Below are 57,671 nucleotides of genomic sequence, written 5' to 3'. Positions count from 1 at the left end.
GTCGGTGATCGCGATGTGCAGGGTCAAGGCGGCGGACGTGTCCGACGCGAGGGATGCCTGCACCGGGGCGGTCGATGCGGTGGGTCCGGTGACCGACAGGACCACCGGTGGGATCGGGACGGTGCCGGCTGCGGCGAGGTCGTCGGCGCTGACCTCGGCGTAGACCGCGGCCTCGGTGTCGAGCGCCGTGAGGCGGGTGAGCAGCGCGGTGAACGAGTCGGCGCCGTCGACGCGTGCGCACAGCGGCAATACCACCGTGGGGCCGGGCCGTCCGACGACGGTGTTCTCCTCGGCGGTCAGCCGGGCCTCGACGATCGCGGTGGCGGCGTGCAGCACCGGATACCAGGGGTCGTCATACCAGGGGTCGCCGAGGTGGCCGGACAGGGCCGCCAGCTCGTAGCGGGTGACGGGCAGGGCCACATCGACCGTGCCCAGCGTGTCGTCGTCGGTGCCGGCAGGGAACGCGGCGGCGGGGGTGGTGCGCGGCAGCCGGAGCTGTTCCGGGGCTCCGGCGAGGGTGCGGCGCCAGAATTCCGTGGTGGCCACGGCGTGCCGATGTCGCCGACCGATCTCGGCGGTGACCGCGTCGATGCGGTCGAGCGGGGTGTCTGCGGAGGCACGCAGGAACTCGTCGAGCAATGTGACGAACGCGGTGTGGTGCGCGACGAGTTCGCCGCGGTCGTAGCGATGCGGATTGCCGCGGAAATCGATGAAGGTCTTCGCGGGGGTCCCGCTCTGATAGATGTTGACCAGCAGGTCCTCGACGGGGCCGGAGGTCATGATGTGGAATTCCCCGCGGATGTCCCCGAGGGTGATCTCCTGGTGGAAGAGCATGACGTTGACCATCGGCCCGGCGTAGCGGGTCGGATCCCCGGCGGCGCCGCTTTCGCGGCGGATGTCCTCGAGGCTGAAGCGTTGGTGCCGCAGCGCGCCGGTGAGTTCGAGCTGCACCCGGTGTACCAGGTCGTGGCGGGTGTCGTCGGCGGCGAGCCCGATGTGCAGTGGCGCGGTGTTGACGAGCATGCCGCCGCTGCGCCGCACGACGGCGGTGGTGCGTGCCGAGACAGGCAGGTTGATCACCACGTCGTCGTGGCCGGTCATGCGCGCCAGATAGGTCGCGAAGGCAGCGATGACCGTGGCGGTGGACGACGAACCGGCGGTGTCGTCGGTCACGGTCAGGGCCTGCACCAGGTCGTCCGGTAGTGCGGTGCCGGTGAGCAGGCTCTGCGCAGCCGTCGGTGCGTCGCGGTGCGCGAGGGTCGATCCGTCCTCGAGCCCGGCGACGCGTTCGAGCCAGTAGTCGCGGTCGGAGGCGTAGCGGGTGGAGCTGTGGTAGTCGCGGTCCCAGTCGTAGAGGGTGCGCAGGTCCGCGGCGCGCGCGGCTTCGGGTTCACGCTGCTCGTGTGCTGCGGTGTACAGCGCGGCGGCCCGGTTGAGCATGGTCATCGCGGCGTAGCCGTCGAGCGCGACGTGGTGGATGCGGGTGTACCAGAGATACCGCTCGTCGGCGACCTGCAGGATCGCCATGTTCACCAGCAGATCGGTGGTCAGGTCGACCGGTCGGGCGTAGTCGGCCTCCATCCAGTCCTGGGCGGCGCGCAGCGGGTCGGATTCACCGCGGAAGTCGAATTGCGGGATCGTCTCGGACGCGATGGAGCTGTCGACGACCTGGTACGGCTCGCCGTCGACCTCGAGGATCCGCAGGTAGGCGGATTGGAATTCGCTGCCGGCGAGGTACGAGACCCGGCACAGCAGATCGATGTCGACGTCGCCGTGCAGGTCGATGTACTGGGCGATGCAGATCGGCACGTGCGGTGCGAGTTGCTGAGCGAACCAGATCGACCGTTGCGCGGACGACAGCGGGAAGGCGCCTTCGGGCAGCGCCGACTCATGAGATCGCAACGACATTACCCCTCCGAGAAGCGATGTGGCCGAAACCGGCGCGCCCCGACACCGCGTCATGGTGGCTCCAGCGATGCCCCATTTTTCCGGTCGTGCATTCTTCCGTGTGATCGGAAGCACTCCCCAAGCTAGACCACATCCGTTGCGCCCCGGTGCGGTTTCGCGCCGCAGAAAAGCCGACGGGGACGAATGCGATACCGATCGGTAATCGGGGCCGAACCGGAATCGGATCTGCCCCGCGCACGTCCGCGAGAACAATTACATTTCCATCGCGATTCGATCACCGTTCGATACGCGAATCCGAAATGTCGGGTTTTCGACGACAAATGTCGAAACGGCGCGAAACTCGGGCTCGGTGCCTATCCTCGGAACTCGGATCACACCTGTCCCACTACTTGCGGTATCCGACCGTTTTCCCTCTGACGCACAACTCCCACACCCGACGAAGGAGCATCAGATGTCGCGTCGCCGGTTTGCCCGCTCACTCGGTGTCCTGTTCGCGGCGGCGATCGCCGTCGCGGTCCCCACCCACGCCGCCGCCGATACCGCACCCGCCGGGGTGCCCGTCGACCAACTGCGCGCCGAGCTCGCCGGGTCGCCGGACCTCGTCGACGCCCTCGACCGGCTCGTCGATGCCGCCCGCACCCCCACGATTCTCGAGCCGCCGCCCCGCAACATCCCGCAGCCGTTCATGTCACCCGCGCCGTCGGTCGGCCCGGGCTGTGGCGGCGGGTTCACCCCGTTCGCGATGACCTCCGGGTGGGCGCACCCCGGTCCGCACGCCAATCCGGATATCGGGTTCGGGGAGATGAAGGTCTATGTGCAACCGACCATCCCCGTCCAACCCGCCGCCGCCGACCTGAAGTTCGTGTGGATGAACATGGAGAACTTCCGGGCCGGTGTCGCCACCCTCGACGACCGGATCGGTGGGGTCCCGCAACTGTCCACCACCATTGCACCGGGGCCCGGCCCCGTCATGGCGGCACTGTTCGGCTCGGTGCAATACGTCAACGGCGCATTCTGCCAGGTCGTGTACACCATGGGCGGTTTCTTCGTCTGACCGAACCGCACACCGCCCGGACACCGATCTCAGCGCAGTCGTTCGGCTGCCCGCGCCAACTCCACCAATTCGGCACACAACCGGCGCAGTTCCACCTGACCGGCACCTTCGTCGACGGCGGTCGCCACATCCTCGGCGGCGCATCGCACCTCGAACGCCCGATCGGTCAGGGCCTCGGCCTCCAACGCCGACAGCACCACGGCATCGGCCGCGAGCCCAGTGCTCGCCGCGGTGGCGCGCTGCTCGTAGGCGCGTTGACGGCACGACCGGCGGCAATAGCGACGCCGGCGTCCCGTCCCGATCTCCGGCACCGGCCGCCCACACCACAGACAACTCGCTGGTCTGCGCTCCCGTCCGGCCATAGGGTGACACGTTACCGAGCGCAGAACCCGTGCCGGTAAACTGGCAGATCGGCCGTGTCCCCGGTTCGGGAACGGATTCGACCCCGCCGACGTTGACATGGTGTGGACGTGGGTACCGTCCGGCACACGCCGCGTCGGTGCCGGGCCCCACCGGGCGGAGCATTACGAGAGAGGACACCACCATGGCAGATCGTGTACTGCGAGGCAGCCGACTCGGGGCGGTGAGCTACGAGACCGACCGTGACCACGATCTTGCGCCGCGTCGGATGGCACGCTACCGCTGCGACAACGGCGAAGAGTTCGACGTGCCGTTCGCCGACGAAGCCGAGATCCCCGGTACCTGGATGTGCAAGAACGGCCTCGAAGGAACCCTCATCGAGGGAGCTGCACCGGAGCCGAAGAAGACCAAGCCGCCGCGCACCCATTGGGACATGCTGCTCGAGCGTCGCTCGGTCGAGGATCTCGAGGAACTGCTCAAGGAACGCCTCGACCTGATCAAGAGCAAGCGGCGCGGCTGAACGACCCACCGGGTGCCTGCCACCCGGGCCTGCGCAACCGGTGATGCCGTTGCGGGAATTACTTCCCGCAACGGCATTTCCTTTCCCCAGGGGGATGCGGGACCGGTGAGGTCGCGGACACGCCACAAAAAGATCAAATGGCGGGCACTCGTGCGGATCGGCGTGCAATTATGGGCGAACCCGCCGGACGAGAACATTCGGCGGTACCACCTTCACATCACGCACCGCATCCGACGATCATCCGGTCGGGCAGCACCCGGGAGGTGAATACACGTGAACGACAACAACACCGCCACCGGCAGTGAAATCGACGCCGTCACCGACCCCGAGGCCGCGCTCGAGGCGTTGCGCGTCGAACTCGACCGCGTCGACCGGACGCTGCTCGAGGGTGTCCGAGATCGGCTGGCACTGTGCACGCGCGTCGCCGAACTCAAACAACAACACGACATCGCGGTGCTGCAACCCGGTCGCATGCAGCTCGTGCAGCGCCGCGCCCGCGACTACGCGGACCGCCACGGACTGTCCGCCGAGTTCGTGCGTGAACTCTACGACCTGCTGATCGAAGAGGCGTGCCGGGTCGAGGACCTCATCGTCGCCGGCGGCGAGAAGACCGCGCCCGGCGACCTGGACGACACCGTCTCCGCCGAGCACCGGAGCTGACTGCGTCATGGCAGCGGCTGCGTCTCCCTCCGGCCCCGGGTCTTCGTCGAACGCCGGGTCGTCCACCCCGCCGGTCCGCACACTGCTCGTGGACAACTACGACTCGTTCACCTACAACCTCTACAGCCTCCTGACCCGAGTCAACGGCACAGCCCCGATCGTGGTCACCAACGACACCTCCTGGGACGAGGTCCTGACCCTCGACTTCGACAACGTCGTCATCTCCCCCGGTCCCGGCCGCCCGGACCGCGAACGCGACTTCGGGATCAGTGCGCGCGCCCTCACCGAACTGTCCGTCCCGGTGCTCGGGGTGTGCCTCGGTCATCAGGGACTGTGCCATCTGTTCGGCAGCGACGTCGTCCGTGCTCCCGAACCGGTGCACGGCCGCACCAGCGACATCCTGCACGACGGGACCGGTCTGTTCGCCGGGATCCCCTCCCCGTTCACCGCCGTGCGCTACCACTCGCTGATCGTCGAGCAGGTCCCCGACGAGTTCGACGTCCTCGCCCGCACCGGCGACGGGTTGCTCATGGCCGTCGCGCATCGCGACCGTCCCCTGTTCGGGGTGCAGTTCCACCCCGAATCCATCGGCACCGACTACGGATTCGAACTGCTCGACAATTTCCGAGCCGCCACCGCCACACACACGCGCACCGCCCGTAACGGTGCCGCTGTACCGGCCCCGGCGGTGGAGGCCACGGGGTTCGTGCTCGAGAGCCGCACCCTCGAATGCCATCCCGACCCGCACGCGGTGTACGAGGCGCTGTTCGCCGCGGGCCCGCACAGTTTCCTGCTCGACGGCAGCGACGCTCTCGAACCCGATTCACGGTTCACGGTGATGGGCGACGCGTCGGGGCCCCGCGCCGAGTTCGTCAGCTACAGTGTCGCCGAAACGCTGGTGCGGGAATATCACCCCGACGGCACGCAGACCTCGTACCACCGCACGTTCTTCGACCACCTCGACCGCAGACTCACCGAACGCCGGATCGCGCCCCGCGACGATCTCCCGTTCGCGTTCGGGCTCGGCTACGTCGGGTATCTCGGCTACGAACTCAAAGCCGACGCCGGCGGTCAACTGGTGCACACGTCCCCGGTCGCCGATGCCGCCATGGTGTTCGCCGACCGCGCCGTCGTCCTCGATCACGAGGCCGGACGCTGCCACCTGCTCGCGCTCAGCGAACACCTCGGCGAGGCCGCGACCGCGGCCTGGTTCGACGAGACGTCCGCGGTGCTCGCGACCTTGTCCGACTCGGTGCCGGCCGCCCCGCCGCCGTTGCTCGTGCGCGCCGACCGTGACGAGAAGATCCGGGTGCGACACGACCCGCACCGCTATCTCGAACTGATCGGCCAGTGCCTCGCCGAGATCCGAAGCGGCGAAACGTACGAAGTGTGCCTGACCAACACGGCCACCGTCGACCGGCACATCGATCCGCTGCGCACCTACCGGGTACTGCGCAGTATCAGCCCGACACCGTACAGTGCGCTACTGCGTTTCCCCGGGCTGTCGGTGCTCAGCGCCTCCCCGGAACGGTTCTTGCGGATCGGGACGGACCGCGTTGTCGAATCCAAACCGATCAAAGGCACCCGCCCGCGCGGCACCACCGCCGCGCAGGACGCCACGCTGCGCGAGCATCTGCGCACCTGCGAAAAGGACCGCTCCGAGAACTTGATGATCGTCGATCTGGTGCGCAACGACCTCTCCCGGGTGTGCACCCCTGGATCCGTGCACGTCCCCAAGCTCTTCGATGTCGAAACCTATTCCGCGGTGCACCAATTGGTCTCCACTGTCCGCGGAACCCTCCGTCCCGACCGGACCGCGGTGGACTGTGTGCGGGCCGCGTTCCCGGGAGGCTCGATGACCGGTGCACCGAAACTGCGCACGATGGAGATCATCGACAAATTCGAGGACGGGCCGCGTGGCGTCTATTCGGGGGCGCTCGGATATCTGTCCCTGACCGGCACGGTCGATCTGTCCATTGTCATCCGCACCATGGTCGCCACCGATCATCAGGTCAGCTTCGGTATCGGCGGCGCGATCGTCGCGCTTTCCGATCCGGACGACGAACTCGAAGAAACCCTGGTCAAGGCCGTTGCGATGCGCCGCTGCCTCGCCGACCCCGATGCGGGCGGCACTGGCGGAACCGACCCGGCCGGCACCAACGGGACCGCCGGCCGAGCCGGCACCAACGGGACCGCGTCGCTGGCAGACGGAACCCGCCGGTGACGGCGGCACCCCTCGGGCCCGTCGTCGTCGCCGGCGGGTGCGGGGAGGTCGGCACGATGCTCGTCGCGGCGCTGCACGGCGACGGTCACCGGGTCCACATTCTGGATCCGGCATCGCCGGATAATATTGCCCCGCAATGTGATTCACATGACTTCACGATCCGAGCAGACATCACGGCACCGACCCCTGCTGCCGAATCCGTACTGCGGGCGGCCGCAACCGTGGTCCTCGCCGTCCCCGAACCGGTCGCTCTCGCTGCGCTCCCCACTCTCGCGGGATTGCTGCCGCCCGATGCGCTGCTGGTCGACACCCTGTCGGTCAAGACCGCGATGGCCGACGCCGTGCACAACGCACTGCCCGACCGCGCGGCGCTGGGCATCAATCCGATGTTCGCCCCATCCCTGGGGATGGCGGGCCGACCCGTCGCCGTCGTCGTCTACCGCGACGGACCGCCCGTGGATCGGTTCGTCGCAGCGCTACGCCGATGGGACGCGCGCGTCGTGCCGGTCGGCGCCGACGAACACGACCGGGTCACCGCCACCACTCAGGCCCTGACCCACGCGACGGTCCTCGCGTTCGGATTGGCACTCGATGCCCTCGATCCGCCGGCCGCCGCGGACACCACCGCCCCGCCGCCGCACATGCTGCTGCGCGCCCTGCTCGCGCGCGTCGCTTCCGGGGTGCCCGAGGTGTACCACGACATCCAGGCGGCCAACCCGTACGCGGCGCAGGCCCGGCGTGCGCTCCGCAACGCCCTCGACGAACTCGACGCGGCCGCCGACGACCACCGGATCGACGCGTTCGACACCGTGATGACCCGGGCGAGTACCACCCTCGAACCCGGCCTCGACCGGTATCGTGCGATCTGTGGGCAGCTGCTGACGATGCTGCCGTCCGCACCACCCGGACCCGACCTCGAGAACGGGGGGCCGCGATGATCGATCCCGAATTCGGAATCCCACTCGCACACGCCGGCGCCGCCACCGCAGAACCCGTGCGTGCCCGGCTCCGTCCCCCCGAACTCCCCGGCCACGACCCGACCGATCCCGTCGAGAGCGCCGTGATCCGCGGACTGTCCCGCTCGTGGGGTCGCCGCGCCGCGGTCAAGAAGGACGAACCGGACCTCGACGCGATGTTCGAGCCGGCGCTGCGCGACTTCCCTGACAGGATGATCCCGTTCCACAATGATCCACGTTTCCTCGCGCTCGACGAGCACCACCGCGCCCGGATCGGGGCGTGGGCCTGGATCGCGTACAACAAGAACGTCATCGACATCGAACAGCACGTCGTCAACCCCGGATTCGGCTTGATCACCTCGGATGTGTTCGGCCTCGGCCCGCACGACACGGTCACCGTCGGGGTGCTGCAGGCGATGGTCGACGAGCAGTACCACACACTGATGCATCAGAACGCCAACTCCTTGACCCGCCGGCGCCGCGGCTGGGCGATGCCCGATGCGGTGCTGCCGCCGTGCGCTACCGTCCGCGCCCACGACGCGGCGGTCGCCCACGCCCTCGACCTGCGGCATGCGGCGTTGATCCGGTTGGCCTTCACCACCGTCGCCGAAACGTCGATCAGCGCGTATCTGGGCTTGTTCACCGGCGACGAGACGGTACAACCGGTCAACCGCAGCACCGTGGCCGTGCATCGCCGCGACGAACTGTGCCACAGCTCCCTGGCCGGGGAACTGCTCACGATGGTCTTCGACGAACTCGACGCCACCGAACGTGAACTGCTGCTCGACGCGCTCGCCACCGGGATCGAAGCGTTCACCGGAAACGACATGGACACCTGGGCCGCGATCGTGGCGCACGAGCAGATCCCCGGTGGGCAGGCGATGCTCGCCGACACCGCCGCGGCGGCCGCCGCACAACCGGTGGTGCAGGACTGCACCGCGATCCGACGGTTGTGTGGGCATCTCGGCGTCGAAGCCGACCTCGTGGCGCGCGGCCCGTTCGATCACCCGGGGTGAGACACCCGACCGAACGTCAGCGACCGAGCGACACCCGGTGTCACCGACCGAGCGACCGAGCGAGCAATGCCCGCCCCTTCGACAGCCGTGACTCGACCCCCCACAGCGTCACCTTGAGCAACGCTTCCTGCACGATATTGCCGCTCATCTTCGACTCACCGATCTCTCTTTCGGTGAACGTGATCGGCACCTCGCCGACCGTGAATCCCGCTTGCAGGGTCCGCCACGCCAGGTCCACTTGGAAGCAGTAGCCGTGCGAGGCGATGGCGTCGAGATCGAGGGTTTCGAGTACGTGCCGCCGGTATGCGCGGTAGCCGCCGGTGATGTCCTGCACGTTCACCCCGAGCGCGAGACGCGAATAGATGTTGCCGCCGCGGGAGAGCACCTCGCGATGCCACGGCCAGTTCACCACGGTGCCGCCCGGCACATACCGCGATCCGAGGACCAGATCGGCGCCGGCATCGACCTGTTCGAGCAGCAGATGCAACTGCTCGGGAGCGTGACTGCCGTCGGCATCCATTTCCACGAGCACCGTGTAGCCGCGGTCCAGACCCCACCGGAACCCGGCGATGTACGCGGCACCGAGACCGTTCTTCTCGGTGCGGTGCATCACCTCGATGCGCCCACCCGACCCGTCAGGGCCACGGTCGGCGGCCGCGAGCTCGTCGGCGAACGCGCCGGTGCCGTCGGGGCTGCCGTCGTCGACGATCAACACGTGGGTGTGCGGAAGCGCAGCGTGCAGCCGCTCGACGATCCGTCCGATGTTCTCGCGTTCGTTGTACGTCGGAATGATCACCAGAGTGCGGGCGCTCGGTGCGCTGGTGTCCCCGGCCGGCGTCGCCGCTGCCATCAAAGGTCCTCCCTGTCGAACCGGCCGTCGGCCGGGGTTGGTGCTGCGTCGGTGTCGGGCTGTGACCCCGACGCATCGCGGCGCCGGCGGTCGCGCACGAGAGCGACACCGGCGGCGGCCACGGCCCCGACACAGAGCGCGAGCTCCGGGACGGGTCCGAACCGACTAGCCAGCGTAGCGTCTTGCCGCAACTGCACGCGCGCGACCAACGCTGCCGGCTCGAACAACGCGGTGCGTTGCTGTACTCGACCGTCGGGGTCGACGACCGCGCTGACCCCGCTGGTCGCGGCGACGATCACGGTGCGGCCGTGCTCGACGGCCCGCACCCGCGACATCGCCAACTGCTGGTAGGTCATCTCGGTGTCCCCGAAGGTGGCGTTGTTCGTCGGCACCGCCAGCAGCTGCGCGCCGGCGTCGATCGAGTCGCGGAACGCCCGGTCGAATGCCACCTCGTAGCAGGTGGCCACCCCGATCGTGATGCCCGCGGCAGTGACGGTGCCGTCCCCGTCGCCCGGCACGAAGAACCCGGCACGGTCCGCGTATTCGGAGAACAACCGGAAGAACGACCGATACGGCAGATACTCGCCGAACGGTTGGATGATCCGCTTGTCGTGTTGCTCCCCGGGCCCGGACTGCGCGTCCCACACGATCACCGAGTTGGTGGTGGTGCCGTCACCGTTGATCAGCACCGCACCGACGAGAATCGGTGCACCGATCGCGGCGGACGCGGCAGAGATGTCGGCGGCGGCGTCCGCGTTGCGCAGCGGATCGATGTCGGAGGCGTTCTCCGGCCAGATCACCACATCCGGGGCGTCGACCTGACCGCTACGGACCTGCTCGGCGAGCTCGAGGGTCTGCGCGACATGATTGTCGAGGACCGCCTTGCGTTGCGCGTTGAAGTCGAGGCCCAGGCGCGGCACACTGCCCTGGATCGCCGCGACCGTCACCGCCCTCCCGCCCGAATCCGGGGTGTCGGCGGTGACGAGCAGGGGCCACGCCGCCAGCGCCGCGAGCGGCGCCACCGACATCCACGCGACCGCTATCCACGGGCCCCCACGATCCGACGGACCGCGGTTCCGGTGGCGCAGCACCGCGAGCACGAGCGCGGCCGCGCCGCTACCGATCAACGCCACCGCGAACGACACCAGCGGGGCGCCCCCGACCGCGGCGAGCCACACCAGGAACCCGTCGGGCTGCCCGAACGCCAACCGGCCCCACGGAAACCCGCCGAACGGTACCGACGAACGCAGATATTCGGTCAGCGACCACGCCGCCGCGATCCACAACGGTGCCGCCGGCATCGACCGCAGATGCACCACCAGCGCCCCGAACAGCCCGAGGAACAGCGCTTCGGCCGCCGCCAACGCCAACCACGGCAGCGGCCCGACATACACCCCGATCCACGGCAGCAACGGCACCAGGAACCCCAGGCCCGCGAGAAAGCCGTATCCGAACCCTGCCTTCCGCTGCATCGGCCGGGCCGTCAACACGACGACCAGGACCGCGATGCCCACCGGCGCCAGGAACCACAACGGCCGCGGCGGGAAACCCGCGAACAACAGTAGTCCCGCCCCGACCGCGGCCAGCGACCGCGCCGACACCGGGGCGAGCCGCCGCGTCAACGACGCTCCCGCTCCCGTCCGGAACCACCCGGACGGAACGGCATCCTGTGGGTCGGCACTCACCGCTCGTACACCACGCGGCCGCGATGCACACTGCGCACCAGCACCGGATCCGCGGTACCCGGGCTCAGATCCGGCAGCGGCGCCACCCGCGACCGCGGATCCGTCGACCAGCGCTGCACCCCGTCCTTGGGGGCACTGATCACCAACTCCCCCGCCTCCCACAACGCGTACGACGCCGGAGCCCCCGGATCCAACGTGCCCGCCAGACCGTCCCGGACCCCACCGGCCCGCCACGCCCCACGCGTCGCCGCAGCGAACGCGGCGCGCGGCGAGATGCCGCTGCCGTCGGTACGGTGATGCACCGCCGCCCGCAGCATCGCCCACGGGCGCGGCGCGGTCACCGGCGCATCGGACCCGAACGCCAGCGAGGTGCCGGTCGCGGCGATCGCCGCGAAATCGTTGAGCGCGGCGGCGCGTTCGGTGCCGAGCCGCTGCGCGTACATCCCGGACGGGCCACCCCACGCCGCATCGAACCCGGGCTGCATGCTCACAAGGATCCCGTACCGCGAGAGCACCTGCGCCTGCGCGGCGGTGACGGACTCGACGTGCTCGAGACGATGCCCGCACGACGCGACGGCGGGCCCACCGAGATCCGCGGCGACCTGCTCGATCGCCGTGATCGCCGCGGCGGTCGCGGCATCCCCGATCACATGGAATCCGGCCTGGATGCCGGCGACGGTACAGGCCCGCAGATGCGCAGCGATCGCTTCGACATCGAGGTAGGTGCGGCCGCAGCAGTCCGGCGCATCGAGATACGGCTCCGACAGCCACGCCGTACGCGACCCGAACGCGCCGTCGACGAACAGGTCGCCGCCGAGCGCGTGCGCCCCGGTGTCCGCGAGCACCGTGCGGGCCTGCTCCGCGGTGGTGACGGCCAGCCCCCAGTAGCCACGCACCTGCACCGGATGATCGAGGGCGAGCAGTTCGGTGAAGTCGTCGACACCGAAGATGTCGGGGCCACCGCACTCGTGCACCGCGACGATCCCGTGCGCGGCCGCGTCGTCGAGGGCCGCGCTGCGCGCGGCGGTGCGTTGCTGCGGGGTGAGCGCCGCGTGCGCGGCGGCGCGCACCGCATGATGCGCGGCGGCGGTCAGTGGCCGCTCCGGGTGGTACCCATCGAGTCCGGTAGCCTCCGCAGCCGCCCGCAGGGTGCTCGAGGCTGCCGCCGAATGCGCGTCGACCCGAGCCAGATACACCGCACGACCGGGGGCCGCGGCATCGAGGTCCGCGGTGGTCGGGGCAGCATCGGGCCACGTGGTCTCGTCCCAGCCCTGCCCCCAGATGACGGCGGCGTCGTGGGTCTCAGCGAACTCGGCGACTCGGCGCAACAACTCGGCAAGGCTGCCGCTGCCGGACAGGTCCACCGCGAGCGGGTTCCGGTCGGTGACCGTCAATCCCTGCGCGGTGACGTGCACGTGGGTGTCGACGAACCCGGGCGCGACGAACAGTCCGTCGAGGTCGACGATCTCTGCGTCCGGATGCAAGGCCTTCCCCGGACGGTCCTGACCGACCCACACGATGTGTCCGTCCGTGACCGCCATCGCGGTCGCGTCCGGGGCTGAGGAACTGTAGATGCGGCCGCCGACGAGAAGCCGGGTGCGCGGTGCTGAACTCACGAGAGTCCAGTCTGCCCCCTCATCACGGGTGTCGGCGGGGCGGGGTGTCGACGATCTCGCCCTCGAGCACCCCGTCGCTGGGGATCACCGGCTCGCTCGGGCCGGGAGCGGTCAGGCGCGGATCGGCACCCACGACGGTGTGTTCGACGACCTGCCCGTCCACCACCACCGTGCGGGTACCCCGCACCGTGGCGCCGTGCCGCGCGACCTGCCGCGCCGCGGCCGCGCGCACCAGCGGACGCAGCACCGCACGGGTCGGCAGCAACAACACGATCCCGAGAATGCTGGTGATCAGCCCGGGCACCAACACCAGGGCGGCTCCGACACCGATGAGCGCACCGTCGGTGAGCATCCGCTCCGGCGTCACATCGAGGTTCGGTGTCGCGCCACCGCGCAGCGAGGTCAGATCGCGCAGCGCGCGGCGTCCGCGGGAGGCGAGCACCGCGTAGCCGAGCACGCTCACACCCAGGAACAGCAGCACGGTGACGAGCGCGCCGAGCGTGGAGCCGAGCCAAGCGAGTACGGCGATCTCCGCGACCACGTAGGCGAGGAACAACAACAAGTACATGGCGGTCCTTCCGGGTGCCGGCCGCGCCGTCTGTTGCAGGGGATGAGCGGCCGTTACCCGATCAACGAACGGGAGCGCGTTTTTTCTCCCGAGCCGCCGGCGCACGTGCGCGCCGTGCCCGACACCGCGGTTCGCCGTGATCGAATGGCGTGATGAGCGCCGCGGACTGGGCCGTACTGCTGGTGGCGGCCACGGCCGCCGGATGGGTCGACGCCGTGGTCGGCGGCGGCGGGCTGATCCTGCTGCCTGCATTGTTCCTCGTCGCCCCGCAGCTCACTCCGCAGGCGGCGTTGGCGACGAACAAGCTTTCGGCGATCTTCGGTACCGGCGCGGCGGTCATCACCTTCGCGCGGCGCATCCCGTTGCAGTGGAAGGTTCTGGCCCCTGCCGCGCTCGTCGCGGCGGTGTGCGCGGCCGCAGGCGCGGCGGCGGTGTCGCTGATCGACCCGGACGTGTTCATTCCGCTGGTGATGGTGGTGCTGGTGTCGGTCGCGGTGTTCGTCACGGCACGCCCTACCCTCGGGACCGCCCCGGCCCACAAACCCAGTGTGACGCGCATGGTGGCGGTGATCGTGGGCGCGGCGGCGGTCATCGGGTTCTACGACGGCATTCTCGGGCCCGGCACCGGCACCTTCTTCATCATCGTGTTCGCGGCGATGCTCGGCAGCGAGTTCGTCACCTCGGCGGCGATGGCAAAGGTCCTCAACTTCGGGTCGAACCTGGGGGCACTGGTGTTGTTCGCGCTCGGGGGGCATGTGTGGTGGACGCTCGGGTTGGCGATGGCGGTGTGCAATGTCGCCGGGTCGGTGCTCGGGTCGCGCACCGCGCTGCGGCGCGGCGCCGGGTTCGTGCGGGTGGTGCTGCTGGTGGTGGTCACGGCGATGGTGATCCGGCTCGGAATTCAACAGTTCGGGTGAGCGGGCCGATACGCTGCTGCAGGTGAACGTCGTCGATCCGGATTTTCTGGCGCTGCCGTTGCCGCGCATCGGCGATGCGGCGCTGTCGGTGGCCCGCGCGGCGGGTGCGCAGCACGCCGATGTGCGGGTGCATCGGGTGCGCACCCAGTCGTTGATGCTGCGCGACAGTGCGGTCCAGTCCGCGGTGGACGCATCGGACCTGGGGGTCGCGGTGCGGGTGCTGATCGACGGAACCTGGGGTTTTGCGTCGAATCCCGAACCGGATCCCGACGGTGCCGCGCACGCGGCGGCTCGTGCGGTCGCGGTAGCGCGGACGTTGCGCCCGATCAACCGCGATCCCGTCGAGTGGGCACCCGAACCGGTGTACCGGGACGCGACGTGGTGCTCGGACTACCGCAGCGACCCGTTCGCCGTGCCCATCGACGAGAAGGTCGCGGTGCTCACGGACTATTCGCGCCGGCTGCAGGGCGTGGACGGTGTGCACCACGTGGCGGCAGGGTGCGAGCTGGTCAAGGAGCAGAGTTTCTACGCGGATCTGGCGGGGTCGTCGATCACACAGCAGCGGGTGCGGGTGCATCCGCATCTGGAGGCGACCACGGTGGACCGGGATGCGGGGACGTTCGAGTCGATGCGCACCCTGGCCGCACCGACCGGGCGAGGCTGGGAGTACGTCGCATCGGATGCGGTGTGGGACTGGTCGGGTGAGCTCGCGGCGCTGCCCGAGTTGCTGATCGAGAAGGCGCATGCTCCGACGGTGACGGCGGGCCCGACGGATCTGGTGATCGACCCGACGAATCTGTGGCTGACCATCCACGAGTCGGTCGGGCACGCCACCGAATACGACCGGGCGATCGGCTACGAGGCCGCGTATGCGGGGACTTCGTTCGCGACGCCGGACCGGCTCGGGTCGCTGCGCTACGGCGGCACCGCGATGCAAGTGACCGCCGATCGCACCGACCCGCATGGGCTGGCCACCGTCGGATTCGACGACGACGGGGTGGCCGCCCAGTCGTGGGATCTGGTGCGCGACGGCGTGCTGGTGGGCTATCAGCTGGACCGGGCGTTCGCCGCCAAGGCCGGTGTGGGCCGCTCGAACGGCTGCGCCTACGCCGATTCGGCGCATCATGTGCCGTTGCAGCGGATGGCGAACGTGTCGCTGCAACCGGATCCGCAGGTCGATCGGTCCACGGCCGATCTGATCGGCGGGGTCGAGGACGGACTGTATGTGGTCGGTGATCGCAGCTGGTCGATCGACATGCAGCGCTACAACTTCCAGTTCACCGGGCAACGTTTCTACCGGATCCGCGGCGGGCGTCTGGCCGGTCAGGTGCGGGATGTGGCATATCAGGCGACCACCACCGACTTCTGGGGTGCACTCGAGGCGGTCGGCGGGCACTCGACATACCAGCTCGGCGGCGCGATGAACTGCGGTAAAGCGCAACCCGGACAGATCGCGGCGGTGAGTCATGGTTGCCCGTCGGTGCTGCTGCGGCAGATCAACGTGCTCAACACCCGGCAGGAGGGCGCTCGATGATCGACGCTCCCCGGCTCGTCGACGCCGCGTTGGCCGCGTCCCGCGCCGACGAGACGATCGTGCTGGTCACCGACAGAGACGACGCGAATGTGCGGTGGGCGGGTAGTTCGATGACCACCAACGGGGTGATGCGCTCGCGCAGTTGGACGGTGATTGCGATCCGCCGCGACCCGCAGCCGCGCTGCGGCATCGTGACCGCCCCGAGTGTGACCGCCGACGAGGTCGCCGCGGTGGTGGCCGCGGCGGTCGCGGCCGCCGACACCGCCGCCGAGGCCACCGACGCGATGCCGCTGCTGCCCGGCGACGGTGTGACTGTCGACTGGGCGGACGCGTCGGCCGGCACCGGCATCGAGGTCTTCGGTGACGTGTTCGAGGCGTTGGCCGCCGGTTTCGGCGACGACGGACGAGATCCGCTGTACGGGTTCGCGCATCATCAGGTGCACACCACCTGGCTGGGCACCTCCACCGGGCTCCGACGCCGCTGGACACAGAAGGACGGGTCTCTCGAGATCACCGCGAAACGCGGTGGGCTGTCCGGTGCGGGCGCCTGGGTGGGGGCCGGCACCACCGACTTCACCGACGTCGACACCGCTGCGCTGCTCACCGAACTGGACCGGCGGCTCGGGTGGGCCGGCAACACGGTGGCGTTGCCGCCGGGCCGGTACGAGACGCTGCTGCCGCCGTCGGCGGTGGCGGATCTGATGATCTACCTGATGTGGTCGATGGGTGGGCGCGGCGCCGAGGAGGGACACACCGCCTGGTCGCGGCCCGGCGGCACCCGCATCGGCGAGACCGTGGCGGCGTTGCCGTTGACGTTGACCTCGGATCCGGCAGCGCAGGGTCTGGCCTGCCCACCGTTCCTCACCGCGACTGCCTCGACCGACACGGTGTCGGTGTTCGACAACGGTCTCGATGTCGAACGTGTCGATTGGATCCGCGACGGCACCGTAACGGCGTTGACGTATCCGCGAGCAGCGGCGGCCGAGTTCTCCGCGCCGGTGACCGCGCCCGGGGAGAATCTGCTGCTCACCGGCGGCTCGAATGCCACCCTCGACGAGATGATCGCCGGCACCGAACGCGGTCTGCTGCTCACCACCCTGTGGTATCTGCGGGACGTGGATCCATCGGCGCTGCTGCTGACCGGACTGACCCGCGACGGGGTGTACCTGGTCGAGGACGGGCAGGTGCGCGGCGCGGTGAACAACTTCCGGTTCAACGAATCCCCGCTCGATCTGCTGCGCCGCGCCGTCGAGGTCGGGGCGACCGAGCGGACGCTGCCGCGGGAATGGAACGACTGGTTCACCCGTACCGCGATGCCGCCGATGCGTATCCCCGATTTCCACATGTCCTCGGTCAGCGCCGCCCAGTGAGAGCAGTGCCGCCCGGTGGGTCGAGCCGGGAGTCGATTCAGGGTAGGTCGCGCCGGTGCCGAGCCGGACTGCCGACGTACAACGCATTCGGGGCACAGTCGGTGGTGACCAGCGAATTCGCGCCGAGTCTCAGCCGGCCCAGCCCCTGCACTACCACACCGCGGTGGATCAGACTCGGCGCCGACACCTGCACACCGGCACAGCGCAGCAACCGCTGCCGCAGGGCGCCGGGTATCACCGGAAGCCCTGCGGCAGCGACGAACACGGATTGAGACAGATAGGTGCGGTGCACCCGGCACTGCCTCCCACAGTCTTCTTCTGCAGCCGACGCTCCTCAGAGCAGGTCGGCGAGTTGTTTCGCGATCTCCTCGGGGGTGACGGTGGGCTCGAAGCGGCGCACCACCGTGCCCTCGGCATCGACGAGGAATTTGGTGAAGTTCCACTTCACCTCGTCGGTGCCGATCGCCTCGGGACGCGACTTGCTCACATGCTCGAACAGGAATCCGTTGTCGGGACCGAAGTCACCGGGGGCCTGCTCACGCAGATACGTGTACAGCGGCGCCGCGTCGTCACCGTTGACGTCGATCTTGCCGTAGACCGGGAACGTCACGTCGTAGTTCACCGAGCAGAACTCCTGGATCTCGCTGTCGGTACCCGGTTCCTGACCGCCGAACTGGTTGCACGGGAACCCGACGATCTGCAGCCCGGCGTCCTTCTTCTCGCGGTGCAGCGCCTCGAGGCCCTCGTACTGCGGGGTCAGGCCGCACTTGCTCGCGACGTTGACGATCAGCAGGTGCCTACCGCGGTGCACACCGAGGGATTCGGTACCGCCGTCGGCGGTGGTGACGGTGAAATCGTGGACGCTCACAGCTCTCCTAGGGTGTTCGGGGTCGTCTGTCGAATATCGAATGCTCGGGTCAGTCGAGGGTGCAGGCCAACCCGATCGTGCCGGACCGGCCGCGCCGCAGCAGGCTGCCCTTGACGGTCAGCCACCCGAACAGCCGGTACTTGCCGATGATCGCGGATCGGGTGCGTTCGGTACCCGCGTCGTCGAGGATCTCTGCAGTGCCGGGTACCGCGGCGCTGCGCGGACGACCCCGGGCATCGCACACCGCGAGCGTGATCCGCGGATCGCGGCGCACCCGCCCCACCTTGTGGGAACCGGTCGCCGTCCACACCAGCAACCGATCCCCGTCGGCCACCGCCCACACGGCGGTGGCGACGGCGGTGCCGTTCTTCCGGAACGTGCTCAGCAGCACATACTGGGCGGCGGCGAGGTCGGCGAACGACGGTGTGGTGACTCCCCCATCAGGCATGCGCCCACCCTACGGAACGACCACCGGTATGCGCGCGGCGGCGGTTCATCCTCCGGTGGGGGCGCCACGTGGCACGTCGCGGAACGCGAGATTCGGGTCGTGGCTGCGCTCACGCGGCATCCCCAGCACCCGCTCGCTGATCGTGTTGCGGGCCATTTCGGTGGTGCCACCGGCGATCGTGTACGACTGCTGCATCAGGAAATCGGTGCCGCATTCGGCGACTGCGCCGTCGTCGGTGTCCCACGCCGCGCCGTCGGCGCCGGTCATGTCGTAGATGATCGTGGTGAGGCGGGTGGCGACGTCCCCGGACATCAACCGCAGGATGCTCGCCGCCTGGTCGGTCATCGCTCCGGTCGTCATGGCGTGCCCGATCCGCTGCTGCAGCGCGTTCTTGACCAGTTCGAGGGTGTCGGCCTCGCCGATCAGATCGCGAGCGAGGGGGTCGTCGAGTCGTCCCGCGTCGCGGGCGACCTCGAGGAGTTCCTCGGTGCGGGAGCCGCCGCGGCTGCTGCCGGCCGGCAACGTCGCGTACGGCGAACGCAACAGCAGCCGTTCGTGGAACATCCAGCGGGTACCGACGGTCCAGCCGGCGTCGACCTCCCCGATCCGGTCACTGTCCGGGATCCGCACGTCGGTCATGTATTCCTGGCAGAACTCCTTCGACCCGCTGAGCATCTCGATGCGGTGCACCTCGATGCCCTCGGCCTTCAGCGGCACCATGAACACCGTCAACCCGCGATGTTTGGGCACATCCCAGTTGGTGCGGGCCAGGCACAACGCCCAGTCGGACCACCAGGCCCCGGTGGTCCAGATCTTCGAACCGTTGAGGATCCAGTCGTCGCCGTCGCGGATCGCAGTGGTCACCGCGCCCGCCACATCGGATCCGCCGCTGGGCTCGGAGAGCATCTGCATCCACAGTTCCTCGCCGCGCAGGATCGCCGGGATGTGCCGCTTCTTCTGTTCCTCGGTGCCGAAATCGAGCAGCACCGCCGCACACGGCACGAACGTCGGCGCCTGTAGTCGCGCCGGATACTCGAAGCCGGCGAGTTCGTCGTTGAGGACGCGCTGGTGTGCGGGGGTCAGTCCCTGCCCGCCGTACTCGCGGGGAATGCTGATTCCGGCGAGCCCGGCGTCGAACATCGACCGTTGCAGTGCGCGATCGTGCGTGACGGCGGCGAGTTCGTCCTCGTCGGAGGTTTCCTTGCGCAGCACCCCGACGTGCGCGGCGGGATCTGCGGATGCGAGATTCGCACGGATCCAGGTGCGGGCGCGGGCGCGGAACTCGTCGAGGGTTTCGATCTCGACCTCGGTCTGGGTCACTGTGCGCTCTCCTTCGACGTGGCGGCGGCCGAGATGACGGCATCGGCGAGTATCCGGCGGTGCTCGGCGGGGGTGCCGTAGGTGGACCGGTTCGCGGCGACGCGCCGGGTATACAGGTGCAGGTCGTGTTCGAAGGTCAGACCGATACCGCCGTGGAACTGCACGCATTCCTGCATCAGATCGGAGGCGTGGTCGCCGATGTAGGCCTTGGCCGCGCTCGACAGGCGGGCCGCGTCGGGGGTGTCCGCGGCGACGGCGGCAGCGGCGGTGTCGCTGATCGCGTGACACGCCTCGAGCCACATCTTCATGTCCGCGAAGCGGTGTTTGATGGCCTGGTAGGAGGCCAGGGCCCGGCCGAACGAGTACCGGTCGAATGCCCACGCCACGGTGGTGTCGAACGCGGTCTGCAACGCACCGACGGTTTCGGCGCAGCCCAGCACGATCGCCAGATGCCGGGCGTACTCGTCGTCGGCGGAGCCGTCGCCCGCGGCGCCGAGCAGCGCGCCCGCGGGTAGCCGCACGTGGTCGAACTCGACCTTTGCGTAGCGGCGGGTCAGATCCACCGAGCGCATCGCGGTGACGGTCACGCCGGGAGTGTCGCGGGGAACGAGGACGTGGCTGAGTCCGTCGCCGGTGCGGCCGGTCACCAACAGCAGATCGGCGGCGGGGGCGGCTTCGACGGGGCGTTTGGTGCCGTGCACGATCACGTCGTCGCCGTCGACGGTGATCGTCAGCGGGGCGGTGGCAGCACGGGCCTCCGGACGTGGTTCGGCCGAGCACCACGCAGCGGTGACGGAGCCGTCGAGCAACCCGGCGAGGGTGTCGTGGTGGTGACTGTGCCGACCCAGCAGGGCGGCGACCACGTTGGTCGGGACGAGCGGTCCGGGTGCGGCGTGCCGGCCGAACTCGTACGCGATCAAGGTCAGGTCGATCAGTCCCGAGTCGCTGATGGAGCCGCCGCCGTGCGCTTCGTCGACGAGCAGGCTGGTCCAGCCCAACTCGGCCCCGGCACGCCAGAAGCCCGGGTCGAATCCGGCGGCGTCGTCGCGCAGGCCTCGCAGGACCGCGACCGGGGTGCGTTCCTGCAGGAATCTGGCGGTGGTGTCGCGGAAGAAGTCCTGGTCGGGCGTGGGTTCGAGCAGCATGCAGTGCCTCTCGTCTCGGTGGCACCCACAAGTGGAGTACCTCAATCTCATTAATGAGAATATAGTTATCCAATCCTGTAAAGGAAAGTCTCTTCGGTGGGTTTCGGGACACTGCCCCGCACCGGGATACTGGAGGGCGTGACCGCGACGAACCCGAGCGACGACACCGCACCCGCGACAGACGACACCGCAGCAGTGGACGTGCAGTTGCCCGCCGGAACGCTGACCGCCGCGCAACTGCAGACCCTCGCCGACCTCGCGCACACCCACGCCGGTGGCGTCCTGCACCTGACCCCGCACGCGCACCTGCGCCTGCACGGCAACCCCGCGCCCTTGACCACCGCCGTCACCGATGCCGGATTCACCGTGGGCCACCCCGCGCTGCCGCGCCTGCTCGCATCCCCCCTCAGTGGACGCATCGGCGGACTCCGCGACATCCGGTCTCTCACCGACACCGCACTGACCCGCCTGCCCACCGCGCGCCCCGGCGTGATACTCGGACTCGACGACGGTACCGGCGACATCGTCGCGCTGACCCCCGATCGCGCACTGCTCGCCCTCCCCGGCGACGAATGGGCTCTACTCCTCGGCGGCGAGGACACCGGGATCCGCCGAACCGCCCCTGCCGGTGCCGTCGACCTCCTGTTCGACGACACCACAAGCACCGGCACCACACGCACCGACACCGCACGCACCGACACCGCACGCACCGACACCACTGCCACCCCCACTGTCGTCCCCCCGCCCCCGACCCCACCGATCGGATGGCTCGACCAACCGGACGGCACCGTCACCCTCGCCGGAGGCCTACCCGGCGGTGTACTCCCCGCCCGCCTCGCCGAATTCCTCGCCGCCGTCGAACGCCCCCTCGTCGTCACCCCCTGGCGCTCGGTGCTGCTGTGCGACCTCGACGAACAGATCGCTGAACAGATCGTGCGCGTTCTCGCACCCATGGGTTTGATCTTCGACGCACAGTCGCCGCACCTGCGGTAACCCGCCGAACCGCTCCGCCTCGCACCGGACCGGCCTACCGTGGGACAGGTGAGTTCCGAACCGGCCGACTCTGCATCCCCAGCCTCCGAGACCGCCTCCGACTCCGACACCTTCGACGTGATCGTGCTCGGCGCAGGACCCGCCGGCGAGAACGCCGCGCAATACGCCATCGCCGGATCCGACCGCACCGCCGCCCTCGTCGAACACGAACTGGTCGGCGGCGAATGCTCCTACTGGGCATGCATGCCCAGTAAGGCTCTGCTGCGCCCCACCCAGGTCCTCGGCACCGCCACGCACATGCCCGGCGTGCAGCAGCACGTCACCGCCGAGCACGTCGACGTCCCCGCCGTCCTGACCCGCCGCGACCGGTTCACCTCCGGCCACGACGACTCCTCCCAAGTGCTGTGGGCCGACGCCGCCGGCATCGACGTGATCCGCGGCCACGCGCACCTCACCGGGCCCCGCACTGTCACCGTCGACGGCGACCACCCTCGCACCCTGCACGCCCGCCACGCCGTCGTCCTCGCCACCGGCACCGTCGCCACCGTCCCCGACCTACCCGGACTGCGCGCGGCGCTGCCCTGGACCTCCCGCGACGCGACGAACCTGCAGCAGATCCCCCGCCGGGCCCTCGTGATCGGCGGCGGCGTCGTCGCCTGCGAAACCGCCACGTGGCTACGGCAACTCGGCGCCGACGAGGTCACCGTCGTGGTCCGTGGACCACGCCTGCTCGCGCGGGTCGAACCGTTCGCCTCCGAAGCCGTCGCCGCCCGGATGCAGACCCACGACGTCCGGCTGCGGTTCGGAACCGAAGTCACCGCGGTGACGCGCCCCGACGTCCGCGACACCGGCGTCGGCATGATCCACGGCGGCCCCGCCACCGCGGAGTTGACCGACGGCACCACCGTCGAAGTCGACGAACTCGTCGTCGCGACCGGCCGCCGGGCCGCCGTCGACCACCTCGGCCTCCACACCGTCGGGCTCGACACCGGCAACGTGACCGTCGACGACCACCTCACCGTGACCGGCGGCGACGGCACCTGGCTGTACGCGGTCGGCGACGTCAACGGCCGCGCCGCCCTGACCCACATGGGCAAATACCAGGCCCGGGTGTGCGGCGACGTCATCGCCGCCCGCGCCGAGAACCGGCCCCTGGACGACCCGCGGTACCGCGCCGGCGCCGACCACGGGCAGATCCCCCAGGTGATCTTCACCGTCCCCGAGATCTCCTCCGTCGGGCACACCGCCGACTCGGCCCGCGACGCCGGACTCGACGTCGAGGTGCTCGAGGCCGACATCGACGTCGCCGGCGCCGCCCTGCACCGCGACGACTTCACCGGTCACGCAGCGCTTGTCGTCGACCGCGCCACCGATGTCCTCGTCGGCGCAACCTTCGTGGGGTCCGAGGTCGCCGAACTCGTCCACACCGCCACCGTCGCGATCGTCGGGAAGGTGCCCCTCGGTCTGCTGTGGCATGCCGTCCCGGCCTACCCCACGATCAGTGAGGTGTGGCTGCGCCTGCTCGAAACCCGCCGGCCGTGACACCGAGGACCGGTCCGGCGATGCGAAGGACATGCCCTGACCGCACCCGGGGTCGCTCCGCCTGCACGCCGTCAGTAGTAGTGTGCGGGGCAGTGAACACATCCTTCTGTGCTTGAGAATCGACTTTCGCGTCGATCGTGAACAACGCCGCCTGCGCGCGGCGGTGATTCCGTGCGCCCCGAGTGGGGTCCCGATCCTGGGCCCCCGACTCCGCTCTCATCGGAATCACACTTCTCGGAGTTCTCATGCGCCGTCTTCCCCCGTCCAGCCGCACTCTCCTGCCCCGCACCGAACTACTCGGTGACTGCCACAGCTGTGTCGGCTTGTGTTGCACCGTCTTCGGATTCTCCCGCTCCCGCGACTTCGCCACCGACAAACCCGCCGGGACGCCGTGCCCACACCTCGCGTCCGATTTCGGCTGCACGATCCACGACGTCCTGGGCCCACGCGGGTACCGCGGCTGCACCGTGTTCGACTGCTTCGGCGCCGGGCAAGCCGTCACCGCCCGGACCCCCGGCCACCTCACCGGCGCGGTGTTCCCGAGGATGAAGCAGTTGCACGAGATGCTCTGGTACCTCCATGAGGCAGCCGATCGTGCCCTCGACCCCGACGACGTCACCGACGCCGCTGATCTGGCTGCGACGATCACCGCATTCGCTCGGCTCGGGGCCTCCGAATTGCTCGCCCTCGACCTGGACGCGCTGCACGAGCAGGTGCGCCTCCTGCTCGTCGCGGTCAGTGACGCACTGCGCGCGTCGTATCACTCCACCGGCACACCCGATCCGCGACTGCACCCCGGCGCGGAACTCGCAGGCCGGTCTCTGCGCGGCCGTGTCCTGTGCGGCGCCGACCTGCGCGGCGCGTGCCTGATCGGCGCGGATCTGCGCAGCACTGATCTGAACGCGGTGGATCTACTCGGCGCCGACCTGCGCGATGCCCGTCTCGACGGCGCCGATCTGTCGTCGGCACTGTATCTGACGGGCCCGCAGATCGCGGCGGCGCGCGGTGACCGCGACACGCTGCTGCCTCATCGGGTGCCGGTACCGCAGTGGGCCCGGCAATCCTGAGCCGCACGAACCACCCGCCCCACCGGACACGTCGGTCCCTCCTGGCACACTGGATTCGCACATGCGTACGACAACCGCGAAAGGTGGATGCTGCCGATGACGAGCCGGGACGGATCGGGCCTACTCGAGTGGGTCGCGTCGTACCTGGAGACCCTGCAGACCGCGAAACGCTCGGCGCACACGGTCAAGGCGTACCGCCTGGATCTGCACGGGGTGTGTGCTGCGCTCGCGGCGGCGCGCGGCGGCACCCCGGACACGTTGACCATCGCAGACCTCACGATCCGCGGGCTGCGCTCGGCGTTCGCCACGTTCGCGCGCGAACGCCAACCGGCGTCGGTGCGGCGCGCCTGGTCGGTATGGAACAACTTCTGCAACTTTCTCGTCACCGAGGGGCTCTCCGAGGGCAACCCGATGGCCTCGATCACCCAGCCGAAACGCCCCGAACACACCCCGAAGGCATTCAAACCGGCCGCCGTGGGGCAACTCGTCGACACCTTGACCCACGACGCGCAGCACCCGAGCGGGTCGCCGCGGGACTGGCCGCAGCGGGATCTGGCGCTGGTCGCGACCCTGCTGCTCACCGGTATCCGGTCGGAGGAGTTGATCTCGCTGGATCTGGCGCACATCCTCGGCGGGCTCGACGCCCCCGTGCTGCGGGTGCACGGCAAGGGCGCGGTCGAACGGGAGATCCCCCTCGAAGACAGCTGGACGGCCATCGTGTCCGCCTACCTGCAGGAGCGCTATGTCCGGTTTCCGCCGCTGCGGCGTTCGGTGCTCGCCGACCGCGCGGATCTGCCGATGTGGGAACGGCACACCCCCACCGATCCGCTGTTCGTCGGCGCCGACGGCCAGCGCATCACCCGCGGAACCCTGCAATACCGGGTGCGGCGCATGTACCGGCGGGCGGGTATCGAATCCGAACGCAAACGAGGGGCGCTCGCGCATGCGCTCCGACACACCTTCGCGACATCGCTGGCCGACAACGGCGCGACGATGGTCGAGTTGCAGCAGCTGCTCGGGCATCGGTCGTTACAGACCGTACAGATCTACACCTCGGCGACGAACGACGCGGTGCGGCACGCGGCCCGCCACAACCCCGTCTACGGACTGCTCGGCGGATCCGATCGCACTGTGGACGACGGCGAGAGCTGACAGACTGGTTCCGAACCACAGACTGGTTCCGAACCGCAGTGTCGAGGCGCGCTCCGCACATGAGGACGCACCGAGAACAACGAAGGAGCTTGCATGAGCGTCGAATCGGTGGAAGCTGCGCGTCATCGCGTCGTGGTGATCGGATCCGGGTTCGGTGGGTTGTTCGCCGCGCAGGCCCTCGGCCGCACCGACGCGGACGTCACGCTGGTGGCGCGCACCACCCACCATCTGTTCCAGCCGCTGCTCTACCAGGTGGCGACGGGCATCCTCTCGGTCGGCGACATCGCCCCCGCCACGCGCATGGTGCTGCGCAAGCAGGAGAACACCCAGGTGCTGCTCGGGGAGGTCGACCACATCGACCTCGAGAACGGGACGGTCACATCCCAGTTCCTCGAGCGACGCACCACCACCGACTTCGACTCGCTGATCGTCTCGGCGGGCGCCGGCCAGTCCTATTTCGGCAACGATCATTTCGCGGAGTTCGCGCCCGGCATGAAGACCATCGACGACGCGCTCGAGTTGCGCGGCCGGATCCTGGGCGCGTTCGAGCAGGCCGAGTTGTCGAACGACCCGGAGGAGCAGGCACGGCTGCTGACCTTCGTGGTGGTGGGCGCGGGCCCGACGGGCGTGGAGCTGGCCGGGCAGATCGCCGAGCTCTCACGCCGCACCCTCAAGGACACGTTCCGCCACATCGATTCGACGCGGGCGCGCGTGGTCCTGCTCGACGGCGCATCGGATGTGCTGCCGGTGTACGGCGGGAAGCTGTCGAAGAAGGCACGCAAGACCCTCGAAGGTCTCGGTGTGGAGATCCAACTGGGTGCGATGGTCACCGGCGTCGACGCGGACGGCCTGACGGTCAAGGAGAAGGACGGCACCGAACGCCGCATCGAATCACAGTGCAAGGTGTGGTCGGCGGGTGTGGCGGCGAGCCCGCTCGGCAAGCAGCTGGCGGCGCAGTCCGGTGCCGGGATCGACCGGGCCGGTCGCGTCGAGGTGCTGCCCGACCTGTCGTTGCCGGGATACCCGAACGTGTTCGTGATCGGCGACATGATGTCGCTCGACAAGCTTCCGGGGCTCGCGCAGGTCGCGATGCAGGGCGGCAAGTACGCGGCGAAGCAGATCGCCGCATCCCTCGAAGGCCAGGACCCGTCCCAGCGGCCCCCGTTCAAGTATTTCGACAAGGGGTCGATGGCGACGATCTCGCGGTTCAGCGCGGTCGCGAAGGTCGGCAAACTCGAGATCAGTGGGTTCCTCGGCTGGATCGCCTGGTTGTTCATCCACCTGCTGTATCTGGTGGGGTTCTCGTCGAAGATGTCGACGTTGTTGTCGTGGGCGCAGGCGTTCTTCTCCGCGGGGCGCAACGAGATGGCGGCGACCGAACAGCAGGTGTTCGCGCGGATCGCGATCGAGCGGCTACGACACCACGAGAACTCCCGCACTGCCGGCAACGGCAGCGCCACCGAACAGGGCGCCGCCGGGACGGACGCTGCCGCCGCGACCGACAACAGCGACTCGTCTCCGGCGGATCGCAAGGCCGCCGGCTGACGAGCGCAGCATGGCCGTCAGTTCCCGATGCGGGCGCTGTCCTCGATATTCGCGAGCCGCACCTGGCCCTGCGAGACGACCCGGTCCTGCGCGTCGGTGATCACCACCCGCCACAGTTGCTGGGTGCGGCCCCGGTGGATGGGGGTGCCGACAGCGGTGAGGACGCCCTCGCGGGTGGCGCGCAGGAAATCGGTGTTGTTGTTGACGCCGACGACGTTGCCGCGATCGCCGAACCAGATGGCGCCGCCCATACTCGCGATGGTTTCGATGACCGCGCAGTACACCCCGCCGTGCACGATGCCGTAAGGCTGATGCTGGGTCGGTGTCACGGTCCACTGGGCGCGGACGGCATCGGCGGTGAGTTCGAGGAACTCCAGTCCGAGTGCTGCTCCGAACCCGGTGCGGTTGAGTGTGGTCACCTCGGCGGCATCGAGTGCAGCGCTGCGCTCCGGCGTGGATTGATCGGTCATGTCTGTGAACTCTCCTGCTCGATCGGGCCGGCCGGGGCGCCGGTGTCCATCGAACGATGGTAGGGCATCGACGTTTTCGTCCGGCGGGAGAGCAACCTCGGGAAGAGCGAGGCCGGAACGGACCGGCGGGCCTCGCGTGTGATCGCGAGGCCCGCCGTCGGGATGGACCGGGAGTCTCTGCAGCCCTCAGGACTCCGGCACGGTCCGGTGTTGCGCGTCTCCACTATAGGGAAGGCTGACCTAATCCCACAAGGCCTCGCACCGGATGCCCCGCGGCCACGAAGGCATCCAACAGCTGCTGGCCACGTCGTGTCGCGTCGCGGCGGGACGCTCCGCCGAGGACGGGCAGCTGCGATGCACCGGTGACGACGGTGCGTCCGACCATCGCCCAGAAGCGGGTGCGGTCGAGCGGGGCGCATCGCTGCACGGCCTCGTGCACCGCGGTCAGGGCGGTCACGGCGCGATGCGCCGTCCACACCGCCATGGCTTCCTCGCACGGCAGCACCACGACCCCACGATCGGCGGCAGCCCGGTCCCCCGGAAGCACGCGCAAGGTGTCGTCGGCAATACCGGCCCAGTCGATGCACCCGTCGCTGTCCTGGTGCAGCCAGAGATTGTCGAGGCCGGGATCCCACACGCGCCCCTCGAGAGCGAGCGGGGCGAGCACCCGGCCGACAATCGAGTGGATGAGCGCGGCGGCGACCTGCTCGGCCGCGATGCGCGGTTCCTCCACGTCCTCGAGCGAGCGTCGGTAGAGCAATTCGATGCGCTCGGTGCGCTCGGCACTGCCGAGGCCCCACCAGCGACGCTTGGGTTCTTCGTCGATACAGGCCACGGCATAGACGCGGGGCGATCCCGCGGCGAGCGCCCGCAGGCGGGTGCGGGTGTCCTCGAATGCGCGGACGCTCCGGTCGTCGAACGTGGTGACCGGAGCAGTGGTGGTCGGCGGCAGCAGCAGAGTCGTCATCCGACACCTCTCTTGTCGACGGGAACCCAGCGGATTGCTTAGGTAAGGCTAACCATTACATCCGGGGTGGGGGTCGCGCAACCCGCCTCACCTGAAGAACCCGTCACAACGAAGCGTGACCTCCGGACCGGACCCACCCGGTGACAGATCGAAATAGGATTCCGTAACCTAACCTCCAGACCTACCCGAGAATCCCGTCACGAGGAGCGCCCCACGCACGTGGCCACCATTCGACCCCCCTCCCCAGAACTCACGGCCACCGAACCCACGACCACCGAGTTGACCGGACCGCCCACCACGGCCCGGCGTGTCGTCGCGGAGTTGCTGGACCTCGCTCTCCTCGCCATCCCCCTCGTCATCGGCGCCCTGCTCGTCGACACCCTCGGCGACGCCAACGGAGGGGGACAGACCGACCGCGTCGTCTTCGGTGGCGCCGCGCTCGCCGCCACCGCCGGATTGCTGCTGTGGAACCGCGGCCGCCGGGAAGGACGCACCGGCGCGAGCCTCGGCAAGACCTGGACCGACCTCATCACCCGCGACCCGGACACCGGCGCCCCCGTCGGCCCCCGCCGCGCCCTCCTGCGCCGCCGCACCGAAGTCGTCATGGCCCGCACCGCCGACGACGACGGCTTCACGCCGCTGCCCGCGGACACCAGCGTCGCCGGGATTCGCCGCAGGCGACTCCTCGGACTGCTCACCCTCGCCGTGATGCTCGTGCTCGTCCTGCTCGCCAGTGTCGCGATCGGGGCCCGCCCGATGACCTTCACCGAGGTGTTCCATGCACTGTTGGTCAACGACGGCGCCGAAACCGACGTGATCATCCACTCCCTGCGCATTCCCCGCACCCTGCTCGGACTGCTCGTCGGCATCGCCCTCGGAGTGGCCGGTGCCCTCATCCAAGGCCACACCCGCAACCCCCTCGCCGACGCCGGCCTGCTCGGCATCAATGCCGGCGCCGCACTGTTCGTGGTGCTCTCGATCTACCTGCTGGGCACCAGCACCCCGGCCGAATACCTGTGGTTCGCCTTCGCCGGATCCCTGTTCGCCAGCGTCGTCGTATTCGGGTTCGCCTCCATCGGCAACGGCGGCTCGAGCCCCCTGAGTCTGGCCCTCGCCGGCGCCGCCGTCGCCTTCTTCCTTCAAGCGATGATCCAAACCGTCGTCCTGCTCGACCAGACCAGCCTCGACGGCTACCGCTTCTGGGTGGTCGGTTCCGTCGCAGGACGCGGCATGGACGTGCTCTGGCAGGTCCTGCCGTTCATCGTCGTCGGCCTCGTCATCGCCCTCGCGAGCACCCCCGGACTCAACGTGCTCAGCCTCGGTGAAGACGTCGCCCGCTCCCTCGGCACCAACATCGTCCTGACCCGCGTCATCGGCATCGCCGTGATCACCATCCTCACCGGCGCCGCCACCGCCGCGTGCGGCCCCATCGCGTTCGTCGGCCTCATCGTCCCGCACATCGCCCGCGCCATCACCGGCCCGGACTACCGCTGGCTCGTCCCCTACGCGGGACTGCTCGGCGGGGTGCTGCTCGTCCTCGCCGACGTCATCGGCCGCATCGTCGTGCGCCCCGGCGAACTGCAGGTCGGCATCGTGCTCGCCCTGGTCGGCGCCCCCTTCTTCATTGCCCTCGTCCGCCGCCGGAAGCTGGTGTCGCTGTGACCGACCTGACGAAGATCCCCACCGCGACCCCACCCACCACAGGTAAGGATCCCCGCCGCCGCACCCCCATCCAACTCTCCACCGCCGTACCCGCCCGCCCCGCCTTCCGCGTCGGCCGGTTCTCCGTGGTATGGCGCGGTCGCCAGGTGCTCGTGTGCACCCTGCTCGCCGTCGCCGCGTTCCTGCTCCTGTGCGTCGGGCTCGGTCGCGGCGACTACCCGATGTCCGTCCCCGAGGTCATCGAGGTACTCCTCGGCGGCGGCGAACGACTCGACCGGTTCATCGTGTTCGACCTGCGTCTCCCCCGCGGCATCGGCGCGCTCGTCGTCGGCGCCTGCCTCGCCGTCTCCGGCGCCATCACCCAGTCGCTGTCCCGCAACGCCCTGGCCAGCCCCGACATCCTCGGCATCACCGCCGGCGCCAGCGCCGCAGCCGTCGCCCTGATCGTCGTCACCAGCGGCGGCACCATCGTCGGACTCCTCGCCGCGCTCGGCCTGCCCCTGGCAGCCCTCGTCGGCGGCCTGCTCACCGCCGCCGTGATCTACCTGCTCGCGTGGAAGAACGGCGTCGACGGATTCCGGCTCGTGCTCATCGGCATCGGCGCCAACGCCATGCTGATCGCCCTGACCAACTGGATGCTCGTCTCCGCCGACATCAACGACGTCTCCCGCGCCCAGGTCTGGCTGACCGGCTCCCTCAACGGCATCAGCTGGAGTCAGGTCATCCCCGCCGGCGTCGCCCTCGCCGTCATCGGCACCTGGACGATCATCGCCTCGTTCACCATCGGCGCCCTGCGCCTCGGCGACGACACCGCACGCTCGCTCGGCATCCGCCTGCAATCCCAACAGGGCATGCTCCTCGTCGCCGCCTGCGCACTCGCCGCCATCGCGACCGCCGCCGCCGGACCCATCGGATTCGTCGCGCTCGCCGCACCCCAGGTCGCGCTGCGACTCGTCCGCTCCGCCGGCCCCCCGGTCATCGCCTCCGCGCTGACCGGCGCCGTTCTCGTCGTCGGCGCCGACATCATCGCCCGCACCATCCTGCCGGTCTCCCTGCCGGTCGGACTCGTAACCTCCGCGCTCGGCGGCCCGTTCCTGCTGTATCTGCTCGTGCGCTCCAACCGGAAGGTGTCAGTGTGACCCACGCCCAGCCCCTCGACACGCACCCTGCCGGCGCGACCGACCACACCGGCGCGCGACTCGTCGCCGAGCATCTCGCACTCGGCTACGGAGACCGCCTCATCGTCGACGACCTCGACCTCGAGATCCCCACCGGAGTGGTCACCACCATCATCGGGCCCAACGGCTGCGGCAAATCCACCCTGCTGCGCGCACTGAGCCGGCTGCTCAAACCCCGCGCGGGACACGTCCTTCTCGACGGCCGCAAGATCACCACGATGCGCACCCGCGACGTCGCCCGGGTCCTCGGCATGCTTCCCCAGGCACCCACCGCACCCGAAGGACTCACCGTCGCCGACCTCGTCGCCCGCGGCCGCCACCCCCACCAATCGTGGGTGCGGCAATGGTCCGGAGACGACGAAGACGTCGTCTCCACCGCCCTGACCCGCACCGGCATCGCCGACCTCGCCGACCGCCCCGTCGACGAACTCTCGGGCGGCCAGCGCCAACGCGCCTGGATCTCGATGGCCCTCGCGCAGGGCACCGACGTCCTGCTTCTCGACGAACCCACCACCTACCTCGACCTCGCGCACTCCATCGAGGTTCTCGACCTCGTCGACCAACTGCACAGCGAACTCGGCCGCACCGTGGTGATGGTTCTGCACGACCTCAACCTCGCCATCCGCTACAGCGACCACCTCGTCGTCATGCGCGACGGCAAGGTCATCGCCTCCGGCCCACCGGCCGAGGTCATCTCCGTCGAACTGCTCCGCGACGTGTTCGGACTCGATGCCTCCGTCATCAGCGACCCCGTGTCCGGCCGGCCCCTGATCGTGCCCATCGGCACCCGCCACGTCTACGGCACCGTCGGCGGCGACACCCTACCCGAAAAACTACGACCCTAGGTAGTACGCACAAATGTCGGAGACTCCGTAGAATCAACGTATGGCAGCACTAGGCGAACTCGAGCGAGCAGTGATGGACCACCTGTGGTCCTCCACCGAACCCCAGACCGTGCGACAGGTCCACGAAGGCCTCTCCGCCCGCCGCTCCCTCGCATACACCACCGTCATGACTGTCCTTCAACGCCTCGCGAAGAAGAACCTCGTCATCCAACAACGCGACGACCGCGCCCACCGCTACCTCCCGGTGCACGGCCGCGACGAACTCGTCGCCAGCCTCATGGTCGACGCCCTCGACCAGGCCGACGAAACCGCCGGACGCACCGCCGCACTCGTCCACTTCGTCGGCCGGGTCGGCGCCGACGAAGCAGACGCGCTGCGCGCCGCACTGGCCGAACTCGAAGCCCAACACAGCACCGACCGACCCGCGGGCAAGGCGAGCTGACAGACTCGACCCCATGGATGCGACCACCGCGCTCGTATTCGGCATACTTGCGCTTCTCCTCGCGGGTCCGGTGCCCGGACTCCTGTCCCGCGCCGCCTGGCCGCACCGCAACCCGCGCGCGGCGCTCGTGTTGTGGCAGGCCATCGCCCTGGCCGCCGTCCTCTCGGCGTTCAGCTCCGGCCTCGCCATCGCCAGCCGTCTACTGGTGCCCGGCGACGACGGCCGCCCCACCACCGGGCCCCTCGAGGAAATCGACGCGCTCGGGCTACCCCTGTGGCTCACCTACGTCGTCGTCTTCATGCTCACCTTGCTCATCGGCGGACGCCTGATCTACTCGACCGTGCACGTCGGTGTCCGCACCCGCCGCCGCCGCGCCCGCCACCGCATGCTCGTCGACCTCCTCGACCGCCGCGACAACCTCTCCGCCATCCGCACCCTCCCCCACGTGCGAATCCTCGACAGCACGGACCCCATCGCCTACTGCCTGCCCGGCATCCGGCACCGCGTCGTCCTGTCCGAAGGCACCCTCGACAACCTCACCGAAGACGAACTGAGCGCCGTCCTGCGCCACGAACACTCCCACCTGCGCGCCCGCCACGACCTCATTCTCGAAGCATTCACCGCCGTCTACGAAGCGTTCCCCCGTTGGGTCCGCTCCGGATCGGCACTCGGCTCCGTGCAGCTCCTCGTCGAAATGCTCGCCGACGACTCCGCCGTACGTCTCACCGGCCCCACCCCCCTGGCCCGTGCCCTCGTCACCTGCGCCGACGCCCACACCCCCACCGGCGCTCTCGCAGTTGGCGGACCCTCCACCCTTTTACGAGTACAGCGACTCGCCAACCCCGGCCCCGACCTGACCATCTCCGCGTGCGCCTACATGACCGCCGCCGCGATCCTCGTCGTCCCCACCGTCGCTGTCGCCGTCCCCTGGCTGACCGAATTGACCCGCCTGTTCACCCACTGACCACAGTTCCTGCACCGTTCGATTTCGATCACGCCCCATTTCGAGGGAAGCTGTACCCATGACCGTCGAACGCACCGAGACCCCCCTCGCCCAGATCGGCGTGACCGGCCTGGCCGTCATGGGGTCCAACATCGCCCGGAACTTCGCCCGACACGGCTACACTGTCGCCCTGCACAACCGCAGCATCGCCAAGACCGATGCCCTGCTCGCCGAGCACGGCAGCGACGGCACCTTCATTCGCACCGAAACGATCGACGAGTTCGTCGCCGCCCTCGAGAAGCCCCGACGCGTCCTGATCATGGTCAAAGCAGGCGACGCCACCGACGCCGTCATCGACGAACTCGCCGATGCCATGGAACCCGGCGACATCATCATCGACGGCGGCAACGCCCTGTACACCGACACCATCCGCCGCGAAGCCGCCCTACGCGAACGTGGACTGCACTTCGTCGGCGCCGGCATCTCCGGCGGCGAAGAAGGCGCACTCAACGGACCGTCCATCATGCCCGGCGGCCCCGCCGAGTCCTACGCCGCACTCGGCCCCCTCCTCGAGGCCATCTCCGCCAAGGTCGATGACACCCCCTGCTGCACCCACGTCGGCCCCGACGGCGCCGGACACTTCGTCAAAATGGTGCACAACGGCATCGAATACGCAGACATGCAGCTCATCGGCGAGGCCTACCACCTCCTGCGCGACGCCCTGGGCTACGACGCCGCGAAGATCGCCGACGTGTTCGCCGTCTGGAACACCGGCACCCTCGAGTCGTACCTCATCGAAATCACCGCGGAAGTGCTGCGCCAGACCGACGCCGCCACCGGCAAACCTCTCGTCGACGTCATCGTCGACGCCGCCGAACAGAAGGGCACCGGACGCTGGACCGTCAAGGCGGCCCTCGACCTCGGCATCCCCGTCACCGGCATCGCCGAAGCCGTCTTCGCCCGCGCCCTGTCCGGATCCCGCACGCAGCGCGCCGCAGCCCGCGACCTGACCGCCGGTACCCTCGGCGCCGCCCCCACCGACACCGCCCAGTTCACCGAGGACATCCGCGCCGCCCTATACGCCTCCAAAATCGTCGCCTACGCCCAGGGCTTCGACCAGATCGCCGCCGGCAGCGCCGAATACGGATGGAACATCGACCGCGCTGCCATGGCCACGATCTGGCGCGGCGGCTGCATCATCCGCGCCCAGTTCCTCAACCGCATCAAAGAGGCCTACGACGCCGACCCGGAGCTGCCCAGCCTGATCCTCGCGCCCTACTTCCGCGACGCCATCGAAGCCGGCATCGACAGCTGGCGGCGCGTCGTGGTCACCGCCACCACCCTCGGCATCCCCATCCCGGCCTTCGGCTCGTCCCTGTCCTACTACGACGGGCTACGCGCCGAACGTCTTCCCGCCGCACTCACCCAGGGCCAACGCGACTACTTCGGTGCGCACACCTACGAGCGCACCGACAAGCCCGGCAAGTTCCACACCCTGTGGAGCGGCGACCACAGCGAAGTCCAGGCCTGACCGAACCCCGACCATGACCGGCACCACGGCAGCATCCGTGGCGTGCGCGCTCGCCGCCGCGGTGCTGATCGCCGTCAGCATGGTCGCCCAGCAACGCTCCGCCGCCGCCGTCCCCACCTCCGGCCCGCTCGTCGGCAGTCTCATCCGCAGCCCCCGCTGGTGGGCGGCGCTGGCCGTGGACGGCGGCGGCTACACGCTGCAGGTTCTCGCTCTCGCGCTCGGCACCGTCCTGATCGTGCAACCGCTGCTCGTCTCGTCGCTGCTGTTCGCCATCCCCATCTCGGCCTACTACACCGGACGACGACCCGACCGCCGCACCCTGTTGCTCGCCGGGGCACTGTGTGTCTCGTTGGCGGTGTTCCTGATCGCCGGCAACCCCACCGCAGGAGCCGTCGACGCCGCCGCCACCCGATGGGCACTGCCCCTCGCACTCGTCCTGGCCGTCACCGCAGGCGCCACCGCACTCGGCCTCGCCCCCGGATCGCCGGGGCGCCGCGCCATGCTGCTCGGCACCGCCGCCGGCATCCTCTACGGCGTTGCCGCCGCCTTCACCAAACACGTCACCGACCTGATCGAACACGGCGTGTTCACCGTCCTCGGGTCGTGGCAGACCTGGACCGTGATCGCGGCGGGGCTCACCGGCATGTACCTGCAGCAACGCGCCTTCCAAGCCGGGCCACTGACCGCCTCCCTACCGACGCTGACGATCGCCGAACCACTCGCCGCGGTATTCCTCGGCATGACCGTGCTCGGCGAACACCTCGACACCGACAGCCTCGGCCTCACCGCCACCGTCGCCGCCGTCGCTGTGATGGCCGTGACCACCCTCGCACTTGCCCGCACCGTCGCACCCAGCCCCTCCGGCACCACACCGGCTGCCGAGGGGACGCCGACCACGAGGCCTACACAGCCCTGATCAGCTGTCCGACCGCGACAACACCGCGACCAGGAAATCGGAATCCTCTGTGAACGGGCGCAGATCCCACGTCGACAACAACAACTCCGGCGTGAGACCCCCGGCCGCTGCATCGGCGAGGAACTCGGTGAAGTCGTAGTCACGACCCGCACCGAACCCGACCACAGCACGCCCCGACGACCTCAGATGCCGCGCGAACCCGGCCAACGTCGCCCGCCGCGTCGACGGCGCCAAGAACGTCATGACATTGCCCGCACACACGATCACGTCGAACTCCGCGGCCACACCGCGACCCGGCAGATCCAACTCGGCGAGATCCCCGGCCAACCACGTCGGGCCCGGATGGTCCTCCTCCGCCGCCGCGATCAGCACCGGGTCCACATCGACCCCCACCACGACGTGCCCCACCGCGTGCAGATAGGCACCCAACCGGCCCGGCCCGCACCCTGCATCGAGCACCCGCGCACCCCGCCCCACCATCGCGTCGATCAACCGGGCTTCACCGACGATGTCCTGCCCCTGGGCCGCCATCGTCCGGAAACGCTCGACATACCAACTCGAATGCGATGGATCCGCCTCGGTGATGTCCTCCCACTGGCTTCGGATGCGCTCGGCCAACGTCCCACCTCCTCGTCCGGGCCCGCCAACGCGAGCCACCTACGACCCACCCTATTCACCTCATCCCACCGCAGGACACGACAGCCACCACCTGCCGAATTAGAATGGGCTCTTTCACCGCACCGTCCGGGAGCGCCCCCATCCGTCCCGGACCCGACGAGAGGAACACGGTGCCTGAGGCACCCCCTACCGGCACGGTGCCTGAGGCACCTACTACCAGCACGACCCGAGCCGACGTCGGCGCAACCACCGCGGAGACCGACTCCGCCGGGCAGGAGGGCTCCCCTAGCGAGCCGGGCGACGAACCCGGCGCCATCGCACAGGAGCGGCCCTGATGTCCGTCGCCCTGTCCATCCTCAGCCTCCTCGGCTTCGTCGCCCTCACGGCAGGCACCGCCCTGTTCGTCGCCGCCGAATTCTCCCTGACCGCCCTCGAACGCAGCACCGTCGAAGCGCACGCCCGAGGCGGCGACCGCCGCGCCCGCCAGGTACAGCGCGCGCACAGCACGCTGTCGTTCCAGCTGTCCGGCGCCCAACTCGGCATCACCATCACCACCTTGATCACCGGCTATCTCGCCGAACCGGTCCTCGCCCGCTTCCTCGACCCCGTGTTCGATGCCATCGGGCTGGCAGAGAACACCGCGAGCACCGTGTCACTGGTCGTCGCGCTCGTCCTCGCCACCTCGTTCTCCATGGTCTTCGGTGAACTCGTCCCGAAGAACATCGCGATCTCCCGACCCCTGGCCACGGCGCGCGCCACCGCCGGACTCCAAGCCGGCTTCTCACTGATCTTCCGCTGGGCCATCAACGGCCTCAACGGCACCGCCAACCGCATCGTGCGGCGCCTCGGCATCGAACCCGCCGAAGAACTACGCTCGGCACGTTCCCCACAAGAACTCGGCTCCCTCGTGCGCGCCTCCGCCGAAAGCGGCGTCCTCGACGAATCCACTGCCCGACTCGTCGACCGTTCCCTGCGCTTCGGTGAACGCACCGCCGAGGACCTCATGACCCCGCGCACGACCATCGAATGCCTCGATCGCCGCGACACCGTCCTCGACCTGATCGAACTGTCCTCCCGCACCGGATACTCCAGGTTCCCGGTCATCGACTCCGACCTCGACTCCACACTCGGTGTCGTCCACATCAAACACGCGTTCACCGTCGCAGCCGACCGGCGCGGCACCACCGCGGTCCAGAACCTCGTCCGGAAGGTCCCTATCGTGCCGTCGACCCTCGACGGTGACACCGTCATGGAGCGGGTCCGCGCCGACGGAATGCAGGTCGCCCTCGTCGCCGACGAATACGGCGGTACCGCCGGGATCGTCACCATGGAAGACCTCATCGAGGAAATCATCGGCGACGTCCGCGACGAACACGACGAACCACAACCCGACGCACACCCGCTCGACAACGGCTGGTCGTGCTCAGGGCTCCTGCGCATCGACGAGGTCGAACGCCTCACCGGCTACCTCGCACCCGACGGCGACTACGAGACGATCGGCGGGCTCATCCTCACCGAACTCGGTCGCATCCCCGAGATCCACGACGAGATCCCGCTCCCGGCCCGCGACCACGACAACCCCCCGTGGCGCGCCCGGGTCCTCGAGATGGATGGTCACCGCATCGACCGGCTCCTGTTGACGCCCACCGAGCCCGAAAGAAACAGTCCCGACCACGGTCACGAGCACACCGAACAGGAGCAGCCGTGAACGACCTGCTCGGGGCCGCTCTGACCGTATTGCTCCTCGCCGGCAACGCTTTCTTCGTCGGCGCCGAATTCTCACTCATCACCGCGCGCCGCGACCGACTCGAAGCGCTCGACACCCAAGGCAAGAAACGGGCCCGCACCGTCATCGCCGCCGGTGAACACCTCTCCCTGATGCTCGCCGGATCCCAACTCGGTATCACGATCTGCTCGATTCTTCTCGGCCGCGTCGGCGAACCCGCCATTGCGCATCTCATCGAGGCGCCGCTCCACCTCATCGGCCTCCCAGACCAGCTCCTGCACCCCATCGCGTTCACCATCTCGATCGCGCTCGTGGTGACCCTGCACATCCTGCTCGGCGAGATGGTGCCCAAGAACATCGCCATCGCCGGTCCCGAACGCACCGCTATGCTCCTCGTCCCCGTCCACGTGCTGTTCATGCGACCGGCCCGCCCCCTGATCGCTTTCTACAACTGGTGCGCCAACATCACGTTGCGCGTGATGCGCGTCGAACCCAAGGACGAACTCGACACCACCGTCACCGCCGTCGAACTGACCGAGATGATCGGCGAATCCCGCTCCGAAGGCCTGATCGACGAAGAAGAACACCGCCGGCTCATCCAGGCACTGAACACCGGGGGACGCACTGTCGCCGACGTCCTGATCCCGGTCGGCGACGTCCGCACCGTACCCACCACCACCGCCGGTGTCGCCCTCGGCGCCATCGAACACGCCGTCACCACGACCGGGTTCTCCCGCTATCCCACCCGGACCCCCGCCGGCGCCTACACCGGATATCTTCACGTCAAGGACATCCTCGATCTCGTGCACGACCAGGGTGCTGGCCCCGACACCGTGATCCCACCCGATACCATCCGCCCACTCCCATCGCTGAACCTCGACACCGCACTCGACGATGCCCTGTCCCAACTTCGACGCACCCGCTCCCACCTCGGCTGCGTCGTCGACAACACCGGAGCGATGGTCGGCATCGTCGCGCTCGAGGACCTCGTCGAAGAATTCGTCGGCACCGTCCGCGACGCCACCCACCGCATCACCGATCCCACCCCGGGGAGCCGCACAGGAGGCACAGCCAAGTGACCGAGGCCCCGACCACCCACCGGGAGGTCATCCTCACCGAGAACCAGTGGACCGCGCGCCGCGACCGACATCGGCACGAGGTCGACGAACTGCTCGCCGCGCACCTGCGCCGGCGCGCGTCGCACGAGAAACACCCCGTCCACGATTTTCTGTTCACGTACTACAACCACCGGCCCGCGCAACTGCGTCGGTGGCATCCCGGGTTCGGCACCGTTCTGCTCGGCGCGGATCGTGAGTACCGTCACCATCCCGCCTACGAGCGGGTCGTCGTGGACGGCACGCCCGGGGTCCGCGTGAGCTCCGCCACCCTCGAGCATCGTTCGGCGACGGTCGGGTTCATAGCCGAACTCCTGACTCGAACCGGGGCGAGAACCGCCCAGTTCGGGTGTTTCGGACTGCACGAATGGGCGATGGTGTACCGCACGAGCAGCGATGATGTGCGGCATTCGGCGGTGCCACTGCGGCTCGGTCACGCAGGAACCGATGCGGTGGTGGAATCAATGCAGTTGCGCTGCAGTCATTATGACGCCTACCGGTTCTTCACCCCGGACGCGGCACCTCGCAACATCGAACCGCTGACCCGCGACGACCAACTCGACCGCGAGCAGCCCGGGTGCCTACACGCCGGCATGGACCTATACAAGTGGGCGTACAAACTCTCACCCCTGGTCGATTCGGACCTGCTGTTGCGCTGTTTTCGGCATGCAGCCGCGACACGCGAACTCGACATGCGCGCGAGCCCGTATGATCTGAGCGACTACGGCTACTCGCCCATCACGATCGAGACTGCCGCCGGACGCGCACAGTACGTCCGCGAGCAGTCGGCGCTCACCTCTCGCGCCGCGGACCTACGACAGGACCTGCTCGAACGATGCACCGCCCTGCGCGCGCGCCGAACCGACGTACGCCCCTAGCTACCGGCGGGTAATATAATGGTGAATTTTCGTGCGGCTCCCGGAACGCAACAACGCCGGGCGCACAGCAACCGGAAAGAGTGAGGGTAATGACTGAACGCGTGACCGTCGGCGGACTGCAGATCGCCAAGGTGCTCTACGACTTCGTCAACAATGAGGCGCTCCCCGGAACCGGAGTGGACGCGGAGGCGTTCTGGGCCGGCGCCGACAAGATCGTCGAAGAGCTCGCACCCAAGAACCGTGCTCTGCTCGCCAAGCGCGACGACCTGCAGGCACAGATCGACACCTGGCACCGAGACCGGGCCGGAGCGCCCCACGACCCGGCCGCCTACAAGACCTTCCTCGAGGAGATCGGCTACCTCGTCCCCGTCCCCGCACCGTTCCAGGTCACCACCGCCGGCGTCGACACCGAGATCACCTCCACCCCGGGCCCGCAGCTCGTCGTGCCGATCCTCAACGCCCGCTTCGCCCTCAACGCCTCCAACGCCCGCTGGGGCTCGCTCTACGACGCGCTGTACGGCACCGACGCCATCTCCGAAGAAGGCGGCGCGGAGAAGACCGGCGGATACAACAAGGTCCGCGGCGACAAGGTCATCGCCTGGGCCCGCGACTTCCTCGACAAAGCCGCACCCCTGCAGTCCGGCAGCCACGCCGACTCGACGAACTACGCCATCGACGGCACCGAACTGAAGGTCACACTCGCCGACGGCACCGTCACCGGACTCGCCGACGCCGACAAGCTCGTCGGCTACCTCGGCGACAAGAACGCCCCCACCTCCGTGCTGCTGCGCAACAACGGCCTGCACATCGAGATCCAGATCGACGCCGCCTCCCCCATCGGCAGCACCGACGCCGCCGGAGTCAAGGACGTCGTCCTCGAATCCGCCGTCACCACGATCATGGACTTCGAGGACTCCGTCGCCGCAGTCGACGCCGACGACAAGACCCTCGGATATCGCAACTGGCTCGGCCTGAACCGCGGCGACCTGACCGAGTCGTTCGACAAGGGCGGCAAGACCCTCACCCGCACCCTCAACGCCAACCGCGTCTATACCGGTATCGACGGCAGCGAACTCGAACTGCACGGCCGGTCCCTCTTGTTCGTCCGCAACGTCGGTCACCTCATGACCACCCCCGCCATCCTCGACGCCGAAGGCAACGAGATCCCCGAGGGCATCCTCGACGCACTGATCACCAGCCTGTGCGCCGTCCACGGTCTGCACACCGACGAGGCACACGGCCCCTTGGCCAACAGCCGCACCGGCTCGATCTACATCGTCAAGCCCAAGCAGCACGGCCCCGAGGAATCCGCCTTCACCACCGAACTGTTCGGCCGCGTCGAAGAGGTCCTCGGTCTTCCGGCCAACACCGTCAAGGTCGGCATCATGGACGAGGAGCGACGCACCACCGTCAACCTCGCCGCCTGTATCGACGCCGCCTCCGAACGCGTGGTGTTCATCAACACCGGCTTCCTCGACCGCACCGGCGACGAAATCCACACCTCCATGGAAGCGGGCGCCGTCGTGCGCAAGGCCGCGATGAAACAGCAGCGGTGGATCAGCGCCTACGAAGACTGGAACGTCGACACCGGCCTCGCCGCCGGACTGCAGGGCAAGGCACAGATCGGCAAGGGCATGTGGGCCATGACCGACCTCATGCACGACATGCTCGTGCAGAAGATCGGCCAGCCCAAGGCCGGCGCCAACACCGCATGGGTGCCGTCCCCCACCGGCGCGACCCTGCACGCCACCCACTACCACGAAGTCGACGTCTTCGCGGTCCAGGACGAGCTGAAGGGCACGCCGCGCGCGACCGTCGATGACATCCTCACCATTCCGCTTGCCGAGAACACCGACTGGTCCGACGCCGAGAAGCGCGAAGAGCTCGACAACAACTGCCAGTCCATCCTCGGCTACGTGGTCCGCTGGATCGACGCCGGTGTCGGCTGCTCCAAGGTCCCCGACATCCACGACGTGGCACTGATGGAAGACCGCGCGACCCTGCGTATCTCGAGCCAGCTACTCGCGAACTGGATCCGCCACGGCGTCGTCACCGCCGACGACGTCGTCGCTTCCCTCGAACGTATGGCTCCGATCGTCGACCGCCAGAACGAAGGCGACGCGTCCTATCGGAACATGGCGCCGGACTTCGAGGGCAACATCGCGTTCCAGGCCGCAAAGGAACTGATCCTCGAAGGCACCACGCAGCCCAGCGGCTACACCGAGCCGATCCTGCACCGCCGCCGCCGCGAGTACAAGGCCGCCAACGCCTGACCTCCGGCACCAGCCCGGCGCGAAGCGATGGGCCCCGATCCGCGTGGATCGGGGCCCATCGTCACACCATCCGGCCTGCAACGGACCACCATCATCGCGCGTCATTAGACTGCTGGGGCCCGACCACAACGAAACGAGGCGAGAAACCAAGTGGCTCGACATCGCGGATCCGGTGGAACACGTGGCGTCAGCGCAGGCATCATCGTGTCCTCGGTCGTCGTCGTCCTGCTGGTTCTCGGCGTCATCGGCTGGATGCAACTCCGCAACCGAATCGATGAACAGGCCACCGAAGCAGCCGGGACCTGCGTCGAAGGCGACGCCGAACTCCACATTGCCGCCGACCCACTCATCGCCCCCACCCTCTCCGGCCTCGCCACCACATGGAACGCCGACGTCGCACCCGTGATCCGCGACTTTTGCGTCACCGCCCACGTCACCGCCACCGAATCCACCGCCGCCGCCACGGCCCTCGCCGCCGACGGCACCTGGAACCTCGAACTCGGGCCCGAACCCGCCCTCTGGGTGCCCGTCGACACCCGCGCCGCCGACCGCGCGGGCACGACTGCGAGCGGACAACGTCGATCCCTCGCCACCTCACCGATCGTCCTCGCCACACCCACCGTCCTCCAGAACGGACTCACGACCGCCGGGGTCGCATGGCACGACTTACCGTCGCTGCAGGCCACCCCCGGATCCCTCAGCACACTCGGACTCGGATCCTGGGAATCACTGAGGATGGCACTGCCCACCGGAACCGGCAGTGCCGCTACCGAGTCCGCACTCGAAGCCGTCGCCACCACCGGGACGGGACCGCTGACCCAGGACGAAGCAGAGTCCCCGGAAACCGTGACCGCCGTGACGGAACTCGCGCTCGGTGCCAACGCCCTGGACATTGCCGCAGGGCCGGCCACCGCAGACGCACTCACGGCGCTCGCCGCGAACACCACCCCCGACTCCCCGATCCACGCGGTGCCCGTGACGGAGAAGCAACTGTACGACGCCGTCACCTCCGGCACCGCCGACGATCTCGCCGGCTTCCTTCCCGCAGGCGCCACACCCGTCGCCGATTTCCCCGCGGTGGTCCCGAATACCCCCTGGGTCGACGACACTCTGTCCCGGGCCGCCGGGCAGTTCATCGACTACGTGCGCAGTCCCGACATGGTTCAGGACTTCCTCGACGACGGATTCCGCAACGAAGACGGTAATCCCCCCGACGGCTCCACCGAAGGCGACACGGACTCCGGTCCGTCCGACTTCACGTACCCTCCGGTCACGAGTGTGCTCGTCACTGCGGATCCGTCCGTCGGCGACACACTTCTCGACATCCGGCTCAACCCCCACCCCCCCACCAAGACCACCGTGCTCGTGGACACCACCCGCTCCATGGTCACAGCAGACGGAGACAGCACCCGACTCGACGACACCGCGACCGCCATCGACAGCGTCCTCCGCCGCTCCCCGAACTCCTCGATCGTCGGGATGTACGTCTTCGACGACACCTCGGCCTACCGAACCGCTGTTGCCCGAGACGCACTCACCCTCGAGCAGCGCGCGGCACTGGCCTCCGCACTCGACACCATCGCTCCTGCCGAGACCGCGCCGGTGTACGAATCGATCCTCGCCGCGTACACCGATGCCGTCGACAACTACGATCCGTCCAGGCCGAATTCGATGCTCGTAATCCTCGACAGCGACGACGTGAGCCTGGATGACGGTACGAACGCCGGCGTCGATTCCGGCACAACTACCGCCGACGATTTCCTCGACGAGATCAGCGAGCTCGTGGACAGTGCCGCACCGGTCAGGATGAACATCGTCGTCCTCGGCGACGACGTCACCGATTCCGAAACACTGAAAGACCTCACCGACCGCACCGGCGGGTCGTACTCGACGCTCGCCACCCCGGCGAACGACGACCTCACCCGACTACTCCGAAAGCTCATCTCCTGACCGTGATCAGATTGCTCGTCGCGGGGACGTTCCTCGCCCTCATCACCTTCTGGCTCCACCGCCGCCTCGTCCGTGCACCAGGCCTCACCGGAAGAACTGCGCTGGCCGCAGACATCGCCCTCGTGGCGTTGCTCGCCGTCGCCATGGCCGCATCGGTCACCGGCACCGTTCTCGACCCCGCATGGGCACGCCCACTGGGCTTCCTCGGCTACAGCTGGTTCGCCGCCGGGCTCTACCTGGTCCTCGGAATCCTCGTCATCGGAGTGTTCTGCCTCGGGGCGAGACTCATGCGGCGGTTCCGCACCGGCAGTTCTCCCGAACCGGACTCGTCCCGACCGCCACGTCGTGCCCTCCGCATCGCAACGGGCACTCTCGTCGCCGCCACCGTCGTCACGATAGGCTACGGAAGCCTGATCGAAGCGGCCAATCCGCGGACCGTCCACTCCACCATCGCCCTCCCTGGGCTTCCGAACGGGTTCGACGGACTCCGCGTCGCCCTGATCACCGACCTGCACGTCGGTCCGGCGAGAGGCGCCCGGTTCGTGCAGGGAGTCGTCGATCAGGTCAACGAACAGCAACCCGACCTCATCATCCTGGGCGGGGACCTGGCCGATGGCACGATCGAATTCGTGGGAGACGACCTCGCGCCCCTCGCCGAGCTCGATGCCCCGCTCGGTGTCTATGGAGTGAGCGGCAACCACGAGTACTACTCCGACGACGCCTTGTCCTGGCTCGACCACTGGGAAACCCTCGGCGTACGAACGCTGCGGAACGAAAACGTCACCGTGACACACAACGGCGACGAGATCGTCGTGGCAGGCGTGCACGACTACACCGCGCCGGCACCGGACGCGGCGGACCTCCCCCGAGCCCTCACCGGCCTGTCGCCGGAGACCTTCGTCCTACTCGCCGCACATCAGCCGAGGCACGTCCTCGAAGCACAGGATCTCGGTGTGGACCTTCAGCTCTCGGGGCATACACACGGCGGCCAGATGTGGCCCCTCGGATACCTCGTCGCCGCAGCAAACCCGACCGTCGCCGGGCTGGACCACTTCGGCGACACCGCCATCTACACCTCGCAGGGTGCCGGCGCCTGGGGTCCGCCCGTCCGTGTCGCGACCCCGCCCGAGATCTCCATCCTCGAGCTCGTTACGCAGGACTAGCAGCGTAGGCCTCGGTCCGACAGTACCGGACCCTCGGTGTAGAGGAGTCTTGAAGGTGAGAGAGCGCCTGTGAGCGGTAGCTATTCGGTAATTCTAGGTATTCCGTATCGTTCCGAATAATTGCTAACGAACAGGGCTGCGGGCAGCTTGCCCGCAGCCCGTACTCTCAGCTGCTGTATGCCTCCAACGGAGGGCATGAACACACCAGGTTGCGGTCGCCGTGCGCACCGTCGATTCGACGAACCGACGGCCATACCTTCGCGCGTCCCTTCCCCAGCGGATACACCGCGATCTCACGCGAGTACGGATGGGTCCACTCCCCGACCAGGCACTCCGCGGTGTGTGGCGCTCCTCGCAGCGGATTGTCGTCGACCGTCCACTCCCCCGCTCCGACTCTGTCGATCTCCCCGCGAATAGCGATCATCGCAGCGATGAACTCGTCGATTTCGCTCAGATCCTCGCTCTCGGTCGGTTCGACCATGAGTGTTCCCGCTACGGGGAAGCTCATGGTCGGGGCGTGGAATCCGTAGTCGGCGAGACGCTTGGCCACATCATCGACAGTGACGCCGGTGTCCTTGGTCAGCTGACGCAAGTCGAGAATGCACTCGTGCGCCACCATTCCGTTCGCGCCCGTGTACAGCACCGGGAAGTACTCGTCGAGGCGTCGTGCGATGTAGTTCGCCGACGCGATCGCGGTGAGCGAAGCCTGCCGAAGCCCTCGCGCACCCATGAGCTTGATGTATGCCCACGTGATCGGCAGGATCGACGCCGACCCGTAGGGCGCAGCCGATACCGGGCCCACACCGCCGAGCTCGGGTGCGGCCGGATGGCCCGGCAGAAACGGCGTGAGATGCGAACGTACCCCGATCGGACCTACGCCCGGCCCGCCTCCACCGTGCGGGATACAGAAGGTCTTGTGCAGATTCAGGTGGCTGACGTCGCCGCCGAACTTGCCCGGGCGTGCCAGACCCACGAGTGCATTGAGATTTGCACCGTCGATGTACACCTGCCCGCCGGCGTCGTGTACGGCCCCGCAGATGTCCTCGATCTCGTGTTCGTACACGCCGTGGGTCGACGGGTAGGTGATCATGATCGCGGCGAGCCGTTCGGCGTGGTCGGCGATCTTCGCCCGCAGATCGTCGAGGTCGACGTCACCGTTGGGACGGCATGCAACGACTTCGACGCGCATACCGGCCATGACAGCCGATGCGGCGTTGGTCCCGTGCGCGCTCGACGGGATCAGGCACGTGTCGCGGTGGTCGTCACCGCGACTCAGGTGGTAGTGCCGAATGGCGAGCAGACCTGCGTATTCTCCCTGGCTCCCGGCATTCGGCTGCAGCGTGATGGCGTCGTATCCGGTGACTGCGGCAAGCCAGCGTTCGAGGTCCGAGACGAGTTCCCTTATGCCCCCGGTCTGATCCGCAGGAGCGAACGGGTGGAGACCCGCGAACTCCGGCCACGTGATGGCTTCCATCTCCGCCGCTGCATTGAGCTTCATCGTGCAGGATCCGAGCGGGATCATCGTGCGGTCGAGAGCGAGGTCCTTGTCGGACAACCGTCGCAGATACCGCATCATCGCGGTTTCCGTCCGGTATTTCGTGAACGCCTCGTGCTGCAGGAATTCGCTGGATCGGGCCAGTTCCTCCGGGATGGATACGGGCTCGTCGCCGGCCGACTCTTCCGCAGCGATACCGAATGCGGCCAGCACGCTCACCACGTGTGTGTGCGTCGTCGCTTCGTCGCAGGAGATCGACACGTGGTCCGCATCGACGAGATACAGATTGACGGAGCGCTCGATTGCGGCCGCCACCACCACGGCAGCGCGACCCGGAACCCGCGCGAGGACGGTATCGAACAACTCGGCGTGCACGATCTCGACACCACCGCTGCGCAACGAGCCGGCGAGGCCGGACGCGTGCGCAGCAACGCGCCGCGCGATCCCGGTCAGGCCCTCCGCACCGTGGTACGACGCGTACATCGCGGCAAGCACCGCCAGAAGCACCTGCGCGGTGCAGATATTGCTGGTCGCCTTCTCGCGGCGGATGTGCTGCTCGCGGGTTTGCAGCGCCAGCCTGTAGGCGGGGGCGCCGTCGGCGTCGACCGATACACCTACGAGACGACCGGGGAGGTTCCGCGTGTGCGCACCGTTCACAGCCAGGTATCCGGCGTGCGGGCCACCGAAGCCCATCGGCACACCGAAGCGCTGAGTGGTGCCGAAGCAGGCATCGGCACCTTTCTCTCCGGGCGGGGTCATCAGTGTCAGCGCCAGGAGGTCCGCACCCACCGCCACCAGTGCGCCGCGCTCGTGTGCAGCGTCGATCACGGGAGCGACATCGAACACGCGGCCCGACGCGCCCGGGACCTGCAGGATCACACCGAAGAAGTCGCCCTCGGGCAGCCCGTCATCGACGAGGTTCGCGGTGACGAGCTCGATTCCGAGCGGCTCGGCGCGGGTTGCGAGCACCGCGGCGGTCTGAATGAAGAGGTCGGAGTCGACGACGAATCGAGGGCTCTTCGACTTGCGGTTCGCGCGACGCAGTAACGTCATCGCCTCTGCCGCTGCGGTGGCTTCGTCGAGCATCGACGAGTTCGCGACCTCCATGCCGGTCAGATCGGCGACCATCGTCTGGAAGTTGAGCAGGGCTTCGAGCCGGCCCTGGCTGATTTCCGGTTGGTACGGCGTGTATGCGGTGTACCACGCGGGGTTCTCGATGATGTTGCGCAGCAGAACCGGCGGAGTGAGCGTGTCGTAGTAGCCTTGTCCGATCATGGACGTGGCGACGGTGTTGCGGGACGCCAGCTCTTTCAGACCTGCGAGAACCTCGTGTTCACTCAGCGGCGCGTCAAGCACTTCGAGTCCGTCGGCAACATCGCCATCACGTTTGTCGAGGATGCCGGCGGGCAGTGCCTTCGCGGCGAGCTCGTCGAGCGTATCGACTCCGACGACGTCGAGGATCCGGCGCATTCCCTGCGCATCCGGTCCGATGTGTCGATCGGAGAAATTCCAGGTGACGGCATCTGTCATCGCAGCTCCCAGGCTGGTCGGCGAGGTTCACACGTGCTCGGTCGGCACGGGTGCGTCCTCCCCCTCTGTCCTGAGCTCGCGGGGCGAGCGCCTGAGAGATTCGGTCCCGGTCAGCGGACCTTTCCCCGTGGGCGGGTGGGTGCTCCCACCGCTTTCCAGAGGCGTCGTAGCTCACGCGGTCCTGGGTGCCTGAGAGATTGACGGAGAGGTGCTGCTCCTTCGGCGCCCGGATGTGTTGGTCCGGGTCTCTCCCGCGAGACGTCGACGCACATCGATTCTAGAGCACATCGAGGCCACCCCTTTACGGAGCGTGACCTACGCCCTATCCGATGCGGCGATTGATGCGGTTGCGACGGCGGGAGGCCAGTTCGTCCTCGGGCTTCTCCTCGACGTCGTAGCCATCGGCGCGCTCCGCCGGGAAGTCCGCGATACTGCCGGTCAGTTCCCGGACTGCGCCGCTGACTGCGATACCGAACACGCCCTGCCCGCCTTGGAGCAGGTCGACGACTTCTTCGGGCGAGGTGCACTCGTACACAGTGGTGCCGTCGGAGAAGAGTGTGATCTTGGCCAGGTCCCGCACACCACGACTCCGGAGATGGTCGACGGCCACCCGAATGTTCTGCAGCGAGACGCCGGTATCGAGGAGTCGCTTGACGATCTTGAGAACCAGGATGTCCTTGAAGGAGTACAGCCGCTGGCTTCCGGACCCCGCCGCACTTCTGATCGACGGCACCACCAGATTCGTTCGTGCCCAATAGTCGAGTTGGCGGTAACTGATGCCGGCGATCTGGCATGCGATCGGCACTCGATAGCCGACCAGCTCGTCCGGCACCGAATTGTCGGGAAACAGCCCCGGCTGCAGATCCTCGGATGTGTCCGATACGGGTACCGGAGCCACGCGATCGCCGGAATCGGCACCGAGTTGCTGTCCTTGCGGCCGATCTCGCACTTTGTGACTTCCTCTCGCGCGCCCCGTTGTCCCTCGCCACCACTGACCAGGCAGATCCCCCACCGCATCCGATCCCGTGCATCCTCCGGTTCACCCGACTCGATCCCGTAACGGATCAACCAAGCGTACGCCCTGTGTGATTCACGTCGGGCAGCAACACGCCGACCCGGAAAGTAACGATCGACATTACACGGGTTCGTTGCCGGGCGTCGTCGAACTACTCCGACCGGGCCCACCGGTGGCAGATCGTGTCAGCCGTCGGTTGCCTTGAAGTCGTCGGGCGAGACCGATTCGAGGAATTCCTTGAACTTCTCGACCTCGTCTTCCTTCTCTTCGGGCATTGCGAGGCCCGCTTCTGCCAGCACGGATTCCTCGGCGAACACCGGCGCGCCGGTGCGCAGGGCGACGGCAACCGCATCCGAGGGGCGGCACGAGACCCGCATCTCGCCCTCGAAGACGAGGTCGGCGTAGAAGGTACCCTCCTGGAGATCTACGATCCGAACCTCCAGCAGGGTATGGCCGAACGCGTCGAGAAGATTCTTGATCAGGTCGTGAGTGAGAGGGCGCGCCGGCTCCACGCCCTGCTGTTCCAGCGCGATGGCGGTTGCTTCCATCTGACCGATCCAGATCGGCAGATACCGCTCGCCGTCCGCTTCACGCAACAGAAGGACCGGCTGGTTCTGCGGTTGCTCGACTCGGATACCGACTATCCTCATCTCGCTCATTGCGGCGCCTCCGTCCCGCTGCCTGTCAGTCGTCATACTCGCTGACACGTACTGCCTGAATTCTAGTGTGCTCCTCCGTGTACGTCAGGTACCCGATCCCGAACCCGGAAGATGTCACTGCGTATGGACGATGCCGCCGCGCGGCCACTCAACGATCGAGTGAGCCCTGCACCGCTGCCTTGACGAGGCACGTGTGCAAGGTCAGAGACAACGCAGCCAGTTCACGAACCATCTCCTCGGCACGTTCACGAGCCCCCGCATCGCGTCCCTTGGCGATCGGTCCGGCGATCTGGGCGACGAGGCCCGCCTCACGGTCTGCCGCCAATTTGAATGCGCGGAGGTGCCGGACTTCGAGTCCGAATTGGGACATCGACTTAGCCGTCCGCGCCAGCAGCACCGCGTCGTCGTCGAAGAACCCTGCGGGACCCGGTGTGAGGAGCCCCGCGCCCACCAACTCCGTGAGGAACACCGTGTCGATACCGGCGCGTTCGCAGAGATCTTCTCGGCCGACTCGAACCTGACGGTCGGTACGAAGGTCCTCGGGAGAAACCTCGCCTCGCGCGACCGCGAGCTGGCGCGGTCGCTTGGGTCGAGTTTCGACGGCACCCACCGTTGCGGCGCCGCGGTCGATCGCCTCGAGCTGTTCCTTGATGACCTTCAGCGGGAGGTACTGATCACGCTGCGCCGTGAGCACGTACCGGAGTCGCTCACAGTCCGCGATGGAGAACCGTCGGTAGCCCGACGGTGTGCGCTCCGGACTGATCAGTCCTTCGGCTTCGAGAAATCGGATCTTCGAGATCGTCACGTCCGGGAATTCCGGTCGGAGTCGGTCGAGCACGGACCCGATCGACATGCCTGCCGGCGCCGGCTGGTGGGCAGCGGTCATCAGCTACCTGCGCCCTGAGTGCCCCGCGGGCCGGTCAGAAACACCAGACGGAACTTGCCGATCTGGACCTCGTCGCCGTTCGCGAGCACTGCCGAGTCGACGGGTTCACGGTTGACGTAGGTGCCGTTGAGGCTTCCCACATCTACTACCTGGAACTCGCCGTCGTCCTGACGGAACTCTGCGTGGCGCCGGCTGACAGTGACATCGTCGAGGAAGATGTCACTGTCCGGGTGCCGTCCGGCCGACGTGGTGGGCTGGTCGAGCAGGAAGCGCGACCCCGCGTTGGGCCCACGCTTGACGACGAGCAGGGCCGCCCCGGCCGGAAGACCTTCGACACCCGTGACCGGTGCTTCGGTCGTCGCAGCAGCGCCGGCGTTCTCCAATTCGTTCAGGAAGTCGGCACGAAACACCGAAGTGGTTTCCGCTGGAGTCTCTTCGTAGCCCGCGTTGCCGTTCTCGCTCACCGTTTCTCCTTATCCGTTCGATCGCCCGAGTAGTCCCGGATGATCGTCATTCGTTCGCCACCACCACGGTCGGACACGGCACACGCCATACCCGACCGTACCCTGCGCACGCCCCTGGTGCAGGTAGTCGCTGGTATGTCACCCAGGGGATCTCATCCTTCTGTGATCGTTCTGTAGCCAGCGGCGTCGAGGGTCTGCCCGAGCGCAGCGTCGAGGTCCGCCTCACTGCTCGCCTCGACATCGATGAGCCACCCTTCCGCATACGGCGCGCTGTTGACCAACTCCGGGCTCGCCTCGAGGTCGCCGTTCACCGCCGCGACCGTTGCAGCGAAGGGTGCATAGACGTCCGACACGCTCTTCGTGGATTCGACCTCACCGAACGAATCACCTGCGGCGAGGGCGGATCCGGCGTCCGGCAGCTGCACGAACACCACGTCACCGAGCTGTGATTGAGCGTAGTCGGTGATACCGACCCGGGCTGTCGTCGCCCCTGTCCGTTGAACCCACTCGTGCTCCGCCGTGTATCGCAGATCAGCGGGCGTCTCGAACTCACTCACGGCAGTTCCTTTCGGAGGCGACGATTCGGCACGAACGTCTGTTTCAGTTTCCTGGCCGAGCGTATTGGCGTGGCTCGATTTCCCGCAAGGCGAGCACTTCGACCTGCGGTAATTGTTCGACGGTCAATGTCCCGCCGCGGCGAGCAACCGTGTCCACCACGCCACCGGGGATGTTCAGTGCCGCCGCAAGCGTCGGACCTTCCCCGATGGCTGTAACCGTATAGGGCGCAGGGAGCTTTCGATCGTCGACTGTCAGATCCCCGCCCTGCCCCGTGACCCACGAGTCGACGCCGATACGTACAGATGTTCCGTCGGCACCTGTGATCTGCATCGTGTCCGCGCCCGCCGCGCGTAGCTCCTGGATCGTGTCGAGGACGACCTCCGATCCCACTCCGCCGAGCGGATCGTCGATTGTCAGGACGACGCCGGGCCCGGTCGCTGGAACGGTACCGAGCTGGATCGACAAGTTCTGCAGACGAGCGCGGGCCTCCGTGAGCGCGGCATCCGAACCGTTCTGCTCGAATCCTTCGAGGGTGCGCTCGAGGCCTGTGATCTCTTGCCGCAACGCCGCCTCACGTCGATTGAGGTTGTCCAGGAGCACGAGCAGGTCTGCCGGACGGGCGGAGTCGAGGTTGTCGCCGGTATCGGTGTTCTTCACCTGCGTGGCGATGGCCGTACCGAGCAGAACCACGAGCAGCGCCGCGAGCACCGCGTACACCCGGCGCTCGCGCCGCGGGCCCGGCGGGCCCGGCCGAATGTCTTCGGGGAGATCTTCGGTCATCGCTCACGCCCCGAAGAGTCTGCGGCGCAGGGCCGACGCGTTGCCGAAGATGCGGATCCCGAGCACGACGATGACGGCTGTGGAGAGCTGAGTGCCCACTCCGAGTTGGTCTCCGAGCCACACGATGAGTGCGGCGACGAGGACGTTGAACACGAAGGAAACGACGAATACCTTCGCGTCGAAGATATCGTCGAGATAGGCGCGCAATCCGCCGAACACGGTGTCGAGGGCAGCGACCACCGCGATCGGCAGGTAGGGCTGCACCACGTCGGGCACTTGCGGACTGAACACGATCCCGGCAGCGATGCCGATCGCGAGTGCCAGCACCGCGTACAGCGCCTGACCGTGCCTGAGGTGCTTCACCGATTCCCCGCTTCCCGAGCCGATTCGACTGTACGTACCGTGGCCGCCGGCAGTTCGAGCTCACCGGTCTCGGCGATCGTGAAACCTACCCCGTAGAGCTGTTTGATGCCCGAGAGCCTCAGGTATGCGTCGCTCACCACGAAATCCGTCTGCATCTGCGCCTGGGGCCCGACTGCTGAAACGACGTACGGCGAGGACACCGGCTGGTTGTCGACCAGCATCGCTCCCCCGGCCTGCCGGATGGTCACACCGGGGCCGATACGCACGCCGCCGACCGATACGGCCTCGGCACCACCACCCCACAGTGCATTGACCACGGATTGCAGATCTCGGTCGAGGACGGTCGCGGTGTTGCCGGTGTCGTCGCGAACAGACGGGTCCGAAAGGTTCGGTCGGCCCGCCGGATCGGACAGGGTGACAGTGATTCCGGGCCCGGTGACAGGCACCGCGGCGGCAGCGACCTGTGCGGCGCGCAGTTCGTCGAGGGTTGCCGCACCCTGCGCGTCGTGGGCGACCAGTTCGGCGCTGCGCTGCTCGACGGTGTCTCTCAGTTCGTCGCGGCGGGCGACGAGGGTGGCGATGCGTTCGTCGCTGGTGCGCAGCGAATCCAGAATTTCGGTGCGCGCCTGGTCGGCGCCCGGTTCACGATCGGTGTTCTCGGCATAGGCCACGCCGAGGACGAGACCTGCGAGGATGCTGCCGATGACGAGCCAGGTCCTGGTGCGTCGCGGCGACGAGGTGGCGCGACCCGCCGCCCGGTCCGCGGCTGCCGCGGCATAGCCGGGGTCGAGGTGATCCTCGAGCAGCGACTTGAGCAGTGACGGCACCGGGTTTCGGGGGATCTGTTCCCAGCGGCGGCTCACTCGGCGGCTTGTCCCTCACTCGGGGGTACGGCACGGGCGATCCACAGGGCCTGACCCAGGTAGAGCAGCCCGGTCCAGACATAGAGCGCCGCGCCCCAGACCAGTGCGGCCCAACCGAGTGGGTGCGCGACAGCGGACGTTGCGGGTACCGCAAGGTCGAGCAGCAGCAACGGCAGTGCGCACATGAGGAGGAAGGTCGCGCCCTTACCCAGATAGAGAACCTCCGGCGGGGGCATACCGCGACGCCGATACACGGCGAGTGTGGGGGCGAGAACGAGCTCGCGTCCGATCAGGATCGCGGCGATCCACCAGGGAATGACATCCCTCGCCACCAACGCGATGAGCGTGGTGACGATGTAGAGACGGTCGACCATCGGGTCGAGCATCGCGCCGAGTCGGGAAGCCTGATCGAGCAGGCGGGCAAGCTTGCCGTCGGCCCAATCGGTGAAGCCGCTGAGGAAGAGGATCACGAGCGCCCACACGTCCGCGTGGAGGACGAGGATCAAGTAGAGGAAGACAGGAATTCCGAGCAGCCGCACGAGACTGAGCAGGTTCGGGATGGTGAGGATACGGTCGGCACCTGGATGGGTGTCGTCCGGTGTCGTCACGTCACCCATCGTGCCCCTTTCCGATCTCCCCGTGGTTCAGCGTCTCCAGACTCAACGGCCAAGCCTTTCACATCGGCGGCGGCCGGCGTCACGAGGTGGTCAGCGCCATGCGAACACCGGTTGTTCGAGACCGTCGATACGAGTGTGCCGACGATGGAGTGCCACCTCGCGGAACTGGTAGACCACGGCGGCGGTAGGTGCGTGGATGAGGTGGCCACGGAACGGCCACTGGATCACCGGCTTGTCGGATTCGGGGATGTCGACGAATCGAGGCTCACTGTCCAGCTCTGTCTCGGTGACGGAGAACAGGACGTCGACTTCGTCGGGGCTCGGCTTCAGGTCGGCGACCGCGGCGTCGGAGCGTACGACGAACGGTGACATCACGTACCCGGATCGGGTCACGTAGTCGTCGAGCCGTCCCACGATAGTGTCCGGAGGGGCGTCGAGTCCGAGTTCTTCGTGCAATTCCCGTAACGCCGCGTCTTCGGGTGTCTCGCCCGGGTCGAGGCGTCCGCCAGGGAGCGCGAATTGGCCGGGGTGTGCGCGCAACTTCGTCGGTCGGCGTGTCAGGGGCATGACCGGGTTACCGGCACCGTCGTCCAGAACGGCGATGACGACGGCGGCGTGACGGCGCCCTTCGAGAGGAATCCGACGCGACTCGAAGCGTGCGAGGGAGTCCCGAAGTGTCGTGTACGTCAGCGCGTTCGGTAGAGGCATGTTTCGAACATTATCGCACTGGATTTCTGTTTATACAGGCATTCCGTCCAGCCCGAAATTTGTACGCCAGAACTGGAGACAGCTGTATCCAGTCCGACTACGCTCCCTCGCACACGATTCCGTCGTCCCCACCGAATCGGGAAAGGACACCATGAGCACCGACCCCGCGGGGCTGGATACCACGCTCCTCCGCAGTTACCTGCAGACCGCTGCGCCCCACCTCCTCGCCGGGCCCCTGACCGCGCGTCTGATCAGCGGTGGACGATCGAACCTCACCTACGGCGTGAGTGACGGCACGCGGGAACTCGTCCTGCGGCGACCGCCGCTCGGACACGTGTTGAAAACCGCGCACGACATGGCCCGCGAGCACCGCGTGATCACTGCGCTCGCCGGAACCGAGGTACCTGTGCCGCGCACCTACCTGTTGTGTGCCGATACCGAGATCATCGGGGCGCCCTTCTACATCATGGAACTGGTCGAGGGCACACCATTTCGTACGGCCGAGGAACTCGCGCCTCTCGGGGAGGATCGAGTGCGTGCGATCTCCGAACGGATGGTCGATACCCTGGCAACGCTCCACTCGGTGGAGCCGGCAGCGGTGGGGCTCGAGGACTTCGGCCGGGCCGAAGGATTCCTCGAACGCCAGGTACGGCGGTGGCAGACGCAACTCGACGCGTCCCGGAGCCGCGCGCTCGAAGGCGCCGATGAACTCCACCGCTTGCTGGTAGAGCATCTACCCGCGACGAGCGGCTCTACGATCGTGCACGGTGACTATCGTCTCGACAACGTGCTGATAGACGAGCACGATCGGGTTGCGGCGGTGCTGGACTGGGAGATGGCCACTCTCGGTGATCCGCTCACCGACGTCGCGCTACTCATGGTCTACCAGCAGCTTGCGCGCAGAGACGGGCCGGTTCCGGTGTCGACGGTGTCGCGTGCCCCTGGTTTCCTCGGCGACGACCAAGTGCTGTCCCGCTACGCGGACGCGAGCGGCAGGAACCTGTCGGGGATGGCCTTCCATCTGGGGCTGGCCCATTTCAAGCTCGCGGTGATCCTCGAGGGGATCCATTTCCGCTTCCTGCAGGGCCAGACCGTGGGCGAGGGGTTCAGCGTCTTCGGAGACGCTGTGGAACCCCTCCTCCACGAGGGGATTTCGGCCCTCCGGAGGTAAACTGCGTCCATGCCACACCCGATCATGTTCGACGAGACGGATCCGTTGCTGGCCCGGGTGCGCGCCCTCGTCCTGGCGTATCCCGGTGCCCAGGAGAAGATCTCGCACGGGCGTCCGTTCTTCTTCACCAAGACGTCGTTCGCGGTCTACGGCGGATCCGAGAAGGACACCCGCGCGGCGTTTCCCCGGTCGTTGATCGTCAAGCCCGACGCCGACGAACGACTCGCCCTGCTCGGTGAAGCTCACACGTATCTGCCCATGTACCTGGGTCCATCGGGGTGGGTCGGCTACGATCTCGACCGCGATACTGTGGACTGGGCGGAGGTCGCAGAACTGGTCGACATGTCGTTCCGTGAGACGGCACCCGTGAAGCTGGTGCGCGAACTGGACGAACGCCTCGGTTGAACCCGCGCCCAGCACGGACCGATGGGTGCCCGACAGATCAGACATCCCTGGATCTCAGCTGTCAAGCAGCGAGGGTGTGCTGACGATGCGACCACGCGGTCGCCTGGTCATAGTGCGTGTGGGTCTTGAGGCAGCCGTGGAGGATGCCGACGAGCCGGTTGC

55 protein-coding genes and 1 riboswitch (1 of these 56 running past the window's edge) are annotated in these 57,671 nt (G+C 68.1%); of the genes, 30 read left to right on the top strand and 25 right to left on the bottom strand.

All coding sequences use genetic code 11. From position 1 onward, the window contains the following. Positions 1-1,908: the 5' portion of an amino acid adenylation domain-containing protein gene (locus tag Q7514_RS30695; RefSeq protein ID WP_330137035.1), read on the bottom strand. The gene continues 15,102 nt to the left of window position 1, outside the view; only the first 1,908 of its 17,010 coding nucleotides appear in the window; its start codon is at positions 1,906-1,908; its stop codon lies beyond the left edge, outside the window. Positions 1,909-2,359: 451 nt separating this feature from the next. On the opposite strand from Q7514_RS30695, the gene Q7514_RS30690 reads away from it, so the two are divergent. Continuing rightward, positions 2,360-2,962: a hypothetical protein gene (locus Q7514_RS30690; protein ID WP_330137034.1), complete on the top strand. Its 603-nt coding sequence runs from the start codon at positions 2,360-2,362 to the stop codon at positions 2,960-2,962. Positions 2,963-2,991: 29 nt separating this feature from the next. On the opposite strand, the gene Q7514_RS30685 is transcribed toward Q7514_RS30690, so the two are convergent. Further along, positions 2,992-3,324 (bottom strand): hypothetical protein, encoded by a 333-nt coding sequence (locus Q7514_RS30685; protein WP_330137033.1) that lies wholly within the window; start codon positions 3,322-3,324, stop codon positions 2,992-2,994. Positions 3,325-3,506: 182 nt separating this feature from the next. Between Q7514_RS30685 and Q7514_RS30680 the strand changes: the two genes are divergently transcribed. The 5 genes from Q7514_RS30680 to Q7514_RS30660 all read left to right on the top strand — a co-directional run bounded on the left by Q7514_RS30680 (position 3,507) and on the right by Q7514_RS30660 (position 8,698). Then, positions 3,507-3,842, top strand: coding sequence for an RNA polymerase-binding protein RbpA (locus tag Q7514_RS30680; protein ID WP_054720842.1), 336 nt, complete (start codon positions 3,507-3,509; stop codon positions 3,840-3,842). A gap of 273 nt (positions 3,843-4,115) precedes the next feature. Beyond that, the gene (locus Q7514_RS30675; RefSeq protein WP_330137032.1) at positions 4,116-4,502 is read left to right on the top strand and encodes a chorismate mutase; all 387 of its coding nucleotides are present in this window, start codon (positions 4,116-4,118) and stop codon (positions 4,500-4,502) included. A gap of 7 nt (positions 4,503-4,509) precedes the next feature. Next, positions 4,510-6,726: an aminodeoxychorismate synthase component I gene (pabB, locus tag Q7514_RS30670; protein ID WP_330137031.1), complete on the top strand. Its 2,217-nt coding sequence runs from the start codon at positions 4,510-4,512 to the stop codon at positions 6,724-6,726. Continuing rightward, entirely contained in the window at positions 6,723-7,664 is a 942-nt protein-coding gene (locus Q7514_RS30665; protein ID WP_330137030.1) for a prephenate dehydrogenase, read from the top strand. The genes pabB and Q7514_RS30665 overlap by 4 nt, the downstream gene beginning before the upstream one ends. Continuing rightward, a complete protein-coding gene (locus Q7514_RS30660) occupies positions 7,661-8,698 on the top strand; it encodes an AurF N-oxygenase family protein (protein ID WP_330137029.1) in 1,038 nt (345 codons plus the stop codon). Before Q7514_RS30665 ends, Q7514_RS30660 begins: the two co-directional genes overlap by 4 nt. Before the next feature lie 40 nt (positions 8,699-8,738). On the opposite strand, the gene Q7514_RS30655 is transcribed toward Q7514_RS30660, so the two are convergent. From Q7514_RS30655 to Q7514_RS30640, 4 genes are read right to left on the bottom strand one after another with little or no spacing between them, the layout of a single operon-like run. Then, positions 8,739-9,548, bottom strand: a complete 810-nt coding sequence (locus Q7514_RS30655) for a polyprenol monophosphomannose synthase (protein WP_330137028.1) — start codon at positions 9,546-9,548, stop codon at positions 8,739-8,741. After that, positions 9,548-11,170 (bottom strand): apolipoprotein N-acyltransferase, encoded by a 1,623-nt coding sequence (gene lnt, locus Q7514_RS30650; protein ID WP_330137039.1) that lies wholly within the window; start codon positions 11,168-11,170, stop codon positions 9,548-9,550. The genes Q7514_RS30655 and lnt overlap by 1 nt, the downstream gene beginning before the upstream one ends. 59 nt (positions 11,171-11,229) lie before the next feature. Beyond that, on the bottom strand, positions 11,230-12,849 hold the full coding sequence (locus Q7514_RS30645; protein WP_330137027.1) for an amidohydrolase: 1,620 nt from the start codon (positions 12,847-12,849) through the stop codon (positions 11,230-11,232). Between the two features lie 22 nt (positions 12,850-12,871). After that, entirely contained in the window at positions 12,872-13,417 is a 546-nt protein-coding gene (locus Q7514_RS30640; RefSeq protein WP_330137026.1) for an FxsA family protein, read from the bottom strand. A 152-nt stretch (positions 13,418-13,569) separates the two neighbouring features. On the opposite strand from Q7514_RS30640, the gene Q7514_RS30635 reads away from it, so the two are divergent. From Q7514_RS30635 to Q7514_RS30625, 3 genes are read left to right on the top strand one after another with little or no spacing between them, the layout of a single operon-like run. Beyond that, a complete protein-coding gene (locus Q7514_RS30635; RefSeq protein WP_330137025.1) occupies positions 13,570-14,334 on the top strand; it encodes a TSUP family transporter in 765 nt (254 codons plus the stop codon). 22 nt (positions 14,335-14,356) lie between these two features. Then, complete coding sequence (locus tag Q7514_RS30630; protein WP_330137024.1) at positions 14,357-15,868, top strand: TldD/PmbA family protein; 1,512 nt, start codon at positions 14,357-14,359, stop codon at positions 15,866-15,868. Continuing rightward, positions 15,865-17,238, top strand: a complete 1,374-nt coding sequence (locus Q7514_RS30625) for a metallopeptidase TldD-related protein (RefSeq protein ID WP_330137023.1) — start codon at positions 15,865-15,867, stop codon at positions 17,236-17,238. The genes Q7514_RS30630 and Q7514_RS30625 overlap by 4 nt, the downstream gene beginning before the upstream one ends. A gap of 37 nt (positions 17,239-17,275) precedes the next feature. On the opposite strand, the gene Q7514_RS30620 is transcribed toward Q7514_RS30625, so the two are convergent. The 5 genes from Q7514_RS30620 to Q7514_RS30600 are packed head-to-tail and all read right to left on the bottom strand — an operon-like array spanning position 17,276 to position 21,019. Then, positions 17,276-17,530, bottom strand: a complete 255-nt coding sequence (locus Q7514_RS30620) for a hypothetical protein (protein WP_330137022.1) — start codon at positions 17,528-17,530, stop codon at positions 17,276-17,278. Positions 17,531-17,572: 42 nt separating this feature from the next. Further along, positions 17,573-18,106, bottom strand: coding sequence for a glutathione peroxidase (locus tag Q7514_RS30615; protein WP_330137021.1), 534 nt, complete (start codon positions 18,104-18,106; stop codon positions 17,573-17,575). Positions 18,107-18,155: 49 nt separating this feature from the next. Continuing rightward, entirely contained in the window at positions 18,156-18,554 is a 399-nt protein-coding gene (locus Q7514_RS30610; RefSeq protein ID WP_330137020.1) for a PPOX class F420-dependent oxidoreductase, read from the bottom strand. 45 nt (positions 18,555-18,599) lie between these two features. Continuing rightward, positions 18,600-19,874, bottom strand: coding sequence for an acyl-CoA dehydrogenase family protein (locus Q7514_RS30605; protein ID WP_330137019.1), 1,275 nt, complete (start codon positions 19,872-19,874; stop codon positions 18,600-18,602). Beyond that, positions 19,871-21,019 (bottom strand): acyl-CoA dehydrogenase family protein, encoded by a 1,149-nt coding sequence (locus Q7514_RS30600; RefSeq protein WP_330137018.1) that lies wholly within the window; start codon positions 21,017-21,019, stop codon positions 19,871-19,873. Before Q7514_RS30600 ends, Q7514_RS30605 begins: the two co-directional genes overlap by 4 nt. A gap of 138 nt (positions 21,020-21,157) precedes the next feature. Between Q7514_RS30600 and Q7514_RS30595 the strand changes: the two genes are divergently transcribed. The 5 genes from Q7514_RS30595 to Q7514_RS30575 all read left to right on the top strand — a co-directional run bounded on the left by Q7514_RS30595 (position 21,158) and on the right by Q7514_RS30575 (position 27,318). Next, entirely contained in the window at positions 21,158-22,012 is an 855-nt protein-coding gene (locus Q7514_RS30595; protein WP_330137016.1) for a precorrin-3B synthase, read from the top strand. A 48-nt stretch (positions 22,013-22,060) separates the two neighbouring features. Further along, the gene (locus Q7514_RS30590; protein WP_330137015.1) at positions 22,061-23,554 is read left to right on the top strand and encodes a dihydrolipoyl dehydrogenase family protein; all 1,494 of its coding nucleotides are present in this window, start codon (positions 22,061-22,063) and stop codon (positions 23,552-23,554) included. A 245-nt stretch (positions 23,555-23,799) separates the two neighbouring features. Continuing rightward, positions 23,800-24,621 (top strand): pentapeptide repeat-containing protein, encoded by an 822-nt coding sequence (locus Q7514_RS30585; protein ID WP_330137014.1) that lies wholly within the window; start codon positions 23,800-23,802, stop codon positions 24,619-24,621. A 96-nt stretch (positions 24,622-24,717) separates the two neighbouring features. After that, positions 24,718-25,773, top strand: coding sequence for a tyrosine-type recombinase/integrase (locus Q7514_RS30580; protein WP_330137013.1), 1,056 nt, complete (start codon positions 24,718-24,720; stop codon positions 25,771-25,773). Between the two features lie 93 nt (positions 25,774-25,866). After that, complete coding sequence (locus Q7514_RS30575; RefSeq protein ID WP_330137012.1) at positions 25,867-27,318, top strand: NAD(P)/FAD-dependent oxidoreductase; 1,452 nt, start codon at positions 25,867-25,869, stop codon at positions 27,316-27,318. A 17-nt stretch (positions 27,319-27,335) separates the two neighbouring features. On the opposite strand, the gene Q7514_RS30570 is transcribed toward Q7514_RS30575, so the two are convergent. Together Q7514_RS30570 and Q7514_RS30565 are read right to left on the bottom strand one after the other, a co-directional pair. Further along, positions 27,336-27,788, bottom strand: coding sequence for a PaaI family thioesterase (locus Q7514_RS30570; RefSeq protein ID WP_330137011.1), 453 nt, complete (start codon positions 27,786-27,788; stop codon positions 27,336-27,338). Between the two features lie 223 nt (positions 27,789-28,011). Then, positions 28,012-28,755, bottom strand: a complete 744-nt coding sequence (locus Q7514_RS30565; RefSeq protein WP_330137010.1) for a hypothetical protein — start codon at positions 28,753-28,755, stop codon at positions 28,012-28,014. Between the two features lie 279 nt (positions 28,756-29,034). Here Q7514_RS30565 and Q7514_RS30560 point away from each other — a divergent pair, with 279 nt between their 5' ends. The 7 genes from Q7514_RS30560 (at position 29,035) to Q7514_RS30530 (ending at position 36,272) form a co-directional block, all read left to right on the top strand. Further along, a complete protein-coding gene (locus Q7514_RS30560) occupies positions 29,035-30,417 on the top strand; it encodes a FecCD family ABC transporter permease (protein ID WP_330137038.1) in 1,383 nt (460 codons plus the stop codon). Between the two features lie 68 nt (positions 30,418-30,485). After that, a complete protein-coding gene (locus Q7514_RS30555; protein ID WP_330137037.1) occupies positions 30,486-31,556 on the top strand; it encodes a FecCD family ABC transporter permease in 1,071 nt (356 codons plus the stop codon). Further along, on the top strand, positions 31,553-32,440 hold the full coding sequence (locus Q7514_RS30550) for an ABC transporter ATP-binding protein (protein WP_330137009.1): 888 nt from the start codon (positions 31,553-31,555) through the stop codon (positions 32,438-32,440). Before Q7514_RS30555 ends, Q7514_RS30550 begins: the two co-directional genes overlap by 4 nt. Positions 32,441-32,480: 40 nt before the next feature. Then, a complete protein-coding gene (locus tag Q7514_RS30545; RefSeq protein ID WP_330137008.1) occupies positions 32,481-32,882 on the top strand; it encodes a BlaI/MecI/CopY family transcriptional regulator in 402 nt (133 codons plus the stop codon). 13 nt (positions 32,883-32,895) lie between these two features. After that, positions 32,896-33,846 carry a M56 family metallopeptidase gene (locus Q7514_RS30540; protein ID WP_330137007.1) on the top strand — a complete coding sequence of 317 codons (951 nt, stop codon included), beginning with the start codon at positions 32,896-32,898 and terminating at the stop codon, positions 33,844-33,846. A gap of 58 nt (positions 33,847-33,904) precedes the next feature. Then, entirely contained in the window at positions 33,905-35,356 is a 1,452-nt protein-coding gene (gene gndA, locus Q7514_RS30535; RefSeq protein WP_330137006.1) for an NADP-dependent phosphogluconate dehydrogenase, read from the top strand. A gap of 13 nt (positions 35,357-35,369) precedes the next feature. Continuing rightward, positions 35,370-36,272: a DMT family transporter gene (locus Q7514_RS30530; protein ID WP_330137005.1), complete on the top strand. Its 903-nt coding sequence runs from the start codon at positions 35,370-35,372 to the stop codon at positions 36,270-36,272. On the opposite strand, the gene Q7514_RS30525 is transcribed toward Q7514_RS30530, so the two are convergent. After that, on the bottom strand, positions 36,273-36,929 hold the full coding sequence (locus Q7514_RS30525; RefSeq protein ID WP_408016218.1) for a class I SAM-dependent methyltransferase: 657 nt from the start codon (positions 36,927-36,929) through the stop codon (positions 36,273-36,275). It lies immediately after the preceding gene. Between the two features lie 131 nt (positions 36,930-37,060). On the opposite strand from Q7514_RS30525, the gene Q7514_RS30520 reads away from it, so the two are divergent. From Q7514_RS30520 to Q7514_RS30490, 7 genes are all read left to right on the top strand, one after another. After that, the gene (locus Q7514_RS30520; protein ID WP_330137003.1) at positions 37,061-37,225 is read left to right on the top strand and encodes a hypothetical protein; all 165 of its coding nucleotides are present in this window, start codon (positions 37,061-37,063) and stop codon (positions 37,223-37,225) included. Further along, a complete protein-coding gene (locus Q7514_RS30515; protein WP_330137002.1) occupies positions 37,225-38,598 on the top strand; it encodes a hemolysin family protein in 1,374 nt (457 codons plus the stop codon). The genes Q7514_RS30520 and Q7514_RS30515 overlap by 1 nt, the downstream gene beginning before the upstream one ends. Beyond that, the gene (locus tag Q7514_RS30510) at positions 38,595-39,695 is read left to right on the top strand and encodes a hemolysin family protein (RefSeq protein ID WP_330137001.1); all 1,101 of its coding nucleotides are present in this window, start codon (positions 38,595-38,597) and stop codon (positions 39,693-39,695) included. The genes Q7514_RS30515 and Q7514_RS30510 overlap by 4 nt, the downstream gene beginning before the upstream one ends. Beyond that, positions 39,692-40,609 carry a 3-methyladenine DNA glycosylase gene (locus tag Q7514_RS30505; RefSeq protein ID WP_330137000.1) on the top strand — a complete coding sequence of 306 codons (918 nt, stop codon included), beginning with the start codon at positions 39,692-39,694 and terminating at the stop codon, positions 40,607-40,609. Before Q7514_RS30510 ends, Q7514_RS30505 begins: the two co-directional genes overlap by 4 nt. A gap of 89 nt (positions 40,610-40,698) precedes the next feature. After that, the gene (locus Q7514_RS30500; RefSeq protein ID WP_330136999.1) at positions 40,699-42,882 is read left to right on the top strand and encodes a malate synthase G; all 2,184 of its coding nucleotides are present in this window, start codon (positions 40,699-40,701) and stop codon (positions 42,880-42,882) included. Between the two features lie 150 nt (positions 42,883-43,032). Continuing rightward, positions 43,033-44,832 carry a substrate-binding domain-containing protein gene (locus tag Q7514_RS30495; RefSeq protein WP_330136998.1) on the top strand — a complete coding sequence of 600 codons (1,800 nt, stop codon included), beginning with the start codon at positions 43,033-43,035 and terminating at the stop codon, positions 44,830-44,832. Between the two features lie 2 nt (positions 44,833-44,834). After that, positions 44,835-45,995: a metallophosphoesterase gene (locus Q7514_RS30490; RefSeq protein WP_330136997.1), complete on the top strand. Its 1,161-nt coding sequence runs from the start codon at positions 44,835-44,837 to the stop codon at positions 45,993-45,995. 166 nt (positions 45,996-46,161) lie between these two features. On the opposite strand, the gene gcvP is transcribed toward Q7514_RS30490, so the two are convergent. The 11 genes from gcvP to Q7514_RS30435 form a co-directional block, all read right to left on the bottom strand. After that, positions 46,162-49,020: an aminomethyl-transferring glycine dehydrogenase gene (gene gcvP, locus Q7514_RS30485; protein WP_330136996.1), complete on the bottom strand. Its 2,859-nt coding sequence runs from the start codon at positions 49,018-49,020 to the stop codon at positions 46,162-46,164. 166 nt (positions 49,021-49,186) lie between these two features. Continuing rightward, a riboswitch (glycine riboswitch) is annotated at positions 49,187-49,284 on the bottom strand. A 58-nt stretch (positions 49,285-49,342) separates the two neighbouring features. Further along, positions 49,343-49,969, bottom strand: a complete 627-nt coding sequence (locus tag Q7514_RS30480) for a MerR family transcriptional regulator (protein ID WP_408016217.1) — start codon at positions 49,967-49,969, stop codon at positions 49,343-49,345. A 251-nt stretch (positions 49,970-50,220) separates the two neighbouring features. Next, positions 50,221-50,694 (bottom strand): bifunctional nuclease family protein, encoded by a 474-nt coding sequence (locus tag Q7514_RS30475; RefSeq protein ID WP_330136995.1) that lies wholly within the window; start codon positions 50,692-50,694, stop codon positions 50,221-50,223. Positions 50,695-50,842: 148 nt separating this feature from the next. Further along, positions 50,843-51,580 carry a transcriptional regulator FtsR gene (ftsR, locus tag Q7514_RS30470; protein WP_330136994.1) on the bottom strand — a complete coding sequence of 246 codons (738 nt, stop codon included), beginning with the start codon at positions 51,578-51,580 and terminating at the stop codon, positions 50,843-50,845. After that, positions 51,580-52,044: a glycogen accumulation regulator GarA gene (garA, locus tag Q7514_RS30465; protein WP_330136993.1), complete on the bottom strand. Its 465-nt coding sequence runs from the start codon at positions 52,042-52,044 to the stop codon at positions 51,580-51,582. The genes ftsR and garA overlap by 1 nt, the downstream gene beginning before the upstream one ends. 152 nt (positions 52,045-52,196) lie before the next feature. Then, positions 52,197-52,601 (bottom strand): glycine cleavage system protein GcvH, encoded by a 405-nt coding sequence (gcvH, locus tag Q7514_RS30460; RefSeq protein WP_330136992.1) that lies wholly within the window; start codon positions 52,599-52,601, stop codon positions 52,197-52,199. A 43-nt stretch (positions 52,602-52,644) separates the two neighbouring features. After that, complete coding sequence (locus Q7514_RS30455) at positions 52,645-53,382, bottom strand: DUF881 domain-containing protein (protein WP_330136991.1); 738 nt, start codon at positions 53,380-53,382, stop codon at positions 52,645-52,647. 3 nt (positions 53,383-53,385) lie between these two features. Beyond that, the gene (locus tag Q7514_RS30450; protein WP_054713560.1) at positions 53,386-53,745 is read right to left on the bottom strand and encodes a small basic family protein; all 360 of its coding nucleotides are present in this window, start codon (positions 53,743-53,745) and stop codon (positions 53,386-53,388) included. Continuing rightward, complete coding sequence (locus Q7514_RS30445) at positions 53,742-54,608, bottom strand: DUF881 domain-containing protein (protein ID WP_330136990.1); 867 nt, start codon at positions 54,606-54,608, stop codon at positions 53,742-53,744. The genes Q7514_RS30450 and Q7514_RS30445 overlap by 4 nt, the downstream gene beginning before the upstream one ends. Continuing rightward, entirely contained in the window at positions 54,605-55,225 is a 621-nt protein-coding gene (locus Q7514_RS30440) for a CDP-alcohol phosphatidyltransferase family protein (RefSeq protein ID WP_408016216.1), read from the bottom strand. Before Q7514_RS30440 ends, Q7514_RS30445 begins: the two co-directional genes overlap by 4 nt. 90 nt (positions 55,226-55,315) lie before the next feature. Beyond that, a complete protein-coding gene (locus Q7514_RS30435; protein ID WP_330136988.1) occupies positions 55,316-55,933 on the bottom strand; it encodes an NUDIX hydrolase in 618 nt (205 codons plus the stop codon). 151 nt (positions 55,934-56,084) lie between these two features. Here Q7514_RS30435 and Q7514_RS30430 point away from each other — a divergent pair, with 151 nt between their 5' ends. Beyond that, the gene (locus Q7514_RS30430) at positions 56,085-57,104 is read left to right on the top strand and encodes a phosphotransferase family protein (RefSeq protein ID WP_330136987.1); all 1,020 of its coding nucleotides are present in this window, start codon (positions 56,085-56,087) and stop codon (positions 57,102-57,104) included. A 9-nt stretch (positions 57,105-57,113) separates the two neighbouring features. Beyond that, a complete protein-coding gene (locus tag Q7514_RS30425; RefSeq protein WP_330136986.1) occupies positions 57,114-57,509 on the top strand; it encodes an MmcQ/YjbR family DNA-binding protein in 396 nt (131 codons plus the stop codon). Positions 57,510-57,671: the final 162 nt, after the last annotated feature.

The sequence above is a fragment of the Rhodococcus artemisiae genome, from assembly GCF_036327795.1.
Classification (GTDB): Bacteria; Actinomycetota; Actinomycetes; order Mycobacteriales; family Mycobacteriaceae; genus Rhodococcus; species Rhodococcus artemisiae.
Note: the sequence above shows the minus strand (reverse complement) of the source record. Positions and strands in the feature narration are given on the sequence as shown.

Coding starts and splice junctions, on each gene's coding strand:
- Q7514_RS30545 (WP_330137008.1), top strand. CDS start 32,481: ATGGCAGCACTAGGCGAACTCGAGCGAGCAGTGATGGACCACCTGTGG.
- Q7514_RS30570 (WP_330137011.1), bottom strand. CDS start 27,788: ATGACCGATCAATCCACGCCGGAGCGCAGCGCTGCACTCGATGCCGCC.
- Q7514_RS30515 (WP_330137002.1), top strand. CDS start 37,225: ATGTCCGTCGCCCTGTCCATCCTCAGCCTCCTCGGCTTCGTCGCCCTC.
- Q7514_RS30685 (WP_330137033.1), bottom strand. CDS start 3,324: ATGGCCGGACGGGAGCGCAGACCAGCGAGTTGTCTGTGGTGTGGGCGG.
- Q7514_RS30580 (WP_330137013.1), top strand. CDS start 24,718: ATGACGAGCCGGGACGGATCGGGCCTACTCGAGTGGGTCGCGTCGTAC.
- Q7514_RS30640 (WP_330137026.1), bottom strand. CDS start 13,417: ATGTACTTGTTGTTGTTCCTCGCCTACGTGGTCGCGGAGATCGCCGTA.
- Q7514_RS30455 (WP_330136991.1), bottom strand. CDS start 53,382: ATGACCGAAGATCTCCCCGAAGACATTCGGCCGGGCCCGCCGGGCCCG.
- Q7514_RS30430 (WP_330136987.1), top strand. CDS start 56,085: ATGAGCACCGACCCCGCGGGGCTGGATACCACGCTCCTCCGCAGTTAC.
- Q7514_RS30625 (WP_330137023.1), top strand. CDS start 15,865: ATGATCGACGCTCCCCGGCTCGTCGACGCCGCGTTGGCCGCGTCCCGC.
- Q7514_RS30600 (WP_330137018.1), bottom strand. CDS start 21,019: ATGCTGCTCGAACCCACGCCCGACCAGGACTTCTTCCGCGACACCACC.
- Q7514_RS30565 (WP_330137010.1), bottom strand. CDS start 28,755: ATGACGACTCTGCTGCTGCCGCCGACCACCACTGCTCCGGTCACCACG.
- Q7514_RS30500 (WP_330136999.1), top strand. CDS start 40,699: ATGACTGAACGCGTGACCGTCGGCGGACTGCAGATCGCCAAGGTGCTC.
- Q7514_RS30585 (WP_330137014.1), top strand. CDS start 23,800: ATGCGCCGTCTTCCCCCGTCCAGCCGCACTCTCCTGCCCCGCACCGAA.
- gcvP (WP_330136996.1), bottom strand. CDS start 49,020: ATGACAGATGCCGTCACCTGGAATTTCTCCGATCGACACATCGGACCG.
- ftsR (WP_330136994.1), bottom strand. CDS start 51,580: ATGACCGCTGCCCACCAGCCGGCGCCGGCAGGCATGTCGATCGGGTCC.
- pabB (WP_330137031.1), top strand. CDS start 4,510: ATGGCAGCGGCTGCGTCTCCCTCCGGCCCCGGGTCTTCGTCGAACGCC.
- Q7514_RS30440 (WP_408016216.1), bottom strand. CDS start 55,225: ATGGGTGACGTGACGACACCGGACGACACCCATCCAGGTGCCGACCGT.
- Q7514_RS30435 (WP_330136988.1), bottom strand. CDS start 55,933: ATGCCTCTACCGAACGCGCTGACGTACACGACACTTCGGGACTCCCTC.
- Q7514_RS30680 (WP_054720842.1), top strand. CDS start 3,507: ATGGCAGATCGTGTACTGCGAGGCAGCCGACTCGGGGCGGTGAGCTAC.
- Q7514_RS30660 (WP_330137029.1), top strand. CDS start 7,661: ATGATCGATCCCGAATTCGGAATCCCACTCGCACACGCCGGCGCCGCC.
- Q7514_RS30530 (WP_330137005.1), top strand. CDS start 35,370: ATGACCGGCACCACGGCAGCATCCGTGGCGTGCGCGCTCGCCGCCGCG.
- Q7514_RS30575 (WP_330137012.1), top strand. CDS start 25,867: ATGAGCGTCGAATCGGTGGAAGCTGCGCGTCATCGCGTCGTGGTGATC.
- Q7514_RS30635 (WP_330137025.1), top strand. CDS start 13,570: ATGAGCGCCGCGGACTGGGCCGTACTGCTGGTGGCGGCCACGGCCGCC.
- Q7514_RS30540 (WP_330137007.1), top strand. CDS start 32,896: ATGGATGCGACCACCGCGCTCGTATTCGGCATACTTGCGCTTCTCCTC.
- Q7514_RS30610 (WP_330137020.1), bottom strand. CDS start 18,554: ATGCCTGATGGGGGAGTCACCACACCGTCGTTCGCCGACCTCGCCGCC.
- Q7514_RS30655 (WP_330137028.1), bottom strand. CDS start 9,548: ATGGCAGCGGCGACGCCGGCCGGGGACACCAGCGCACCGAGCGCCCGC.
- gndA (WP_330137006.1), top strand. CDS start 33,905: ATGACCGTCGAACGCACCGAGACCCCCCTCGCCCAGATCGGCGTGACC.
- Q7514_RS30690 (WP_330137034.1), top strand. CDS start 2,360: ATGTCGCGTCGCCGGTTTGCCCGCTCACTCGGTGTCCTGTTCGCGGCG.
- Q7514_RS30475 (WP_330136995.1), bottom strand. CDS start 50,694: ATGAGCGAGATGAGGATAGTCGGTATCCGAGTCGAGCAACCGCAGAAC.
- Q7514_RS30425 (WP_330136986.1), top strand. CDS start 57,114: ATGCCACACCCGATCATGTTCGACGAGACGGATCCGTTGCTGGCCCGG.